At 64.8% G+C, this 57,671-nt stretch carries 46 protein-coding genes and 2 pseudogenes; 28 read left to right on the top strand and 20 right to left on the bottom strand.

From position 1 onward, the window contains the following. The coding region (locus tag ACWRN3_RS14215; protein WP_476741036.1) for a hypothetical protein at window positions 1-1,411 on the bottom strand (1,411 nt) is incomplete at its 3' end. A 772-nt stretch (window positions 1,412-2,183) separates the two neighbouring features. Between ACWRN3_RS14215 and ACWRN3_RS14220 the strand changes: the two genes are divergently transcribed. From ACWRN3_RS14220 to ACWRN3_RS14235, 4 genes and pseudogenes are all read left to right on the top strand, one after another. Then, the gene (locus ACWRN3_RS14220) at window positions 2,184-4,214 is read left to right on the top strand and encodes a S8 family serine peptidase (protein ID WP_476741037.1); all 2,031 of its coding nucleotides are present in this window, start codon (window positions 2,184-2,186) and stop codon (window positions 4,212-4,214) included. A gap of 680 nt (window positions 4,215-4,894) precedes the next feature. Then, window positions 4,895-7,639, top strand: a pseudogene (locus ACWRN3_RS14225) (carboxypeptidase regulatory-like domain-containing protein); the annotation flags it as partial. Window positions 7,640-8,362: 723 nt separating this feature from the next. Beyond that, window positions 8,363-8,941: pseudogene (locus ACWRN3_RS14230) on the top strand (S-layer homology domain-containing protein); the annotation flags it as partial. A 107-nt stretch (window positions 8,942-9,048) separates the two neighbouring features. Continuing rightward, complete coding sequence (locus tag ACWRN3_RS14235) at window positions 9,049-10,926, top strand: O-antigen ligase family protein (RefSeq protein WP_476741038.1); 1,878 nt, start codon at window positions 9,049-9,051, stop codon at window positions 10,924-10,926. A gap of 18 nt (window positions 10,927-10,944) precedes the next feature. On the opposite strand, the gene ACWRN3_RS14240 is transcribed toward ACWRN3_RS14235, so the two are convergent. Then, window positions 10,945-13,482: a polysaccharide pyruvyl transferase family protein gene (locus ACWRN3_RS14240; protein ID WP_476741039.1), complete on the bottom strand. Its 2,538-nt coding sequence runs from the start codon at window positions 13,480-13,482 to the stop codon at window positions 10,945-10,947. A gap of 92 nt (window positions 13,483-13,574) precedes the next feature. Continuing rightward, the gene (locus ACWRN3_RS14245) at window positions 13,575-15,071 is read right to left on the bottom strand and encodes an S-layer homology domain-containing protein (protein ID WP_476741040.1); all 1,497 of its coding nucleotides are present in this window, start codon (window positions 15,069-15,071) and stop codon (window positions 13,575-13,577) included. A 374-nt stretch (window positions 15,072-15,445) separates the two neighbouring features. Here ACWRN3_RS14245 and ACWRN3_RS14250 point away from each other — a divergent pair, with 374 nt between their 5' ends. The 6 genes from ACWRN3_RS14250 (at window position 15,446) to ACWRN3_RS14275 (ending at window position 21,897) form a co-directional block, all read left to right on the top strand. Next, window positions 15,446-16,933, top strand: coding sequence for a glycoside hydrolase family 30 beta sandwich domain-containing protein (locus tag ACWRN3_RS14250; protein WP_476741041.1), 1,488 nt, complete (start codon window positions 15,446-15,448; stop codon window positions 16,931-16,933). Continuing rightward, the gene (locus tag ACWRN3_RS14255) at window positions 16,893-17,954 is read left to right on the top strand and encodes a golvesin C-terminal-like domain-containing protein (protein ID WP_476741042.1); all 1,062 of its coding nucleotides are present in this window, start codon (window positions 16,893-16,895) and stop codon (window positions 17,952-17,954) included. The genes ACWRN3_RS14250 and ACWRN3_RS14255 overlap by 41 nt, the downstream gene beginning before the upstream one ends. A 339-nt stretch (window positions 17,955-18,293) precedes the next feature. Then, window positions 18,294-18,689, top strand: a complete 396-nt coding sequence (locus ACWRN3_RS14260; protein WP_476741043.1) for an Hpt domain-containing protein — start codon at window positions 18,294-18,296, stop codon at window positions 18,687-18,689. A gap of 356 nt (window positions 18,690-19,045) precedes the next feature. Continuing rightward, the gene (locus tag ACWRN3_RS14265) at window positions 19,046-19,411 is read left to right on the top strand and encodes a hypothetical protein (RefSeq protein ID WP_476741044.1); all 366 of its coding nucleotides are present in this window, start codon (window positions 19,046-19,048) and stop codon (window positions 19,409-19,411) included. Window positions 19,412-19,607: 196 nt separating this feature from the next. Continuing rightward, window positions 19,608-21,008 (top strand): glutamate decarboxylase, encoded by a 1,401-nt coding sequence (gad, locus tag ACWRN3_RS14270; RefSeq protein ID WP_476741045.1) that lies wholly within the window; start codon window positions 19,608-19,610, stop codon window positions 21,006-21,008. Between the two features lie 19 nt (window positions 21,009-21,027). Continuing rightward, window positions 21,028-21,897, top strand: coding sequence for a class II glutamine amidotransferase (locus ACWRN3_RS14275; RefSeq protein WP_476741046.1), 870 nt, complete (start codon window positions 21,028-21,030; stop codon window positions 21,895-21,897). A gap of 21 nt (window positions 21,898-21,918) precedes the next feature. On the opposite strand, the gene ACWRN3_RS14280 is transcribed toward ACWRN3_RS14275, so the two are convergent. Continuing rightward, window positions 21,919-22,983, bottom strand: coding sequence for a sodium:calcium antiporter (locus tag ACWRN3_RS14280; RefSeq protein ID WP_476741047.1), 1,065 nt, complete (start codon window positions 22,981-22,983; stop codon window positions 21,919-21,921). Window positions 22,984-23,168: 185 nt separating this feature from the next. Here ACWRN3_RS14280 and ACWRN3_RS14285 point away from each other — a divergent pair, with 185 nt between their 5' ends. After that, window positions 23,169-23,681, top strand: a complete 513-nt coding sequence (locus ACWRN3_RS14285) for a hemerythrin domain-containing protein (protein WP_476741048.1) — start codon at window positions 23,169-23,171, stop codon at window positions 23,679-23,681. A 38-nt stretch (window positions 23,682-23,719) separates the two neighbouring features. Here the strand turns inward: ACWRN3_RS14285 and ACWRN3_RS14290 are convergent, their stop codons facing one another. Both ACWRN3_RS14290 and ACWRN3_RS14295 read right to left on the bottom strand, forming a co-directional pair. Next, window positions 23,720-24,643 (bottom strand): DMT family transporter, encoded by a 924-nt coding sequence (locus ACWRN3_RS14290; protein WP_476741049.1) that lies wholly within the window; start codon window positions 24,641-24,643, stop codon window positions 23,720-23,722. Between the two features lie 54 nt (window positions 24,644-24,697). Continuing rightward, window positions 24,698-25,381 carry a VTT domain-containing protein gene (locus ACWRN3_RS14295; protein ID WP_476741050.1) on the bottom strand — a complete coding sequence of 228 codons (684 nt, stop codon included), beginning with the start codon at window positions 25,379-25,381 and terminating at the stop codon, window positions 24,698-24,700. A gap of 156 nt (window positions 25,382-25,537) precedes the next feature. Here ACWRN3_RS14295 and ACWRN3_RS14300 point away from each other — a divergent pair, with 156 nt between their 5' ends. Further along, window positions 25,538-26,194 (top strand): peptidoglycan-binding protein, encoded by a 657-nt coding sequence (locus ACWRN3_RS14300; RefSeq protein WP_476741051.1) that lies wholly within the window; start codon window positions 25,538-25,540, stop codon window positions 26,192-26,194. A 6-nt stretch (window positions 26,195-26,200) separates the two neighbouring features. Then, window positions 26,201-28,642 carry a zinc metalloprotease gene (locus ACWRN3_RS14305; RefSeq protein ID WP_476741052.1) on the top strand — a complete coding sequence of 814 codons (2,442 nt, stop codon included), beginning with the start codon at window positions 26,201-26,203 and terminating at the stop codon, window positions 28,640-28,642. Between the two features lie 17 nt (window positions 28,643-28,659). Here the strand turns inward: ACWRN3_RS14305 and ACWRN3_RS14310 are convergent, their stop codons facing one another. Beyond that, entirely contained in the window at window positions 28,660-29,841 is a 1,182-nt protein-coding gene (locus tag ACWRN3_RS14310) for an FAD-dependent monooxygenase (protein WP_476741053.1), read from the bottom strand. 205 nt (window positions 29,842-30,046) lie between these two features. On the opposite strand from ACWRN3_RS14310, the gene ACWRN3_RS14315 reads away from it, so the two are divergent. Together ACWRN3_RS14315 and ACWRN3_RS14320 are read left to right on the top strand one after the other, a co-directional pair. Then, complete coding sequence (locus ACWRN3_RS14315; RefSeq protein WP_476741054.1) at window positions 30,047-32,155, top strand: transglycosylase domain-containing protein; 2,109 nt, start codon at window positions 30,047-30,049, stop codon at window positions 32,153-32,155. 69 nt (window positions 32,156-32,224) lie between these two features. Next, window positions 32,225-32,527, top strand: a complete 303-nt coding sequence (locus ACWRN3_RS14320; protein WP_255173045.1) for a DUF4193 domain-containing protein — start codon at window positions 32,225-32,227, stop codon at window positions 32,525-32,527. Window positions 32,528-32,549: 22 nt separating this feature from the next. On the opposite strand, the gene ACWRN3_RS14325 is transcribed toward ACWRN3_RS14320, so the two are convergent. After that, window positions 32,550-32,951 (bottom strand): PDZ domain-containing protein, encoded by a 402-nt coding sequence (locus tag ACWRN3_RS14325; RefSeq protein ID WP_476741055.1) that lies wholly within the window; start codon window positions 32,949-32,951, stop codon window positions 32,550-32,552. 189 nt (window positions 32,952-33,140) lie between these two features. Further along, on the bottom strand, window positions 33,141-33,593 hold the full coding sequence (locus ACWRN3_RS14330; RefSeq protein ID WP_476741056.1) for a hypothetical protein: 453 nt from the start codon (window positions 33,591-33,593) through the stop codon (window positions 33,141-33,143). Here ACWRN3_RS14330 and ACWRN3_RS14335 point away from each other — a divergent pair. Together ACWRN3_RS14335 and ACWRN3_RS14340 are read left to right on the top strand one after the other, a co-directional pair. Then, the gene (locus tag ACWRN3_RS14335; RefSeq protein ID WP_476741057.1) at window positions 33,592-33,780 is read left to right on the top strand and encodes a hypothetical protein; all 189 of its coding nucleotides are present in this window, start codon (window positions 33,592-33,594) and stop codon (window positions 33,778-33,780) included. The two genes, ACWRN3_RS14330 and ACWRN3_RS14335, sit on opposite strands and share 2 nt — an antisense overlap. 310 nt (window positions 33,781-34,090) lie before the next feature. Next, a complete protein-coding gene (locus ACWRN3_RS14340) occupies window positions 34,091-35,425 on the top strand; it encodes a DUF2254 domain-containing protein (protein ID WP_476741124.1) in 1,335 nt (444 codons plus the stop codon). 71 nt (window positions 35,426-35,496) lie between these two features. On the opposite strand, the gene ACWRN3_RS14345 is transcribed toward ACWRN3_RS14340, so the two are convergent. The 6 genes from ACWRN3_RS14345 to ACWRN3_RS14370 all read right to left on the bottom strand — a co-directional run bounded on the left by ACWRN3_RS14345 (window position 35,497) and on the right by ACWRN3_RS14370 (window position 39,957). Further along, on the bottom strand, window positions 35,497-36,900 hold the full coding sequence (locus tag ACWRN3_RS14345) for a phosphatase PAP2 family protein (RefSeq protein ID WP_476741058.1): 1,404 nt from the start codon (window positions 36,898-36,900) through the stop codon (window positions 35,497-35,499). Between the two features lie 44 nt (window positions 36,901-36,944). Then, window positions 36,945-37,421: a MarR family winged helix-turn-helix transcriptional regulator gene (locus tag ACWRN3_RS14350; protein ID WP_255173039.1), complete on the bottom strand. Its 477-nt coding sequence runs from the start codon at window positions 37,419-37,421 to the stop codon at window positions 36,945-36,947. A gap of 126 nt (window positions 37,422-37,547) precedes the next feature. Next, window positions 37,548-38,111: a copper resistance CopC family protein gene (locus ACWRN3_RS14355; RefSeq protein WP_476741059.1), complete on the bottom strand. Its 564-nt coding sequence runs from the start codon at window positions 38,109-38,111 to the stop codon at window positions 37,548-37,550. A gap of 13 nt (window positions 38,112-38,124) precedes the next feature. Continuing rightward, on the bottom strand, window positions 38,125-38,859 hold the full coding sequence (locus ACWRN3_RS14360; protein ID WP_476741060.1) for a YcnI family copper-binding membrane protein: 735 nt from the start codon (window positions 38,857-38,859) through the stop codon (window positions 38,125-38,127). A 128-nt stretch (window positions 38,860-38,987) separates the two neighbouring features. Then, window positions 38,988-39,578 (bottom strand): hypothetical protein, encoded by a 591-nt coding sequence (locus tag ACWRN3_RS14365; protein WP_324642835.1) that lies wholly within the window; start codon window positions 39,576-39,578, stop codon window positions 38,988-38,990. Between the two features lie 172 nt (window positions 39,579-39,750). Next, on the bottom strand, window positions 39,751-39,957 hold the full coding sequence (locus ACWRN3_RS14370; protein ID WP_159631017.1) for a hypothetical protein: 207 nt from the start codon (window positions 39,955-39,957) through the stop codon (window positions 39,751-39,753). A 600-nt stretch (window positions 39,958-40,557) separates the two neighbouring features. Between ACWRN3_RS14370 and ACWRN3_RS14375 the strand changes: the two genes are divergently transcribed. From ACWRN3_RS14375 to ACWRN3_RS14410, 8 genes are all read left to right on the top strand, one after another. Next, on the top strand, window positions 40,558-41,361 hold the full coding sequence (locus ACWRN3_RS14375) for a response regulator transcription factor (RefSeq protein ID WP_476741061.1): 804 nt from the start codon (window positions 40,558-40,560) through the stop codon (window positions 41,359-41,361). A 244-nt stretch (window positions 41,362-41,605) separates the two neighbouring features. Then, window positions 41,606-42,088, top strand: coding sequence for a response regulator (locus ACWRN3_RS14380; RefSeq protein ID WP_476741062.1), 483 nt, complete (start codon window positions 41,606-41,608; stop codon window positions 42,086-42,088). Continuing rightward, complete coding sequence (locus ACWRN3_RS14385; RefSeq protein ID WP_324642831.1) at window positions 42,085-42,513, top strand: LuxR C-terminal-related transcriptional regulator; 429 nt, start codon at window positions 42,085-42,087, stop codon at window positions 42,511-42,513. The genes ACWRN3_RS14380 and ACWRN3_RS14385 overlap by 4 nt, the downstream gene beginning before the upstream one ends. Window positions 42,514-42,587: 74 nt before the next feature. Continuing rightward, window positions 42,588-43,484 carry a diacylglycerol/lipid kinase family protein gene (locus tag ACWRN3_RS14390; protein WP_255173033.1) on the top strand — a complete coding sequence of 299 codons (897 nt, stop codon included), beginning with the start codon at window positions 42,588-42,590 and terminating at the stop codon, window positions 43,482-43,484. Between the two features lie 420 nt (window positions 43,485-43,904). Next, window positions 43,905-44,345 (top strand): hypothetical protein, encoded by a 441-nt coding sequence (locus tag ACWRN3_RS14395; RefSeq protein WP_255173032.1) that lies wholly within the window; start codon window positions 43,905-43,907, stop codon window positions 44,343-44,345. A 40-nt stretch (window positions 44,346-44,385) separates the two neighbouring features. Beyond that, window positions 44,386-44,652, top strand: coding sequence for a hypothetical protein (locus ACWRN3_RS14400; RefSeq protein ID WP_255173031.1), 267 nt, complete (start codon window positions 44,386-44,388; stop codon window positions 44,650-44,652). A 173-nt stretch (window positions 44,653-44,825) separates the two neighbouring features. Further along, complete coding sequence (locus ACWRN3_RS14405; RefSeq protein ID WP_324642829.1) at window positions 44,826-45,317, top strand: hypothetical protein; 492 nt, start codon at window positions 44,826-44,828, stop codon at window positions 45,315-45,317. 212 nt (window positions 45,318-45,529) lie between these two features. Continuing rightward, window positions 45,530-47,011, top strand: a complete 1,482-nt coding sequence (locus ACWRN3_RS14410) for a DUF4832 domain-containing protein (protein WP_476741063.1) — start codon at window positions 45,530-45,532, stop codon at window positions 47,009-47,011. A 34-nt stretch (window positions 47,012-47,045) separates the two neighbouring features. Here ACWRN3_RS14410 and galE read toward each other — a convergent pair whose 3' ends face one another. The 5 genes from galE to ACWRN3_RS14435 all read right to left on the bottom strand — a co-directional run bounded on the left by galE (window position 47,046) and on the right by ACWRN3_RS14435 (window position 53,572). Further along, window positions 47,046-48,074, bottom strand: a complete 1,029-nt coding sequence (gene galE, locus ACWRN3_RS14415) for a UDP-glucose 4-epimerase GalE (protein ID WP_255175638.1) — start codon at window positions 48,072-48,074, stop codon at window positions 47,046-47,048. Then, window positions 48,070-49,152 (bottom strand): putative glycoside hydrolase, encoded by a 1,083-nt coding sequence (locus ACWRN3_RS14420; RefSeq protein ID WP_324642827.1) that lies wholly within the window; start codon window positions 49,150-49,152, stop codon window positions 48,070-48,072. The genes galE and ACWRN3_RS14420 overlap by 5 nt, the downstream gene beginning before the upstream one ends. Next, entirely contained in the window at window positions 49,149-50,906 is a 1,758-nt protein-coding gene (pelF, locus tag ACWRN3_RS14425) for a GT4 family glycosyltransferase PelF (RefSeq protein WP_255173027.1), read from the bottom strand. Before pelF ends, ACWRN3_RS14420 begins: the two co-directional genes overlap by 4 nt. 80 nt (window positions 50,907-50,986) lie before the next feature. Then, the gene (locus tag ACWRN3_RS14430) at window positions 50,987-52,447 is read right to left on the bottom strand and encodes a hypothetical protein (RefSeq protein WP_255173026.1); all 1,461 of its coding nucleotides are present in this window, start codon (window positions 52,445-52,447) and stop codon (window positions 50,987-50,989) included. A 663-nt stretch (window positions 52,448-53,110) separates the two neighbouring features. Then, window positions 53,111-53,572, bottom strand: a complete 462-nt coding sequence (locus tag ACWRN3_RS14435) for an Lrp/AsnC family transcriptional regulator (protein ID WP_255175637.1) — start codon at window positions 53,570-53,572, stop codon at window positions 53,111-53,113. 160 nt (window positions 53,573-53,732) lie between these two features. Between ACWRN3_RS14435 and pdhA the strand changes: the two genes are divergently transcribed. From pdhA to ACWRN3_RS14450, 3 genes are read left to right on the top strand one after another with little or no spacing between them, the layout of a single operon-like run. Beyond that, window positions 53,733-54,959, top strand: coding sequence for a pyruvate dehydrogenase (acetyl-transferring) E1 component subunit alpha (gene pdhA / locus ACWRN3_RS14440; RefSeq protein ID WP_476741064.1), 1,227 nt, complete (start codon window positions 53,733-53,735; stop codon window positions 54,957-54,959). Next, entirely contained in the window at window positions 54,956-56,077 is a 1,122-nt protein-coding gene (locus ACWRN3_RS14445; protein ID WP_476741065.1) for an alpha-ketoacid dehydrogenase subunit beta, read from the top strand. The genes pdhA and ACWRN3_RS14445 overlap by 4 nt, the downstream gene beginning before the upstream one ends. 2 nt (window positions 56,078-56,079) lie before the next feature. Next, window positions 56,080-57,573: a dihydrolipoamide acetyltransferase family protein gene (locus ACWRN3_RS14450; RefSeq protein ID WP_476741066.1), complete on the top strand. Its 1,494-nt coding sequence runs from the start codon at window positions 56,080-56,082 to the stop codon at window positions 57,571-57,573. Window positions 57,574-57,671: the final 98 nt, after the last annotated feature.

The raw sequence follows: 57,671 nt of genomic DNA on the forward strand, positions 1-57,671 counted from the left end.
AGGCGCCGCTCTGGTCGTTTCGGAACGCAGCGACGGCACTGTTTACACCCGAAAAGTCGTCGGTGATGCGGGCACGGAGACTTACTTGCGCTGACCCGGTCGTGACGTCGACAGTGTGCGGGGTGAAGCTGAACTCAGGTACAACTGGCCGGGTTGAATCCTGAAGTCCAACAACTTCCAGTTTGGGTGGGTTGAGTGGTTCGAGCGCGCTTGACCAGGTGTGTTGGTTTTTTGCTGCGTCTTCGAGATATGCGAGAGCAGGTGTCCACGGTCCGGGTGTTGCACCTTGGGGGATGGTTATGGTGCCGGTGTAGATGCCGTCGAGGGGGGTTCCGCTTTCGCGGTTCAACACCGCTAGGTAATAGGCGCCGCTCTGGTCGTTTCGGAACGCAGCGACGGCACTGTTTACACCCGAAAAGTCGTCGGTGATGCGGGCACGGAGACTTACTTGCGCTGACCCGGTCGTGACGTCGACAGTGTGCGGGGTGAAACTAAATTCAGGTACAACTGGCCGCACTTCATCGAAGGTTTGGCCTTCACCTTCGAGGGTGATGTCGGCGGCGGCGAAGTTGACGGTTGCGGGGATGGGGGTGTTGAGGCCTGTTGGGCTGGAGATGGAACCGTCCCGGTTGTAGCTCACTTCCCTGCCGTATCCGGTTCTGAACCTGACGCTCTGGAGGGTCCATTGGCCAGGGGCCATCCTGTTGCCGTCTGCAAGGTTCACGGCTTGCCCGCTCAGTTTCCCGGCAGTCCCTTCTACGGCGCCCCACCCGACACTTTGGGAGGAGCCGAGGGGGTCGGTGTAGGTGAACCAGATATTGGTGATGGGTACGTCCCGCACCTCCCAGTTGAAGGCGATTTCGCCTTGGTGCTGAACGACGGCGGGGGAGGTGCGTTCGAAGCTGACCAAAGACGGAACAGAAAGGTCCAGCTCACCTTCGAGGGTGATGTCGGCGGCGGCGAAGTTGACGGTTGCGGGGATGGGGGTGTTGAGGCCTGTTGGGCTGGAGATGGAACCGTCCCGGTTGTAGCTCACTTCCCTGCCGTAACCGGTTCTGAACCTGACGCTCTGGAGGGTCCATTGGCCAGGGGCCATCCTGTTGCCGTCTGCAAGGTTCACGGCTTGCCCGCTCAGTTTCCCGGCAGTCCCTTCTACGGCGCCCCACCCGACACTTTGGGAGGAGCCGAGGGGGTCGGTGTAGGTGAACCAGATATTGGTGATGGGTACGTCCCGCACCTCCCAGTTGAAGGCAATTTCGCCTTGGTGCTGAACGACGGCGGGGGAGGTGCGTTCGAAGCTGACCAAAGACGGAACAGAAAGGTCAAAACCCTCTTGCGAAGCATCGACAGCCGCAAAAGAAATTGAAGATCCAAGTGGACCAGCGATAATCAGGCAGAAGGCCGTCATCAATACAAGAACTTGGCGCCAAAAGATTCGAAAAGCCAACGCAACCCCCCAAAGGACAAAAATCTTTCCTACTATACAGGGTTACATTTAGCGAGGAATATGCCTTGGCTCTGGGCTGACCCTCGCCTGCAGCAACCCGATTCGTCCGTGCGCTTTCCCAACGGCAACATAACCCGGATCTACCTCGGGGGGGCTTCGCTCAAAAGTTGTTTGCGTGTTCTGGCGACAAGAGCATTTCTCCGAAGCGTCTATGTCAAAACACATTCTTCCGCTTAGCGCTCATAGTGCTGCTCAGGGGTCCGCTCGTCCGCCTGACCGACGTATCTGTGAATTTGTATTGGTACCTGAGGGGGCGGCCGCGGCGCCGCGGTCCCTGGGCTGGATGGGTCGGTATGTTTTGGTGTCGTTCGCTTCGCTCCTGCCGGTGGAGATTCCTTTCGTGGCGAGACAAGTGCTTTTTGTAAGAACTGGCTGCCGGTGGCACATCTCAAGGGGAACTGGGTCGTGTTGTGACGGCGTGTCAGTTGGCGAGGCGGTACATCAAGGCCGCCATCACGTCAGGGTGGCCTGGGACAAGGGCCTGAAGGGCTTGGTGCCATCTGCCTCTGGCCACGAAGTATCTATCGGGCCGAAGCCACCTACGAGCCCCCGGCACCAGTTCAAAGCGTGCCGGGACCTCTGTCGTAGAATCGTGGCGGGGGTCAGCCGGTGATTCCCGTCTGCCCGCGCTCAGCCGTAGTTGGAGGCTGGTGCCCATCCCGAGGATGCCCCGCCCATGTTCAGACCACGGCCCTTCGCTGCAGCTGCCCTCGCCCTGGCCATCGTCCTGCCCGGTGCGGCACTGACGGCACTTCCCGCCCAGGCCACCGGGGCTGCCCCATTCCCAGAACTGCCCGCCCGCGTATCCCGGTCGCCGGTCACTCCGCCCGCGGCAGCCACAGACCAGTTCATCGTGGGACTCAGGAGCCGGAACGGCATCGCCTCCGAGGCCGCATCCACCTCCCAGGCCGCCCGGCAGGCGGCCAGCGCACTCGGAATCGGGGCCCAATACCTACGGCCCACTGCAACCGGCGCCCAGGTAGTGAAAACCAGCAAGCCCCTCCCCGCCGCCGACGCCACCACCTTCCTTGCGGCACTGCGCTCCAGCCCCGACGTCGCCTACGCCGAGCCCGACGTCGTCCTGCACCCCGCAGCCGCGCCGAACGATCCCGGCTACCCGTACCAGTGGCCCCTTTGGGACGACCCCGCAGGCATCCGCGCCCCCGCCGCGTGGGACCTCAACCGCGGTGAAGGATCCGTGGTGGCCGTGGTGGATACGGGCATCACCCCGCACACGGACCTGAACGGCAACGTCCTGCCGGGCTACGACATGATGTCCAACCCGGCCTGGGCCCGGGACGGCGACGGACGCGACGCCAACCCGAGGGACGAAGGCGACTGGACCGGAGCCGGTGAATGCGACGCCGAAACCCCCGCCACGAACTCCTCCTGGCACGGCACCCATGTGGCAGGCATCATCGCCGCCATCGGCAACAACAACGCCGGCATCACGGGCGTTGCGCCCGCCGCCAAAATCCTGCCCATCCGCGCCATCGGCTCCTGCGGCGGCTACACCTCCGACGTGGCCGATTCAATCATCTGGGCAGCCGGCGGCACCGTTGCCGGTGTACCGGCCAACCCCAACCGCGCCAACGTGGTCAACCTCAGCCTCGGCGCAACCGCCCCCTGCTCCGTGACCCAACAGAACGCCATCGACTTCGCCCACAACGCCGGCGCGGCTGTGGTGGTGGCAGGCGGGAACGCCAACGGACCGGCGGCAGAAACCAGCCCCGCAAACTGCCAGAACGTCATCAGCGTCGCGGCCGCCGGACGGAGCGGTGCCCGCGCCAGCTACTCCAACTACGGGGCCGGCATCGACATCACGGCCCCCGGCGGAGACGTGGACGCCGACAACAGCTCCGGCATCCTCTCCACCGCAAACTTCGGCACAAGCGTGCCGGGAGACGAAGGCTACGGATACCTCCAGGGCACGTCCGTGGCAGCCCCCCACGTCGCGGGCATAGCCGCCCTCCTCATGTCCGAAATGGGTCCCGCGTTCACCCCGGACATGGTGGAGGCCCGGCTCAAGGAAACCGCCCGGCCCCTCCCCGTCGCCTGCCTGGAAGGCTGTGGAGCCGGCCTTGCCGACGCCGACGCGGCGCTGGGCGGTTATGTTCCGCCTGCTGTTTCACCGTTTGCCGACGTGTCCACGGGCCAGCAATTCTATAAGGAGATGGCGTGGCTGGCAGAACAGGGCATTTCCACCGGGTGGGTTGACAGCAATGGCGTGCGGACTTACCGCCCTGTGCAACCTATTAATAGGGACGCCATGGCCGCATTCCTGTACCGAATGGCGAAATCGCCCGAATATAAAGCCCCGGAGGTCTCGCCTTTCGCAGATGTCTCTCCGGACCAGCAGTTTTACAAGGAGATGGCGTGGCTGGCCGAGCGGAAGATTTCCACGGGGTGGGTGGACGGCAACGGCGTCCGGACCTATCAACCGCTGCAGCCGATCAACCGGGACGCCATGGCGGCCTTCCTCTACCGGTTGGCCGGTTCACCTGCGTATACGTCCCCGGCGGCATCTCCTTTCGCTGATGTCTCTGCCGGCCAGCAGTTCTACAAGGAGATGTCCTGGCTGGCGGACAAGGGAATCTCGACAGGCTGGACTGACGGATATGGCGTGCGGACTTACCGTCCGCTGCAGCCAATTAATCGGGATGCCATGGCAGCCTTCCTGTATCGCCTGAGTTTCGTGCTGAACTAACCTGTAAAGGGCGTTCGACGGCGGTGCGGGGCCGCCGTCGGGCGCCTTTCTGTCGCCTTTCCTGACATATATAAAGCGATTGCATAAAACTTGATCTTCTTACTATAGGATCCGGATCACCTGCCGTCTCGCAGGCTTCGTTCGCGGGTACACATCCACTCGCATCGTTTTATGGGGGCTCTATCAGAATGCGCTTACGCACGCATGTCTTCAGGCGATCTCTCGCCACTTTCGCCGCGGTCTTATCCGCAATCCTGTTCATAGGAAACGTCCCGGCCGTCGCCGACACCAACACCGCGGTCATCAGCGGCACCGTCACGGTGCCGGCCGGTGTGGACGTCTCGTCAATTTACGTCAACGCTCAGCCGCAGAACTATCCGGGGACCTGGGGAAGCACCTCCGTGGGCTCCGATGGCACCTACCGCATTGAGAACCTTGCCGCCGGTTCTTACAAGATCTCGTTTTCCGGAAGCAGCGCCGGCGTTGAAGAGCAGTGGTACAAAAATGCAACCTCGTTTGCGTCTGCCACCCAGGTCACCGTGACCGATGGCCAGAAGCTCACTGGCATCGACGCGAACATGGTCAAAGGCGCAACCATCGCCGGAAAGGTCACGGTACCTGCGGGTATCGACGTAAGCGGCGTCAGCGTCACGGCCTCTTTCGCCGATCGGGAATACAGCATGCCCGCCAATACATCTGTTTCACCAGATGGCACCTACCGCCTTAGCGGTTTGGCAGCAGGTTCCTACAAACTGAAATTCCAGGGTTATAACAACGGGGCAATTACCCAGTGGTACAACAACGCAGCAACCTTTGCTGATGCCGCCACGCTGGAGCTGACGCGGGGACAGGACCTGGCCGGCATTGACGTCACGCTCGTCAAGGGAGCCAGTGTCAGCGGCAAGGTGTCAGCTCCCGCCGGCGTTGACCTTTCGAATATGCGCGTGTCCGCTTCTTCTGCCGACTCCCAGTCCTCAGAGTCCGGGAATGTCCAGGTCGACGCTGACGGCAGCTACCGGTTGACCGGGCTCCGCGCCGGTTCCTACAAACTGCAGTTCTCGGGCTACCAAAGTGGCGCCCTGACGCAGTGGTACAAGGATGCTGCTACTTTCGGCACAGCAACGCCGGTGGCACTCACCGCCGGGCAGGACGTGACGGGCATCAACGCGACCTTGGTCAAAGGCGCCAGCATCAGCGGCAAAGTCACCGCCCCGGCCGGTGTGAACCTCAGCTCCGTGAGCGTGAATGTGCAGCCCACCCAGCCCATCGAAGGATTTATGCCACCTTTCGTCCAGATCGCGGCCGACGGCACCTTCCGGGCCTCGGGCCTTCCCGCCGGCTCCTACAGCCTGGGGTTCAACGGCTCTAACAGCGGTGCGCTGCCCCAGTGGTACAAAAACGCCGACTCCCTGGCTTCCGCTACACCCGTAGTCGTCACCGCCGGCCAGGACTTCACCGGCGCGGATGCGACGCTGGTCAAAGGAGCTTCCATCAGCGGCAAAGTCACCATGCCCGCTGGCCTGGACACCAGCCGGGCCTTTGTGAATGTGTACAACGCAGACTCCAACCAGGGGACAACGCTGGGTTCGTCCGTGGCACCGGACGGCACTTACGCAGTAGGCGGTCTTGCGGCCGGCTCCTACAAGGTCCAGTTCTCCACGTACGGCACCAATGCCCTGCCCCAGTGGTACAAGAACGCAGCGTCCTTCGGGACTGCGACCGCTCTCGCAGTTACCTCAGGACAGGATGTAACCGGTATTGATGCGACCCTGGCAAAGGGCGCTTCCATCAGCGGCACGGTCAGTGCCCCCGCGGGAGTGACGGTGAGTAACGTGACCGTGGATGCTTCCTTTGACAATGGACGAAGTGCAGGAAACACGATGGTGAACGCCGATGGCACCTTCCGGTTGGAGGGTATGGCAACCGGCTCGTACAAACTGAGGTTCTCCGGCAACAGCAGCGGCGCACTCTCGCAGTGGTATAACAACGCTTCTTCCCCGGAAAGCGCCCAAGCTATCCAGGCAGTAGCCGGCCAGGAGATCACCGGCATCAATGCCAAGCTGGATAAGGGCGCCTCCATCAGCGGGAAGGTGACGGTGCCCGCCGGCATTGATGCAAGCCAGGTTTACGTCGATGCCTACACGGACGGACCGACACCTGTCCTTGCCGCATCTGTCGGCGCAGGATACGACGGCACGTATCGACTGGTCGGGCTCGAAGCTGGCGCCTACAAAGTCGGTTTCAGGGGATACAACACAGGCACGCTCCCGCGCTGGTTCAAAGACGCGGAAACACCCGCATCAGCAACCATAGTTACCGTTACCGCCGGGCAGGACGTGACCGGAATCGACAGCCTCTTGCCAAAGGGCGGCACCATCAGCGGCAAAGTAACACTTCCGGCCGGAGTCACAATGTCGGGAATCAGCGTGACTGCTTTCACCGGTGATAGTGAAACGCGCCCCGTCAGCTCGGCCTGGCCCAGCTCGGACGGAACCTACAGGCTCGTGGGCTTGCCGACGGGGTCCTACAGAATTCAGTTCACAAGCTACAACAGCGGCGCTGTCAACCAGTGGTACAGCCATGCGGCTACCGCGGAAACAGCAGCCCCGGTAGCCGTTACTGCAGGCCAGGACGTGACCGGCATTGATGTCGCGCTCGAAAAGGGCGGCACCATCAGCGGAAAGGTCACCGTCCCGGCAGGGGTGGACGCCTCGAGGATCAATGTCTACGCCGAAAGCAGCGATGCCTCAGGTGCATACATTACCGGCACTGGATTGAACCGGGACGGCAGCTACAAGCTTGTCGGGTTCCCGGCAGGTTCGTTCAAGCTTCGGTTTGTAGGAAACGACAGCGGTGCGGTTGATCAGTGGTACAGCAACGCCACGTCCGCGAGCACCGCCACTGCCCTCACCCTCACGCTTGGACAGGAGCGTTTCGATGTCAACGCCGCGATGGTGAAGGGCGCCACGATCAGCGGTCAGCTTAGCGGCCTGACGGAAGAAGACCAGTACCCTGTCACCGTGCTGGACAACACCGGTAAGGCAGTCAAGGAAGGATATTCCACCCCGGGCGGCACCTACAGCGTCACTGGCCTCCCCGCCGGTTCCTACAAGGTAGCCTTCAACCGCTCCAGCGGCTATTCCGTGGCCGAAGCGCAGTTCTACCAGAACATGCCGGAATCCAGCGGAGTTGGGTCTGCAACCTCAGTGACCGTGACAGCCGGGCAGGCTGCTTCCGGCAAGGATGCCAAGCTAACCAAGGGCGGAACCCTGAGTGGTACGGTCACCGACAAGGCGAAGGCCGCTCTTCCCTACGCAACCGTTCAGGCCTACACAACTGACGGCTCCAAGGTGACGCGTGCGGCAATGACGGATGCGCAGGGCAAGTTCAGCGTGACGGGCCTGACGAGCGGCCAGTACCTGTTGGCCGTGACGCCGCCGGTGGCAAGGGCGGACCTTGGCAAGCTGTATTCCGGGAACGTGACCGTTGAGAGTGCTGCCGTAGCTGTAACGGCCTCGGTGGGAGCCGACAAGCCGGCCGGTGACCTTACCTACGCGACCACTGCACCGGCGCCGGTGAGCGATCCCAAGGCGTCCATCACCTTGGACCCCGCTAAACCACAGGAAGCGGCGGTGCAACTGGACAACTCTGCTTCAACGGTTTCCTCGGACTATCACGTGATCGTGAACGGGGATCTGTCGCGTGCGAAGGTGACGGTACCTGCGGGCCAGAAGACCAGCGTTGTCCTTACGGCACTCGCCGCCAAGAGCACCATCGAGGTGCGGGTCTACGGGGACGGCACGGGCACCGGAACACGGCTGGCATCGGCCGTCACGCCGGATGCCACACCGACGCCGGTCAACAATCCCAAGGCGTCCATCACCCTGGACGCTGCCAAACCGCAGGAAGCGGCGGTGCAGCTGGATAACTCTGCTTCAACAGTTGGCTCGGACTATCACGTGATCGTGAACGGGGATCTGACGCGGCCCAAGGTGACTGTACCTGCGGGCCAGAAGACCAGCGTCGCCCTTACGGCACTCGCTGCCAAGAGCACCATCGAGGTGCGGATCTACGGAGACGGCACCGGTACCGGAACACGGCTGGCATCGGCAGTGACACCGGATACCACACCGGCCCCCGCTCCGTCCTTTACCGACGTTGCCGTGGATAACCAGTTCTACAAGGAAATCAGTTGGCTGTCGTCGGCCGGCATCAGCACCGGCTGGGTTGCAGGGGACGGATCAAGGACCTATGCGCCCCTCCTGCCTGTGAACCGGGACGCCATGGCTGCCTTCATGTACCGGCTCAGCGGTAAGCCGGCATTCACGCCGCCGGCCGTATCCCCGTTCAGGGATGTGGCCACGGACAACCAGTTCTACAAGGAAATCACGTGGTTGGCCTCCACCGGGGTAACCACCGGGTGGGTGGAACCGGACGGAACAAAGACCTACAGGCCTTTGCAGTCGGTAAACCGGGATGCCATGGCCGCTTTCATGTACCGGTTGGCCGGTAAGCCGGCGTTCACCCCGCCGGCTGGGTCCCCGTTCAAGGATGTGGCCACGGACAACCAGTTCTACAAGGAAATCACCTGGTTGGCGTCCACCGGCATCACCACCGGCTGGACTGCACCGGATGGCAGCAAAACCTATGCTCCCCTCCAGTCCGTCAACCGGGATGCCATGGCCGCCTTCATGTACCGGTACAACACCAAGTTCCCAGCCAAATAAATCTGGTTAGGTCTTGAAGCAGGAGCCCCGGCGTATGCCGGGGCTCCTGCTGCCGTAAACCCAACTGATCGCGGCATCGCGGCGAACTCTTCCAGCAAGGAAGCAACATGAGAGGCAAGATGACATTGAGGCCAACCGACGCAGGGCAGAACCCTGAACATGGGGTCCTGGCGATCGCATCGCTGTTCCTGTTGGCTGCCTGTATTTTCGCCATGGTTCCGGACGGTTTGTTTCGTTTTGCCTTGCCCAAAGCCGCTCTGCTCGCCCTGGGCCTTGCGCTTGGACTCATCGCACGTCCCCACGCCCGCCTGTCGCCGCAGGTGGCCTGGGCGGCCGCAGCTGTGCTGGCGGTGTTTGCCGTCGTGGCAGGGGTGGCGGACGGGTTCGGTCCCTCGTTCTGGGGCCGCTGGCCCCGTTATGAGGGGGTCCCCACGGTGGCGGCGTACCTGCTGCTGCTGGTGGTGGGTGCCCGGCTGCTGGGCCAGGGTGCCGGTTCCCGCCTGCGCGTAACCTGGACACGGCTCGTGGCAGGGAGCATGGTGCTGCTTGCCGTCCTGGTGATCCTGGACACGGCAGGCCTTAGCCTTCCGGACAGCACAGGCTTCCGTTTCGGCGCCACTCTGGGCAATGCGACGGACATGGGCATCATCGGAGTAACGGGCACCGCGGTCCTTCTCCCGCTGGCAGTCTTCAGGAAGACGCCTTGGGCGGTATTGGGGTCAGCCAGCGGGGTGGTTGTGGCGGTGGCGTCAGGCTCACGCGCCGTGCTCCTGGTCCTGGCGGCACTCGTGGTGGGAACCCTGGTGTGGCGAGTCATGGACGTCCGGGGCTCCCAAGGCCGCCGCGTTGCCGGATGGTGGCCGCTGGCCGGGCTGGCCCTGGTGTCCCTGGCTGTTCTTTCCTGGCCCGCAGCAAGGGACAGGCTGTTTACCAGCGGAACGGTGACGGGCCGCATGGACCTTTGGGCAGCGACCTTGGGGCTGGTCAAGGACAACTGGCTTCTGGGGGTTGGCCCCGGACGTTTCGTTGACGCATTGCCCCGTTACCAGAGCGAGGAGTTCGCCGCCCGGGTGGGAACTGATTTCCCGGCAGACAGCCCCCACCTGATACCGCTCCAGTGGCTGGCCGACGGGGGAGTGCCGTTGCTGCTGGCAAACCTGGCGCTCTGCTGTGCCGTTCTGTGGGCTGGAACCCGGAACATCATGCAGAGCAGCGATAAGGATGAGGCGCTATTCCTCATCGGTGGCTTGGCTGCCGTTTGCTCATTCGGCCTCGTCCTTCTTACGCACTTTCCCAGCCCGGGGACCACCGTCATCGCCGGCCTCAGCGCAGGGGCGATTGCCGCCGTCGTCCGCTGTCCAAGTGAGGCAAAGGCCAGCGGCCGACTGCCGGCTGCTGCCCTCCGACCCGGCCCGCGCATGGTTCCGGAGCTGGCAAAGGCCACTTCCTACGCGGCCGCAACCGGGCTCCTTTTTCTTTTTGCCTTCGGTGCCGCCGCTTCGATCGCGGAGAGCCACATGAAAGCCGGGGATAGTGCCGTGCGTACCGGGCAGCTTGCAGCGGCAGCCAGCCAGTTTGACGCTGCCCAGTCCCTCCGGCCATGGGACGCCGATGTGGCACTCCTTGCGGGGCAGGACTTCGCTGGCAGGGCGGCGGCGGGGGATCCGGAAGCGGGGACGTTTGCGGTGGAATGGTCAGCGCGCTCGCTGCGGCTGAATCCCAAATCGGTCGAGTCCATGACCTCGCTGGCAGTCGGGCAACTGGCAACAGGGGACGTCCAGGCTGCCCAGGACACCTTGGCCAAGGCCCGGGCAGTTGCCCCCGTCAACTCACAGGTGTGGCTCCAGTCCGGACTCGCCGCTTACGCAGGCGGTGAGCTGGGGGAAGCAGAAACATTCCTCGAGCGGGCGGTGGCGCTGACACCGGACCCCGTGCCGCTGCAGCCCATTCTCACTGCGATCCGCCAACAGGCCGCACAACCCTGATTCCTGCGGGGTTTCAGGTCAGCGCAGGACCCGCCTGGCCACGCTCCGTACCACCGCCGCCGGACGGAGCGTGGTCACCCGCTGTCCGGCATCCAGCAGCGCGCCGATCACATCGGGCCGGCCGGCCGCGGGAGCAGGTGCGGCGTCGAGCTGGCCCTGGAGCCAGTCACCGTGCTGGGCGAGGTTCCCGATGGCAATCTCGTTGCTGGCGTTCAGGCGGGCTGCTTCCGCGGTCTCAGCCTGTTCCAGCGTCGGCGACAATGTGCTGTTCACGCCGGGCAAGGCAGCGAAATCGTGGGGCATTTCACCGCCGGCAATGACCTCCGCCAGGGCATCCCACCATTTGCCGTGGAAGTCCTCAAGCTTCTTCGCCTGCTGCAGCAGATGTTCCCTTATCTCTGACCGCTGCCCAACAACGGAGTTGACCCACTTCGTGTCACCACCGTCGCCCAAGTGGCGGAGCGAACGAAGGAGCGGCCTCAGACCCCAACTTTCCAGGGCCCCGCCGATCCGCACCTCACCGTAATAATCCACTGCAACGGGCAGGACCGGAACTCCTGCGGAAAGTCCGAAAACCACCGGGTGGTAACGGCTCGAAACGATGAGTTCGGCCTTGGTTGTCAGTGCTGCCGTTTCCGCCGCCGTCCTCTGGTCCAGCAGACGGACGTCCGGTGCTTTAGTGAGGCGGGCGACAGCCGCATGGCATTCTTGGTCACCGTCCCGTTCCCCGAATGTCGATACATGGGGAACAAGCAGGACCGGAAGCTGCAGTTGCTCATGGGCGAGATCGAGCAGGCGTGCCATATGCCTGTGGTAGTCGTGCCGTGGCATGGCGCCGGACGCGGGGGCAAATGTGGCCACGATGTACCCGGACGGCGGCGCGTCCAAGGACTCGAGCTCGGCGGCCCCGGCAAAAAACGCTGCGTCATCCAAGACCTGGGTTGACGCCTGGTCAAGGGATGACAGCAGCTCATGGGTGTGCCGCTCGCGGGAACCCACCACATCGCACAGCCGCAGCGCTTCCGCCACCTCTGCCCGGTCCGGTTCCGTGAGAACGGGTCCCACTGTTTGCCCGGAGACCACCACGGTGAGGCCCATCCCGTGGGCCACGTGGATAGCAGCGAGACGTTCAAAGAGAAGCCCGCCGTACTGGGATGTCAGGTTGCCGCCACCGGCCAAGAGCAGGGTGCTGCAATCCTTGAAAGCGCGTTGGAACGTGCGGACCACCTCTGCGGCGCGTTCTGTGGCGGGCGCACCGGCGAGAAGATGCTTGATCTCCTGCAGCAGCTGGTGTCTTTCGAAGGCGTTCCAAGGCACTGCCGGCCGCACGGCCGCGGGCACGCCATACAGTTCCGAGGTCTGTTCCACATCATGTGTCAGCACTACGAAATTCCGGTATCCGCGCTTCCGGAGCTCAGCGAGTGCTGCGTGTGTCATCGCTTCGTCGCCCACGTGGTATTCGTGCTGGCCTACGTCACCGAAGACGGCAATGTGCTGTTCCTTGCCGGCAGGCGCCAGGGGATGTACTGCGTCGTGCTGCCGCGGCATCTGCAGCTCCGAGGAGCGTTGGCGCGCTTCGCGACGGTCCCTCAGGCGCCTCCGGGCCGAGCGGAGTGCCCGAAGCGGCAGCGGCTGGGATGCGGCCCATACACTTCGCTGCAGCTGCTGGATGTCACCCATCATCTGGGCAAGTTGGTCCCGCGCGCCGGCCTGCTGGTGGGTGATTTCATCCATCCGGCCATGAAGGCGGCCAGCCTCGACAGCAAACAGTTCACGCTGATAGAGCAGTGGACCGAGCCCAAACTCCCGCGCGTGCTCACGCACCAGCCGGTCCCGGACCTTGAGGGAATAGAAATGGTGGTCATCCAGTCCGGATATGACGCTGTTCGCCTCACTGTTGCGGGCGGAACGGCGCTGGTTCCAAAAGGCCAGGGGCCGGCCTCTGATCAATCCAATGTGATGGTGCACCAGGAAGCGGAGATGGAATTCCCAGTCCCCAACCACTGCAAGGTTCTCATCAAAACCGCCCAGTTCGTCATACACGGAACGGCGGAAGAGGAAGGAGATGGGGACGAACCTGTTGTAGTGCAGGAGGTCCACCAGGGTGATTTCCCGCATTTCCGGTTCCAACGGCACCCGTTCCTCGACCTCGCGGCCGGAAGGTGTAAGCCGTTCAAAAACGATTTCCGTCTCAACGCTTACGCCGCCGTGGCCCGGATGCGCCTGCAGGTACGCCACCGTTGTCGCCAGGAACTCCGGGTCCCATTCGTCGTCGTCATCGTGAACGGCTATAAATTCAGAATCCACCGCACGGATACCCAAGTTGGACGCGGCTTCCATCCCGAGGCTGGCCTCGTTGTCCAGCCGCAGGAGCCTCTCCCCGATGTTGTTGAGCCGGGGTTCCAGTGCTTCATCTACCTGTTGGCGGCTTCCGCCGTCATTGACGAGCACGATGTGCCAATCGCTGTACGTTTGCGCGAGGACGCTATCCAAGGCCCTGCCCAGCAGCCTTCCGCGGTCTTTAGTGCGGATGATGATAGCGACGCGGGAGGACAAGGTTGAGCTCCTTGGTTGGCTGCAAAGCGGCATACGGCTGGACATGATAATGGCAGGCCCGCACGAGCGTGAGGGGCCTGCCGCTACCTAGGTTATGGGTGGCCTGGCAAGGACTCGCAGGCTATTCGGTCGCCGTCGGAGTCAAGCCGGGCTACATCTCCATAGTAGGGGTAGTAGGTATCGAACCAGGACTGTGCCTGCTGCCAGGTGCCAAAATCTCCACAGTTTTTAGTATCGCCAGGGTTGGCCGGCTGGGTGGGTGCCGGAGGCTGCGTCGGCGGCGGGGGAGTGGTCCCCCCAGTTGTGCAGCCTCCGCCGATGGTTCCGGTGCCGCCGTTGACGAACCTGTACATGAATGCCGCCATGGCGTCGCGGGCGACGGCCTGCACCGGCTGGAAGGCGCGGCATCCGCCCCCGACGTCCCATCCCGTGGAAATGCCCTTGGACGCCAGCCAAGTGATCTGAGGGTAAAACTGGTTACCCGTTGGCACATCAATAAACGGGGACGTCACCGGGGGCTGGAACCAGGGGCTGCCAGCGGAGCGGTAAAGGAATGCTGCCATCGCGTCGCGGTTTACCGGTTCGAGCGGACGGAAGGTCTTCTGACCATCAGCCTCCGTCCATCCCGTGGAGATTCCGCTGGCTGCCAGCCATGTGATCTCTGTATAGAACTGGTTCGAAGGAGCGACATCAGCAAAAGGCGATGTGGCTGGTGGTGTGAAGGCCGGTTTTCCAGCCATCCGGTATAGGAAGGCTGCCATGGCATCACGCGCCACCGAGTTCAGGGGCCGGTACGTACGAGTGCCGTCTGCCTCAAGCCAGCCCGTCGATATGCCTTGGCCAGCAAGCCAGGAGATCTCACTGTAGAACTGGGTGGAGGATGTAACGTCCCGGAACGTGATGGGTCCTACCTGCGTGCCCGGCCCAGACGAGATGGCGACAGCCGGAACTGTAACTTGCCGAGCACCGCATGCACCCGCCACGTCGGAAGACAAGGCGGTTTGTTCCGCCGGGTCGATGCTCAGTTGCCAGCGATACTTGACGAGTATCCAGTCTGTTGCGTACTGGCATGCAGTACCCGCGAGGGGAGGCATCCATTCTGCCGGATCCCGGTCGCTCTTGGATAGATTCACTTCGTCAGTCACGGCTTCGAGAGCAACAGAAAGGACCATGTCATTGGCGTACTCCCGGCGTTGGTCGGAGCTCCAATTCCGTGCCCCCGACCCCCACGCTTCAGCCAAAGGGACCAAGTGATCAATGTCGACGTCAGAAGCGTTAATCCACGTTTGGCCGTCATATCTGGATAGCCATTGGCCAGTGGCAACGGTGCATCCGGAACCATAGGTAACAGGGCCTAACGATTCGAGTTTCAGTACTTCGGCTCGAGTGTTGCAGCCGTCGCCGTCCGCATCTATCCAGTGTTCAAAGTAGGAGCGGTCGTAACCGGCATTCGTTTCGGCCGCCACGTGAAGTGATGCGAGCATTGAAGCCACGTCGGTGGTGTCAGCGGCAGAGGCCACTTGCGGCAGCCCAACAGTCGCAGAGGCAGCCAGCACCAGCGATGCTGACCACGAAAGTATTTTGGACATGCATGTCCCCCATAAATAGGCACGCCAAAGGAGTGCAACAAAGCGGAGTTTTGATCAATCGGCATTCCGGCGCTGGGGTGTAAATGGCGACGCCGGCTACTTGAAACCGCCTGTGCTGAAATGATCGGTTTCCCGATCGAAGGCCGTAGTGCTACTGCTGGACAAAATCCGCAGAACTTCCCGGCGCCCGGCCTTCAGCCACAACTCTGGGTTTGTATCCTCAAGAGTGAGGGCTGTTTCACTCAAGAAACCCTCAAGGTTTCATCAAGTGTTCTTGGGCGGACCTTTTGACCTGCAGGGCTTGCGCTGTTTCCAAGGAGGCGCCCGGCAACCCTGCTCTTAGCATTGGGAGTCCTCTACTATATTGTCGCTTCATGCCCCTCAAAGACCCTGAACAGCGGCGAACCGGAAGCCCCAGCCGACGTACTTTCCTGGCTGGTTCCTTCGGAGCCGCGGTTCTAGCGCTGGGAACGCGCGAATTGCCAGCCATAGCTGACGGGGAGAGCTACGTAATCCGGTGGGAGCGCTACCGGCAAACCATTTTAGGACTGGGCTTCGAGATCCAAAGCGACTCAATCGGCTCCGGCAACATAGGTCTGCCGGAAGGGAATGCCTCGGTGCCCCACGACCTGGTTCCTTCTGAGCTCAGCAGGTTCTATTCGGAAATGATCCGCGGCGGCGGTGACAGGGGCTTCCGATACTGCCGCCTGGCTTTGGGACTCTATTTGCGGGGCATCTCGGAGGACGGCCGGAATATCGTCGGAAGATGGCCGGAGCAGATGAACGAGCTGCGGGATATGGTTGCGGGCTCAGGCCTGGAGGGGCTGTCGGTGGAGTATTGGTCCCCGGCTCCCTACTGGAAGTCCAATGGCGCCTGGGTTGGAGGAACCCTGAAGCACGAGGACCAAGGTTTCCTGTCGCAATTTGCCGACGCTGCTCTTCGTGATGTTGCCTATTTGGAGGAAAATGGCCTTCCGGTCATTTGGTGGGGACTTCAAAATGAGCCGGATCTCGAAACCACTTACTCGTCATGTACTTATACGGACAGTCTTTACTTCAACGCTTTCCGCACTGCAGCATCGCGTTTACGTGCTAAATACCCATCTATCCGTATTCATGCAAACAGTTTTGGCGGACAGCACGGCATAGGGAGTGCCGCCATCACATCCGATGACCGCGCACTCGCCCTTGTAGATGCCTGGACGTGGCACCGGATTGGGACGGACAGCCGGGAGCTTCACCCCGGCATGGGAAACTTCAGCGAGGGATCAATGGGGCGGGCCGTCTACAACAATGAATTCGAGTACTTGACGTGGGACGCTAAGGCGGCGCCTTGGTATACCGTCAATACGGCACAATCGATTATGAATTGGATGGTCTTCCACGACTCCCCGACGTGGATCTGGCTGCACGCGCTCAAGCCCACCTATAACGATGAGTCTCTGGGTTACTCGCTGGGCATTTGGCGGCCCTGGGATGACGACGATTTCTCTCAGTTTCCAGATCTGCCCAAGGGGCATTGGACGTGGAATGCGCCGAACTGGAATGCCATTTCCGGATTCCTCCGCCACCTGCCATGGAACGCGGTGCGGGTTGAAGTTGATGAACCACGGCTGGACAGCAACCGGCGCATCATGGCGTGGATAGGACCAGACGGGCGGCGGACGTTTGTGCTGACGAACAGGTCGGATACACCGCACCGGTTCGACGTGGAGGTTGGTACCGACGCTGCGTTCGGTGGAGCCCGGTACAGGCACGACATCAACAACCAGAGCCTAGGTGTCAAGGCGGGTATGAAACTGAGCGTCGAGGTGCCTGCATATGGGATTGAATTCTGGACGGAGCAATTTGAGTCACGCTGACAGGGCGATTGCAGCGCTTGGACCGCAAACATCTCCTACCTCTGACGGAGTCGAAGTAATTGTCGACAGCTCCCAGGCGAAGTTCCGGGGTTCATGGCGGACATCAAACTTCCAAAAGGGTTCTTACGGCTCAACGTACAGAGTCACAGACCGCAATCAGGGATCGGCGGATCCACGGACTGTGCAGTGGGTGCCGCCCTTGCCACGGGGCGGCAATTACACGGTGGCCATTTGGCTTCCGCCCCGCGGCCAGGACCGGGCCCGGGAAGTTAGATATCGGCTATTCCATGCGGGCTCGGTTTCAGAGTTTGTGGTGGACCAGAGCCAGGCAGGAGGTGGGTGGAAGCAACTGGGTCGGCAGCCCTTCTTCTTCGCTAATTCCGGCCAAGAGTTCCTCGAACTTCGCGTGGCCGACGTGGAAGCCAGCCATGACGGTGCGCCTCTCTACATCCAAGCCGATGCGGCCCGTTTCGCGTCCCCACCCCCTGCCGTCGGTTCCGCGCCGGTTGTGGCCTCGGTCGACACAGCGGTCAACTACGTTGAAATCAACTGGAGGGAAGTGGCTGGCGCAAGTACATACCTGCTGAGCCGAGCAGTCAGGGAGGGCCCCATGCCGGAAATCGCGGAGCTGACCGGAACCACATACCTGGACCTCGACGTCGATGGCGGCACTAGTTACACATACTCTGTGGCAGGAGCTAACGGCGCAGGGCCTGGACCAGCCACATTGATAAATATCGAGACACCGGATGGTCCGCCGCTACAGCCTGTACAGGGCGTAACGATCAAATCTGTGCGAGGTGTTCCCGAACTTTCCTGGCAACCCACCCGGGGCGCGAGCGCATACGTTGTGGAGCGTGGGCGTCGAAGCGGCGGCCCGTATGCCGCCGTCGCGGAAGTGCCCGGTCCAACGTTCCTGGACTTTTCCGCACCAAGGGAGGCGTTCTACGTTATCCGCCCCGTCAACGCCCACGGTCCGTGCGCAATACCGTCCTGGCAGGTGAACTGGCGGCGCCGGTAATTGGGACAAATGCTGCTTCGAAAAATCGTGGCCGCAATGGCTGCCTCCGGTTGGTGCCTCGCTGCGGCTGCTCCTCAACAACTTTGGGTGGCAGTACTGAACAGCCGGAGCGAAGCCCCCGGCGCCGGAATCGAGTACGGACTACTCGTGTGCCTGCGTGCGTCCGCCGCATATCGTCGGAGTGGGTTCGGAAATGGACTGACGTGCAAGGGGGAGCATGGATTTGGGCGTAAAGCCACGGGTGCCAGGGGTGCTGCGAACAGGAGATCACGACGGCGGAGCGTGCAGCCCGCCGTCGGGCTGCGGAGAGCATGCCGGCCTGTTGGCCGGGAGGCATCTGTGATCGACGAGGGCGGCCACGACCTGCCCCTGCTGGATGCCTCCATGCTGGCACGGCTGCACGCCGAAACCGAGGATGACGACGGGATCTGGCGGCTCTTTGTCAGGAACTTCATCGAACAACTGCCGTCCAAGATTGACGGGCTGCGCAGCACGCTGACCAGCGGTGACGTCCAGAGCGCACTGACCGCCATCCTGAGCCTGCGGACATCGGCGCAGATGGTGGGTGCCCTGCTGCTGGCCGGAATTGTCCTGGAACTGGAAGAGGCCGTGCGCCGTGCCGCGGCCGGGCCGGACCCGGCCTCCGTGCTGCCCGGTCTTGCCGCGCAACACCTTCGCAGGATCATGCACTCCGGCCAACGGACCAGGGACCGCCTGGAGGCCGCAATCAAGTAGCCGTTCCCGCACCAGTGGTGCTCCCTTCTGCGGTCTCCGCGGCGGCGTAGGCACGTATCCGGGCGGCGGAATTCGGGTACCACTCACTGATCAAATGCGCCCGCCGCGGACATAACCTGCATCCATGCTGAAGACATTTAGGATTTTCCGATCCGAGCCAAAATGCAGGTTTTGCGGCGGAACGCTGCCCCAAACTCCTTCTGCGGAATTTTGCTCCCGTGACTGCTACGACAGTTATCAGTTCATAAACCGCGATCCCCGCCACGGGCAATAGCCGAAGTGTCCCGGCGGATCCGCCTGGTTTCCTAAACGCTGCCGGACATTATCCGGGCGCCTGCTGCGATTATGCTCGAACCATGGCGATGCATGATTCTCCGGCGAAGCCCATGACCGCCGGGAACCGAGGGCTGTGGCGGCGGCGGATGTGGATGTGGATTGTTGCCGCGGGACTGGACGTATACATCCTGGGCTTCGTCATCGGACTCCAGCCTTCGGGTCCCCTCTGCGGCAGCCCGCTGCTGCGGGAGAGCCATGCGGCTGAACTGATAGGCCTGCAGAAGGCCGGCATCGGGGCGGCCGCCGTGTGCTACAAGAACATCGACGCCGATTCCGTCCCTGTCTGGACCCTCATGGCCCCGGGAGTTCTTATGGTTATCGCCGGAGTTGCTGTCCGGATCATCATCATCAGGCGTGCCGCCCGCCCTGAGCAAGCGGCGCAGTAAAAATTTCGTCAAGGTTTAGCCCGTGACGGCCGGATCCCGGCTGATCGGGCCTTCCCGCCTCCTACGTCCTGACGCGCCGGGGCCACAGTGACTGCTGCCGTTCTCCCCGGGTGCATGAATAATACGGAGTGCTGGGAACAGCGGATCTGCAACGGCAGGCGCAAGCCTGCCACGACGGCGGGCGAAGGAAGCAGACATGGCCAGGTCACACCGGAGCGCACGGCATGAGCCCGGGGCGAGCGTTGAGCTAAACCCCCTTTTCAGCCGGCCGGGGGAGTCCACCATCTTCCCCCGCTTCACCATTCCGGACGGGGAGTCCCTGCCGGGCACCGCGTACCAGGTGGTCCACGACGAGGTGATGCTGGACGGCAACTCCCGCCTGAACCTGGCCACGTTCGTCGGCACCTGGATGGAGCGGGAAGCCTCCCAGCTCTACGCGGAAACGTTCGATAAGAACATGATCGACAAGGACGAATACCCGCAGACGGCGCTGATCGAGACCCGGTGCTGGCGGATGCTCGCGGACCTGTTGAACGCCCCGGACCCGGCCGCCGCCGTCGGCACCTCAACGATTGGCTCCTCCGAGGCGTGCATGCTCGGTGGCCTGGCGCTCAAACGCCGGTGGCAACACCGCCGTCGTGCCGCCAAGCAGCCCACCGACTCACCCAACATCGTCCTCAGCTCCGCCGTGCAGGTGTGCTGGGAGAAGTTCTGCAACTACTTCGAGGTGGAAGCCCGCTACGTGCCCGTGTCCGCCGACCACCCCACGCTGGACGGCCACGACCTGGAACGGTACGTCGACGAAAACACCATCGGCGTGGTGGCCATCATGGGCGTCACCTACACCGGCGCCTACGAACCCGTGGAACGGATCTCCGCCGCGCTGGACGCCATCCAGGCGAGCACCGGCCTGGACATCCCCATCCATGTGGATGGCGCGTCCGGGGCCATGGTGGCGCCGTTCCTGCAGCCGGAACTGGTGTGGGACTTCCGGCTCCCCAGGGTTGCCTCCATCAACACCTCCGGCCACAAGTACGGGCTGGTGTACCCGGGCCTGGGCTGGATCGTGTGGCGGGACGAGAAGGCGCTCCCGGAGGACCTGGTGTTCCACGTCAGCTACCTGGGCGGCGACATGCCCACCTTCGCCCTGAACTTCTCCCGGCCCGGCGCCCAGGTGCTGCTGCAGTACTACCTGTTCCTCCGGCTGGGCTTTGCCGGCTACCGGTCCGTGCAGGCCAGCTGCCGCGACGTGGCCCGGTACCTGTCCCACGAGATCGGCGCCATGGACGCCTTCACCCTCTGGAGCGACGGGTCCGACATCCCGGTCTTCGCCTGGCAGCTCACCGACGGCCACACCCGCAACTGGAACCTGCACCACCTCTCCGAGCGCCTGCGCATGAACGGCTGGCTGGTCCCGGCCTATCCGCTGCCCGACGGGCTCAGCGGCATCACGGTGCAGCGGATCGTGGTCCGCAACGGCTTCACCCGCGACCTGGCCGCCAGCTTCCTGGCCGACCTCCAGAAGGAAGTGGCCTACCTGGATGCGTTGACGGCGCCCATGCCCACGGAGCAGCAGAAGGAAGCATTCCACCACTAGCTTGGTCCAAGGAGTGTCCATGTGCCGGTTGTTCGGGCTCCACGCAGGGTCCCGGCCCGTCCGCGCCACCTTCTGGCTGCTGGACGCCCCGGACAGCCTGTCCGAGCAGAGCAGGAGGGAGCCCGATGGCGCGGGGATCGGCACGTTTGAGGCCGACGGCGGCGCGCGGGTCAGCAAACGGCCACTCGCCGCATGGGAGGATCACGCCTTTGCCCGGGAGGCACGGCAGCTGGTGAGCACCACCTTCCTGGCCCACGTCCGGTACGCCAGCACGGGCGCGCACACCCTGGTGAACACGCACCCGTTCGAGCAGGACGGGCGGCTGTTCGCCCACAATGGCGCCTTCCACGGGCTGGACCGGCTCGATGCGCGGTTGTCTGCTCTGGGGGTGGCGGGCCTGGTGCAGGGCCAAACCGACAGCGAACGCCTCTTCGCCCTGATCACGGGGGAGAGCCGCCGGGCGGGCGGGGACGTGGCGGAAGGAATCGCACGCGCCGTGGGCTGGATCGCCGCGGAGCTTCCCGTCCTGGCCCTGAACCTGATCGTCACCACGGCCACCGATCTCTGGGCGCTCCGCTACCCGGCAACCCACCCGCTGTTCATCCTGGAGCGCGACCCGTCGGCGGAGCCGGCCCCGGCGGCACCGCTGGATGCGCGGAGCCACCGGATCCACTCGCGAAGCACCGAACTGTCGGGATCCCGTTCAGTGCTCTTTGCCACCGAACCCATGGACCACAATCCCGGCTGGCGTCCGCTGGCGCCGGGGGAGCTGGTGCACGTTGGTCCGGACCTGGCGGTGACCTGCACCTTTCCGTTCCCGGACCAACCTGCCCGCCCGCTCACGCTCGCCGACCTGGATCCGTCCGCGGCGGCGTCGCAAACGTCCTGACGGGGCGCGTGCCTGCGGCGGTCAGGACATCGTGGCGACGGCGAACAGTCCGGCGACTCCCACGAGGTACAGGACCAGGACCACCAGTGAGTCCATGCCCATGCCCAGGTGCTTCTTTTTCGGACGGAACAGCAGGCCCAGCAGGTACGTCAGGGTCAGCAGGATCGCCAGGGCGGTGAGGTAGATGTCCGTCGCCTGGGCCTGGGGCAGGACCGGTTTGCCGGTGATGAGGACCGCCACCAGGAACAGGACCGGGAGGAACGCGTTGCCGCCGAAGATGTCGCTGAAGGCCAGCTTGTAGTCGCCCTGCTTCACGGACGCCAGGCCGGTGGAGATCTCGGGAAGGGAGGTGGCCAGGGCCAGGAAAGTGGCGCCGAACAGGACGCCGGACAGGCCGATATGCCCGGCGATCGCGTCACCGCTGCGTTCAAGGACGACGCCGGCCCCCAAGGTTGCCAGGGCCGCCACGGCGAAGATCAGGGCTGACTTAGCCGTGCTGATGTGCCGGTTCTTATCTGCGGCCTTCTTCTTGGAGTGGCCCTTGGGCTCGTCCTGCCCGCCCGGGGCGTCGCCCTGCTGGTGCCAGGGCAGCCCCTTTTGGGAGCGCTGGACCAGGACAAGCCCAAGGATCCAGATCACGGCGATCAGCACCGCGGCAGGGGTCAGGTGCAACGCCACCAGCGAGCCCGGCATCTGGCTGCCGGCGATCACCACGCCCAGCACCGCGATGACCGTGACGGCTTCGATGACCAGGGTCAGGGACGCCGCCTTGTAGCTGAGCGGATCGGTGCCTTTGGTTCCAAAAACGTCCAGGATCACCAGCACCACAGTCTGGATGGCGATGCCGCCCAGGATGTTTCCCACCGCCACGCCGATGTTGTTGGACAGGGCAGCGCTGACGGTGATGGCGATCTCCGGCAGGTTGGTGGCGATGGCCAGCAGGATCAGCCCGCCCAGGGCCGAACCAAGGTGGAGCCGGTCATCAAGGACGTCCGTCTGTTTCGACAGCTGGATGCCGGCCACCCAGATCACCGCCGCGGCACCGGCGAAAATCAGGAGCAGTACCGCCAGCGGCAGTGCGTCCATGTCTCGTCCTCCCTGCGTGGTTCTTGTCAGCGTCTTAGCGAAGACGTACCCACCGGGCGGCCCGCATCCGTGGTTGCTGGCTGGGAATGCGCTGGGAATCCATCACTTGCAGGGTGCGCTGGTGGAAGAAGGACTGGTGAGGGTAAGGATTAGTGCATAGCTACCAGCCCGCCGAGAGGACCCCCATGGACATCGTTGAAGTGATTTTGAATGACCACCACGAGCAGCGGCGCCTGTTCGCCCTGCTCGATGAAATGCATGCCAGCGAAACATCCAGCCTGGAAGCGGTGTGGAAGCGCATGCGCATCCTGCTGGAAGTCCATGCCAAGGCAGAGGAGGAGCTCTTCTACCCGGAACTCCTGGAACTGGGGAAGGGCGCCGGCGGAAAGGACTCGGCCGAGGACGAAACCACCGACGCGATCCACGACCACAACGAAATCCGGGATGCCATCGCTGACGTTTCCAAGCACCCGACGGGTACACCGGAGTGGTGGGCGGCGGTGGCGAAGGCCAATGAAGCCAACGGCGACCACATGGCAGAGGAGGAGCGTGAAGGCCTGACCGATTTCCGGCAGCACGCGTCCCTGGAGCTGCGGCACCGCCTTGGCCTCGCCTTCAGCATTTTCGAGTCACAACATGCCGCGGGGATTGAACCCCAGGACGTCAGCCCTGAAGAGTACGTCCGCGAGCACGAATAGGTCTTTGGCTCCGGCCTCTGCTTGCCAGCGCCGCCGGATCAGCCCGGAGTGTGCCCGGACTCCACCGCGGCCGGTTTCTTGACAGTGGCCAGCAGCAGGACTCCGGCGACGGCGATGGCTCCCGACAGGAGGAACAGGACAATGGCCAGCGGCGGTGCTGCGTCCGCTTCACCCAGGATGGTAATGCCGATGGCCACGGCGACGAGCGGGTCGATGACGGTCAGCCCGGCGACCACGAGCTCGGGCGATCCCCGGGTGTGGGCGTTCTGGACCAGGAAGCTGCCGGCCAGCCCGGCAATGACCAGCCCCGCCAGGCAGGTCAGGGACAGCCATTCGAAGTCGCCCTGGAACAGCCGGGCGATCACGGTCTTGGCTAGCGCCGCGACGAACCCGAACAGGATCCCGGCGCCGGCGGTGAAGACCACGGCGTGCGAGCTGTGCCGCCACAGGAGATAGGCCACGGCGACGCACACCAGGACCACGGCGAGGACGATCAGGATGGTCACCAGGTGCCTGTCGCTGATCTCCACGTCCTCCGCGGACAGTGCCGCCACGGCAACGAAGATCCCCACCCCGCCAACGCAGAGGGCGACGGCGGTGAGCGCCCGGCGCCCGGGGGACCTGCGGGTCATCCGGGCGGTGGCCAGCGTGGTCACCACCAGGGCCACGGCACCGATGGGCTGCACCACGATCAGGGGCGAGAACCGGAGGCTGGTGAGCTGGAGCAGGATCGCGGCGCCCAGCATCGCCGTCCCGGCCAGCCATGCCGGTTTCCGGACCAGTGCCTGAAGGCGTCCGCCGCCCATGCTGCCGGCTTTGCGCCCGGTGGCGGCCGGCTGGTCTCCCACAGCCCGGTGCTGGAACAGCGTTCCCAGGGCGAGCAGGACGGCGCCCGCTGCGGCGATGGGAATCCCCAGCCAATGGTAGGACGTCAGTGCGGACACGGCCGCGACCTGGATCATGATCAGACCTTACCCACCCCGCGCCCCGGATGATCACCCTGCCGCGGTTCCGAATTACTGGCTGCGTTTCCGCCGCCGGTTTTTGAGCAGCTCGATGCCCACCGGGATGAAGGACGCCAGGACGATCCCGACGAATATCAGGTCGATGTTGGCCCCGATCCAGTCGTACCGGCCAAGCCAGAAACCCAGGAAGGTGACGCCGACGCCCCAGAGCAGGGCGCCCACCGCGTTGTACGCAAGGAACGCCCGGTAGCTCATCTTTCCCACGCCTGCGGTCACGGGAAGGAAGGTCCGCACAATCGGCACGAAGCGGGCCAGGACCACGGACCGGCGCCCGTATTTGAGGAAGAAGTTATGGGCCTTGTCAGCGTATTCGCCGCGCAGGAGCCTGGACCCGGGCCGGTTGAAGACAGCCGGCCCCGCCTTCCTGCCGATGAGGTACCCGGTTTGGTCCCCGCCGAGCGCGGCAAGAAACGCGGAGCCCGCCAAAACCGCGACGGGGACCTGGATGGTTCCCGTTGCCGCCAGCAGACCGGACGTGAACAACAGGGAGTCCCCGGGCAGGAAGAACCCCACCAGCAGGCCCGTCTCCACGAAAAGGAACGCGCAAACGATTAGGACCAGCCACGGGGCCAGGGCCGGATCACGGAGGAACTGGTTCGGATCCATCCATCCGGGCAGCAGGCCGGTTACCGGATGGACCGTGGCGGCGGAGGCGGCCAGGATGAAGAGGTGCATGGGCTCAACTTATGCCACAAACCTTAACGCCCGCCTGCGCTGCCCCGAATGATCTTCGCAAAACTACTAATCATGCTTACCATTGTGGGGCGCGGGCTGCCCGCTGGGGGCAGAGCACCCGCGCGGCACCGGAGGTCTCACATAATGGACAACGAAATGCGTCCCCTGACTGATGAAGAACTGATGTCCGAGCAGGCCACAGCCTTGCCGGACAAGGAAGTCGCTTCCGTCCTGGACTTGAACGCTGACCTGGACCTGGGCATCAACGCTGCGGCCCCGATCGACCTGGCCGTGGCCGCCAACGCCAACGTGGCCGCGCCCATCGATGCCGCCGCTTCAGCCAACATCCTGTCCTACGGTTCCGACGCGCAGGCTTTGTCCAGCCAGGACGCAGCGATTGACCAGGGCATCACGGCCGACGCGAACGCTGATTCCACCCAGGACAGCGTGATCGGCCAAGGCGACGGCAGCGCTGACACCGGCACTACCGACGGCGGCACCACGGATTCCACGGGAACCGTCTCCGAACCCACCAGCACCGGCGGGCTGACCGATGCAGCGGGCGCGCTGAACGGCAACCTGCTCAACGTTGACGTCAACCTCGACGCCGACGCCGCCATCGCCGCTCCCATCAATGGTGCCGTTGCGGCCAACGCCAACGTTGCGGCCCCCATCGATGCGGCCGTGGCCGCCAACATCGGCTCCATCGACAGCCAGGCGTACGCCATCTCGGACCAGAGCGCCACCATCTCGCAGCACATCGACGGCGAGGCCAACGCTGCTGCCGGCCAGCAGTCCGACCTGCAGCAGTAAGCGCAGATGACCCACACCCACGGCGGTACGCCTCCCCAGGCGGGCCCGCCGTCGTCACCCGCTGCCCTTGCCCAGGAGCCGCCGGGCCAGGCCGTCACGACGGCGGGCGCCCACCGTCCTGCCTTGGCCGACGGTGTGCAGCTTCTTGGCACGGCGGAGGGTTCCGGCTACCGTGAGCCGCCGGCCCTGGTGCGCCGTGCCGACGGCCAGACCCTGCAGCTGACCCGGCTTCTGTACCTGGTGCTGGAGGGCGCCGACGGCACGCGGGACCTGGAGGCCATCGCCCGGCATGTCAGCGAGGGCTCCGGGCGGCTGGTCAGCGCGGACAACGTCCGTACGTTGATGGACTCCCAGCTGCTGCCGATGGGGTTGCTCCGGCGTGCCGACGGCAGCCAGCCGGAGGTCAGGAAGGCGAACCCTCTGCTGGGCCTGCGGTTCCGCTACGTCGTTTCCGATCCCGACCGCACGCGCAGGATCACGGCACCGTTCGCCGTGCTGTTCCACCCGCTGATCGTGGCGGCCGTGACGGCCGCGTTCCTTGCCGCATGCTGGTGGGTGCTCATGGTCAAGGGCCTGGGCTCGGCCACGCATGAGGCCTTCGAGCAGCCTGCCCTCCTGCTGCTGATTCTCGCGGTCACCATCCTCTCCGCAGGGTTCCACGAATTTGGCCATGCCGCCGCCACCCGCAAGGGCGGGGCCACCCCCGGGGCCATGGGCGCCGGGCTGTACCTGCTGTGGCCCGCGTTCTTCACGGACGTCACGGACTCCTACCGGCTGGGCCGCGGCGGCAGGATCCGCACCGACCTGGGCGGGCTGTACTTCAACGCCATCGTGGCGGTGGCCATCATGGGCCTGTGGTGGGCCACCGGCTTCGACGCGCTCCTGCTGGTGGTGGTCACGCAGATCCTGCAGATGGTCCGGCAACTGATCCCGCTGGTGAAATACGACGGCTACCACATCCTGGCGGATGCCACCGGGGTGCCTGACCTGTTCCAGCGGATCAAGCCGACCCTTCTGGGGATCCTTCCGTGGCGGTGGGGAAACCCGGAAAGCAAGGTGTTGAAACCGTGGGCCCGGGCAGTGGTCACCGTCTGGGTCCTGGTCACGGTGCCGGTGCTGCTGTTCAGCATGGTGATGATGGTCCTGTCCCTGCCGCGGCTACTGGCCACCGGGTGGGCCAGCGTGGGCAAACAGCAGGAGGCGCTGGCTGCGAGCCTGTCTGCGGGCGACGTCCTGGGAGTGACGGTGCGGGCGCTGGCCATCGTTGTGGTGGCCGTCCCGGTGCTGGGCGTGCTGTACATCGTGGTGCGGCTGCTGCGGCAGCTGGTCACCGGCTTGTGGCAGAAGACCCGCGGCAAGGTTCCCCAGCGGATCGTGGCCATGGGTGCCGTCGGGGTCCTGCTGGCGGGACTCGCCTGGGCGTGGTGGCCCGACGGCGGGACGTACCGCCCGGTGCAGGCCTACGAACGCGGGACGCTCAGTGATGCCACCCGGGCGGTCCTTCCCGCACGCGACGGCGGGGCATTGCGGCAGGGCGCTGCCGGGCGGACCGTTGCGTTGTGGCCTGCCGGGGCTGCGAAACCGACCCGGGACAACCCGCAGCTGAGCATGGTGCTGGTACCGGCTGGTTCGGCTCCGCCGGGGACGCCGTCAGCCGGCGGTTCCGCCGCTCCGGCGCCCTCCTGGGTGTTCCCGTTCGACCGGCCGGCTGCTCCGGAGGGCGACGGAAACCAGGCCCTCGCCGTGAACACCACCGACGGTTCCGTCCAGTACAGCGTGGCCTTCGCCCTGGTGTGGGCCGAGGATGGACAGCCCGTCACCACCACCAATGAGGCCTATGCCTTCGCCAACTGTTCGGGCTGCGCGGCGGTGGCCGTGGGGTTCCAGGTAGTGCTTGTAGTGGGCCAGACGGACGTGATTGTCCCCGAGAACCTCTCCCAGGCGGCCAACTACAACTGCCTGGACTGCCTCGCGTACGCCCTGGCCAGCCAGCTGGTGCTGACGCTCGACGGGCCGCTGGACGGGGACAGTAAACAGCAGCTCGAGGCGCTGTGGGCGCAAATCGCCGAGTACGGCCGCCACCTCCAGGACGTGCCGCTCTCCGACATCCAGACCACACTCAACGGATACAAGGAACAGATCACGGCCATCGTCAAGGGGTCATCGGTTGCCGGGGGTTCTTCCGGGGCAACGTCTCCTGCGACGGCCGGCCCCAGTGGCGGACCCACCCCCAGCTCCTCGGCTGCCTCGGGCGGCCAGTCCGCTCCGGCAGGGGCGCCGGCAGAAACCTTCGCTCCGGACCCTGCCGCGACTGGGGTGGCCACGGCGCCGGCCGGGCAGTATGGGGAAGGCGGGCAGCCGACGTCGTCCGTTGACTACCCCACAACGGAACCCACCGTGGACCCCGGCGCCGGCGCGACGCCCCAGACCACGTCCGGCACGGGCTGACCGCCCTTGGGCGCGCCCTACTTGGCGATGCTGCGCAGGATTTGGTGTGCAACCAACTGATCGACGCCGGGCAGGCGGGTTGCGCGGATGACCCACCTGCGCAGCAGGCGCTGGGTGTTGTTCCTGGGCAGGAACGTCGCTGCGGTCCGTCGTCCCGACTTTTGCGCCACCTCCACCACGGGGCGCCACTGCTGCTCGAACCGCGCCAGCGCCGCGCCGATGCCCCTGGTCCCGGTCACCGGTCCCAGAATGTCACCGAGCAGCGCGGCCCCGGCGATGGCCAGCGAGCCGCCCTGGCCGGCCAGCAGCGACACGGCGCCGCAGGCGTCACCCACCAGGACTGTGCGGTCCGTGTGCCAGCGGGGCATGACCACCTGCGCCACGGTGTCGTCATAGGGGTGCCCGGGGCACAGGTCAAGGAGCCTGTCCACCGCATCGCCCAGGCCGGCGAACTCGCTGCGGAGCCGCTGGCGGGCCGTTGCTGCCTCTTTCCCCGGTGACACGGCGTCCCGGTAGACCAGGAAGGCGGCCACCTCGTCCTGCCGGATGCCGTACAGCCCGGCCATGCGGTTGAGCGTGTCGGTGAGGATGAACCGGCCCCGGAAGCGCGCATTCAGGGCCGGATCGGTGACGATGAACGCCGCGGCCCGCATGCCCAGGGGCCGGAGGTAGTCCCTTTCGGGGCCGAAGACGCCGGCGCGCACCCCTGAGTGGATGCCGTCTGCACCGATCAGCACATCGGCGCCCGTCTCCTGCCGGAGGCCATCTTCGACGAGGACGTGTGCGCCTTCCCCGTTTGTGTGTGCCTTGACGACCCGTGCCCCGTAACGCACCCGCACCCTGTCGGCCGGGACGTCAGCCAGCGCCGCCAGGGCCGCTGCCTCGATGTCCGGGCGCAGCAGGCTCAGGACTTTCCCGCCGGCCAGCTTGGAGAACCGGAGGTAGTCGATGCTGCAGGTGGTGCGGCCTTCGGTGTCCACGTAGTCGGCGGACCGGATGTGGTAGGCCGTCTCTGCCAACCGGGGGTACAGGCCGATCCGCTCCGACGCCTCCACCCCGGGGCCGAAGAAGTCCATCATGTAGCCGTCGGGCCGCGGCGCCTGGGACTTTTCCAGCACCTCAACGTCCCAGCCGGCCAGGCCCAACTGGCGGGCCGCGACGAGTCCGGCGATGCCGGCACCGACCACGATGGCCTTCATGCCGGTGCCTGCGCGGAGCTGCTGCCATTTGCATCGGGGTGGGGGATTGAACGTATGCTGGCAAATAACATATGCACTACTACATGTAAGCAGGGGGACGCTGCGCTGGCAAGAAGCCGGGGCAGGCTCACTGGAGCACGCGGAGAAAGCACGAACCACCTGTGCTTCTCCGTTTGCGCGGCCAACGAGCAAAGGAAACATGTGCATGCACGTGAAAAAAGCGCTGGTACCGAAACTGCTGGCCTTCATCACGGTCTGCGTAGCCTGCGGCATCCTGGCGGCGGGCCTTTTCGTTCCCGCCACCGCGGTGGGGGCAACGGTTGCGGGCCGCTCCATCAGCTTCTTCGACCAGCTCCCGGCCGAGCTGGAACTGAATCCGCCGGCACGGAATTCGAAGGTGCTGGCGAAGGACGGGTCCGTCATCGCCACGTTCTATTCACAGAACCGCGTCCCCGTCAGCCTGGACAAGATGTCACCGTTCGTGCGGGATGCCATCATTTCCATCGAGGACGCCCGGTTCTACGAGCACGGGGGCATTGATCCCACCGGCATCCTCCGGGCCCTTGCCGTAACGGTCCAGGGCGGCCGCCAGGGTGCGTCCACCATCACCCAGCAGTACGTCAACAACATCATCATCGAATCACTGGTCGCCAACGGCAACGCGGACGAGGTGACCACGGGGGCGTCGAAAACCATCGGCGACAAGCTCCGCGAGATGAAGCTCGCCATTGCCCTGGAGAAGAAGTACTCCAAGGACCAGATCCTTGCCGGCTACCTCAACATCGTCTATTTCGGCAACGGCGCCTACGGCATCCAGACCGCGGCCCAGGAGTACTTCGGTATCCCGGCCGCCAAGCTGACCCTGCCGCAGTCGGCGGCCTTGGCCGCGGTGGTCAACAGCCCGGTCTACTACGACCCCCTCACCCATCCCGACCACGTGGTGGCGCGCAGGAACGTGGTCCTGGACAAGATGCTCGAACAGGGGCGCATCACCGCCGGCCAGCATGACCAGGCGGTGGCCGCACCCCTGGACCTGGACGTCCACCTCAGTGTCCAGGGCTGCGCCGCCGCGGCCTCCGCCCCCTACTTCTGCGACTACATCAAGCGGCTGATCCTCAACAGCCCCGCCTTCGGGCCGGACGAGGATGCCCGCCAAAAGCTCCTGGACCAGGGCGGCCTCACCATCCGCACCACCCTGGACCCCGGCCTCCAGCAGGTCGCCCAGAAGGAGGTCAACGCCGCCCTGCCGGCAACCGACCCGCTGCAGCGCGGCTCGGCCCTGGTCAGCGTCCAGCCCGGAACCGGAAAGGTGCTGGCCATGGCGCAAAACACCAACTACAACCCGGCGGCAGCGCCGGGGAACTACACCGGCAACCTGTCCCTGCCCGAGAAGGACGCCAACGGCAACCTCCTGGACGGTGCGGGCGGCTTCCAGATCGGTTCCACCATGAAGCCGTTCGTCTTCGCCGAATGGCTCCGGTCAGGCCGGTCCATGGCCACGGTCCTGGACGGGTCGGTCCGCGTCTACAAGGCAGGCTTCCCGTGGAAGAACAGCTGCGGTACCACCTCCGGCTCCTATGACCCAGCGCTTGGGCAAACCCCGCTGCCCAACGACGATCCGTACCACTACTACCGGATGAGCGTCCTGCAGGGCCTCTACCAGTCGATCAACACCATCACCTTCCAGACCGCCACGCGGCTGGACTTCTGCAACATCCAGAAGATGGCGACGGCGGCGGGCGTCAAGAATGGCCACACGAACCAGCCCTACGACCTGTCCAGCATTGCGAGCCTCATCGGCACCCAGGACGTGGCGCCGCTGGACATGGCCAACGCCTATGCAACCTTCGCGGCAGGCGGAGTCCACTGCGATCCGGTCGCGCTGGAATCCGTCAAGGACGCCCAGGGCCACGACTACCCTGTTCCTTCGGGCAACTGCACCCAGTCCATTGATCCGAAGGTGGCCGCCGGGGTGGCCTACGCCCTCAAACGCGTCCTGGTCAAGGGCTCCGGCTACAAAATCCCCGTCAACCGGGACCATGACATTTTCGCCAAGACCGGAACCACGGACGGCAACACCCAGACCTGGACCGTGGGGGCCACCACGGGAATCGCCACCGCCTCGTGGTTCGGGAGCTACAAAGGCTTCGGGCCCCAGTGGGCCAACCAGGACATCAGGATCAACGGGAAGTACTATGCCGGCGTGAACGGGTCAGACATCGCAGGCACCCAGTGGGGCCACCTCATGGACGCTGCCGCCGCCGGGTACCAGGGAACGTCCATTCCCGCGCCGCCGGCATCCATGCTGCGGTAGCTGGCCGGCGGGAACAACAACGGCGGTGGGTTCGTTGCACACGGGACTGCAAAGGAAACGAGGATAACCATGGCTGCTGATTACGACGAACTGCGGACCGACGTCAAGGAAACACAGGACCGTTCGCTCGAGGACCTCAAATCCGCCAACGCCCCGGATGCACGCAGCGTGGTCCGGGAGTTGGATGCCCCCGATGATGCCGACGCGCTTGGCGTCCCCGGCGGCGAAATCGTTGCCGAGGAACTCACGGTAGTGGTGGTGCCCGCCGCCGAGGATGAGTTCACGTGCCACTCCTGCTTCCTGGTCCGGCACCGTTCCCAGATCGCCAAGGAAAAGGACGGCCACCTGTACTGCACCGAGTGCGAGGGCTGACCGCTACCGCACGTGATTCGCGTCAGGGCTTGCCGGCGAGGCTGACAAGGGGAACATGAAGGGTCTGTTGCCCCGTGCCCCGCTGCACGTCGACAGCCACCGGCCGGCCCGGATCCTGCGTTCTGAGGCCCGCGAGCAGATCCGTGACGTTTCCGACTTTTATAGCGGCGAACGGCGTGCTGATGTCGCCCGCCTTCATGCCTGCCTGTTCAGCCGGGCTGCCCTGTGACACGCTGACTTCCAGGGCTCCTGCCGTGGTGGGCAGTGAGAACCGTTGGGCAAGTTGGGGTGTGATGTCAGTCGGGACGATACCGAGGGCTGCGTGTTTGACCGAGCCAGGGCTTCGAGGGGTGATTCCTTGGACGGCGGCATGTTGCGGTGGAGGCCGGAAACAATGCCGGCGGTGACCGTTTCCCCCAGCCAAAGGGGCTTACGATGACCACCGTCATAGAACCGACCTCCGGGTCCGATGAGGCGAAGCGTGCGGCCGGCAGGCCTTTTGGGTCGACCTTCAAGGCCCGCTACGCGGGGCTGGGGTGCTGCCCGAGCTGATTCGGATTTCGACGCCTGGGCGGAATCGGGTGCCGGGCTAAGGCGCTACGTCGGCGCGCGGCTACTTGGGCACATAGGGCGCGTACTGGGACAAGGTGCCATCAAGCACCGGAACATCCATGACTTCGCTCTTGCCCTTGGCTTGGAGGGTTAGGGCTGTGCGTGCGCCCGGCGGGTTTTCGGTGCTCTGGAGGATGTGTTCGGACGTGTCGAAGCCGATCTGTCCGTTGGCCGGGACTATCAAGTCCACACGGTTGTCCCGGTCCCTGATGACCAGGCGGATGTCTTCACTCGTAGGGTTGAAGATCATGCCCAGGAGGCGGCCCGGCTGCTCCTTGGCGGCGGCGACCACGGAAATGCTCCGGAGTTCGAGTCCCGCCAGATCGAGGTTGGCGCCAGGGGCAACGGACTTATAGTTCTGCACTCCGGAGTTGTAGCACCCGCTGACGCCTAAAGCCGTGCCAAACGCCAAAAGGAGGCAGAGCAGGAAACGGATGATTCGGCTGGATGACATGGAGGATTCCTTCCTGGACAATATTCGCGGAGATTGGCAGGCCCTGCCGCTTGGTGCGCGGGAAGGCGCAGGTGCGTCGGATGACCAGAGCTTCGAGAGCTGGGATCCGGGCATGGAAAAGAGGGATCCGGGGCCGGCCGTTGGCTGGCCCTATACGTTCTGGTGCGTGCGCCGCAGTGCCTGGTAATGTCCGGGCAATCTGCTTTGTGGCGCGTACCCGGGTAAACGACGCTTCTTTCAACTTCTTTTAAACCGTAGGTCCGTTTTGATGCTCCGGCCGTAACAAGGCTGTCAAGATTGCCGGAGCGTCATCACGACTGGGCAACAGCTGTCGCGAGGCCCGGGCCCGGATGAGTTATTGCCACTAGGCTGACTAACTCTGAGGGGCATCGAGCGGCGCCGGCAAGTACCTGCCCGGCACTGAAACCCCAGTCCGGCAACAGGCGGAGGAGAAGTAAGTCCATGGTCCAGGCGGCGCTGTTGAATTCAGGCCCTTGTTGAAAGGACGCGCGGCCCATTGGCTGGATGCTCTGCGGACACAGTTGTGGCCCTTGCCGGTGTTGGCGGTGGCCGCCGCAGTGGCACCCGGGGTTGCATTGCCGGCCCTGGATGCGGGCATCGACGGACAGCTGCCGGACAGCGCCAGGGTTGTGCTGTTCAGCGGGGGAGCGGAAGCGGCGCGGGCGGTCCTGCAGGCTATCGCGGGGTCCCTGATCACAGTGACGTCCCTGACCTTCTCCCTGACGGTGGTTACGCTGCAACTGGCCAGCAGCCAGTTTTCGCCCCGCCTCTTAAGGACTTTTACCGCTGACCGCTTTGTCCACGCCACCTTGGCGCTGTTCCTGGCGGCCTTCGCGTTCGCCCTGGCGGTCCTTCGCAGCGTCCGTGACGAGGTCAGCGGAAGCACGGCCTTTGTCCCCGAAATTTCGGTGACGGTGGCATTTGTGCTTGCCATTGCCAGCGTGGTGGGCCTGGTGCTGTTCCTGGCGCACCTTGCCCGGGAGATACGGGTGGAGACGATAATGCGCCGGGTGGACCGGGAAACCCGGGACACCATCGACCGCGTGTTCCCGAAGAACCGGCGGGTTGCAGGCGCCGTGCCCGCCCCGCAGCCGGGCAGTTTCCTCATACCGGCAGTATCCTCCGGGTTCCTCACCTCACTGGACAAGGACCGGCTCCTGGCGGCCGCAGTGAACTTCGGAGCCGTGGTCCGGATTGACCGGGATCCAGGGAGCTCCCTGGTGGAAGGGGTTCCTTTCGCCACGGCCTGGCCGCTGGAAATGGGAGCCGGCCATGGCCCGGACGCCCGGGAAGAGCTGTGCCGCGAGATCAATGCGGCAGTCGCCACAGGTTTTGAACGCACAAGTGTCCAGGACGCCGGGTACGGGTTCCGCCAGCTTGTGGATGTGGCCGTGCGTGCCTTGTCACCAGGAATCAACGATCCCACCACGGCGGTCCACGTCCTTGGCCACCTCTCGGCCCTGCTGTGCCGGCTCGTGGACCGGAACCCCGGGCCGGAGCAGGTCCGCGACGACGACGGCCGGGTACGGGTTGTGCTGTCGCTCCCCGGGCTGCCGGCACTGATGGACCTGGCCGTAAACCAGGCCAGGTACTACGGCGCCGGGGATCCGGACGTGGCAGGGCGTTTGCTGGACCTCCTGCGGGAGGTCGCGTTCTGTGACCGGACGGGCCGCTACCGGGACCTGGTAATGGACCACCTGGACCGCATGCGCAGCGCAATAGCCACGGCCAACTACGCGGCTTCGGATCGGCGGCGTCTGCTAGACAACGCGGAAGCCTGCGCCGCCGAGGTCCAGGCACGCAAGGGTTGACCAGGTTCTGTCCCGGATCGAAGTCTGTCACCAAGCGGTGACCGGATCAGTCCAGGCGGCACCCTGTGGCTTCAGCTTCGATGAAAAAGCCGAATAGGCTCGTGCCTTCTCCTGCCAGGGGAAGACTCCGGATCGGTGCCGGCAGCGGAACCGGGGGATGAACGTGCTTCCCCGGCAACCCGGACAGTGCGCCAGGTGTCCAACGCGATGACCGCGCCAATAATCGCCAGGGACAGGAACATGGAGGCAAACGCATCGGTCAGCCAGTGATACCCCAGGTACAGTCGGCTCAAGGTCACCAGCCCGATGCCGAGCACCGCGGCCACGGACCACAGGGCCCCCGCAAGGCGCTTGCCCTGGCGCCGTGATGTGACGAGGTATGCCAGGACCAGCAGGAAGTCGCATGCGCCCAACACATGGCCCGAGGGAAACGAGAAGCTGGGGTCGGGTTCCAGGAGCATGGCATCCACCGGCGGCCGGGACCGTTGGACCATGGGCAGGATGATCTGCGAAATGATGACGCCGGCCACCATTGCTCCGACGAAAAGCAGGGGCCGCCACGCATGCCTTTCCGCGAAGGTCCAGGCGACGGCGACCACCAGGACAATGATGGGCATGGCCACCGGCCCAAACACCCGCGCCACTGGCGTCATGGCCGCGGTCAGCACATCCGACCGGTGCGAAAGAAGCCACTGCCGGACGGGTTGGTCCAAGGCACTCAGCCCATCACTGTGGACGACACCCCACAGGGTGAGGGCGAAGAGCGCCGCGCCCGCCAGGACCAGCGCCCCGGCTGCGATGTAGTAGCCGCGCCGTACGCGGGCGGATACGTGCCGGTGGTGAACGGAGAACAAGTGGTGGACGCCCCCGTGGCCGGCCCTGGCCACCATCGTCGCAGAAGGCCCTGCGTGCTCCGTCCCGCGGGCTCGTTTCTGAGGCCCTTCCGGAATTGGTTGGCTGTCCGTCCAGGGAACGTCAGCCAGGATGCGCGGGTCAAGGTCCACGCCCAGCCTGAGTACGCTGATTTCCCCGGTGGTTTCGAGGACAACGCAGGCCACCTCGTCCAGGTTCCTTACTCCCGCCAGGCGGAGAGTGGGCCAGAGGTCAGCTTCGGTCAGGTGCACCTTGTGCAGGTTTTGGTGGATGATGGTGCCGCCCGACATGAGCAGTACCGGGCGGTTTTGCAGAAAGCGCTCAGCCACCCGCCATCGTTTCAGCTGTCCCGTGACGGCCTGCATCCCGAAGAGGCTCAGCAGGGCCAGGAGGCCGGCCCCAAGCGTAGGTGTGTAGCCAAGGGCCGCCCGGCCAATGACGGCGCCCAACGCCACGATGGTGGCGAGGTCTGAACTTGCCACGCGTGCCAGCACCCGCTGCCCCAGCATGCGGACCAGGACCACCAGCGCAAGGTACATCCCGACAGTGGACAGCACCACTTCGAGGGCCTGCTGCGGCGTGAGTGTCAGTTCCTCCCACATGGCGTGCCTCTTCCTATGCGGGCCGCCGGGAACCTGTACCGGGCCTAGATTCCCAGCAAAAGGCTCTCGGCGGCGGACGGCTCCCCGGCGGCCAGGGCGAACAGTTCAAAACCGGCGGCAACCTTTGCCTGTTCCTCCGGCGACAGGCCGGTAAGCACCTGGGCGATCTCCCGGCGCCGGGCCTGTGTCACGTCCTCCACGATCCGCAGCCCCTGTGCGGTCGCGGAGACCATGACTTCACGCCGGCTGCCGGGGCTCTGTTCCCGCACCAGCAGCCCCGCCGTTTCCAGCCTGTCCGCGGTCCTGCTGAAGCTTGACTGGTGGACACCGAGGAGCTGTGCCAGATCGCCCATACGGGCGGGCCCCCTGGAAGCCAGCAGCACCAGGACACGGAACTGTGGAAGCGTGACGGCGTCCGCTACTCCTGCCAGGGAGCGGGCGACCAGTCCAAGCAGGGCCCTGGACGCGGTGAGGGTCCGTTCCAACGCTTCATCGTGTCCAGGCGCACCTTGCGTACCCATACGTGAATCCAACTCCTTGTGAATGGCCGAACCCCGGCAGTTTTCCATGCAGGGGAACATAGGTTGACCCACAGCATATGTTGGTTCGGAGCGTGGTTCAAGGCGCCCAGGCGGCGCCGGGCAAGCTCAGCCCTCGTCTGCCGGATTCCGCAGCTTGCGCCGGATCAGGATCCCGGCCACAACCAGGCCGAAGACCAGGACGGCGGCGACTACCCCCACTACAACCAGTTGCGCGGGAAGCCCCGTGTCGGCGACCGTGGCGTTGGCCGTCGGTGCCGCCGCCGGCGCCGCATTCGGGCCGCCGGCGGTGAAGGTGAAAGTCCCCTCCATGGGGTGGCCATCCGAGGACACCACCCGCCACACCACCTTGTACTTTCCCTGTGGAGCGCCTGGCTTGACCGCCTGGCTGACCTGGTTGTCCACGATCTGCACCGGCCCGTCCGCCTGGTCGGTACCGCTGGCATCCTCCACGCGCACGATTGAGTTGATGGCGATGGGGGTGTGGTCGAAGGTCAGTTCGATCTTCGCCGGCATCGCGCTGACTGTGGACCCGTTGGCCGGGTTGCTGGATTCGAGGGCGTCGTGCGCCTGGGCCGGTGCTGAAGAAACCAGCAGGAACGCGGCGGTGGCCAACGGCAGCAGCATCCTGGCCAGCCAGGCCGCCGGAGTGTGGGTAGGCGTCGTCTTCACAATGTTCCCCAATCTACTTGCCGGCGGCGCGGGTACGGCGGCCGGCCAGGACCAGCCCCAGTGCTGTTGCGCCGAGCACCAGGCCTGCCGCACCCAGGACCACGCCCCACACGGACGTGGCATCACTGGAATCCTGGGCCGTCCGGGTCACTGCCTCGGAGCTGGGCGCCGCCGACGCAGTGCCGGCGGCAGCGTCGTCGTCGGCCGTTGTTATAAAGGACGGGGCCGGATGCTTGGGTTCCGGCTGCCCTTCAGCGCTCTCTTCGTCCCACTTCACGACGCTGCCGTCGGTGTAGCTTTGGGCCGCCTTCAGGGTGACCTTGGTACCCGCGGCGGGCAGCCGGCCCACGGACAGCGAGAACGCCTGGTACTGGTTTTGGCCCAGCTGGTGGGCTTCGTCGGCGGTCCAGACCACGGAGGTGGGCGCCTTGGTGACCGTGGTACCGGACACCGTGACGGGCTTGGGCAGGTCGCCGGTGATCACCTGCGACGTCCAACCCTCCACGGGCTTCACCGAGACGGAGGTAAAGGGCGTGTCGGTTGGCAGCGTGACCTCGAGTCTGGTGGTCTTCGCTGTGGGGGATTCATTGGGGACGTTGAACGTCAGGTGGGAGTAGCCATTGGCGCCGGTGTCATCCGGGTCCACGCTGACGTGGGCGGACGCGGCGCTGGCGCCTGCGGCGATGATTCCCGCGGCGGCAGCGGCGGCGGTGAGGGTCTTGAGGGTACGGCGGAATGAGGTGTTCAAAGCAAGCCTTCCAAGGGGTGCGCCAAAAAGGACCGCGTACGGCGGCGGCGCAGAAATACAGGGACAACGCGGCCCGCCCACGCCTGCCAGGGGGCAGGTGGGGACGGCGCGGAAAGTCGGGAGCCGCTTTAGATCGCGGCGTGGAAGGCCGGCGGCCCGCGCAGCGCAGGCAGGCGCAGGTTCCGCCACCGGAAAGGAATAACGACGGCGGCCGGCGCGGGAAGGTGCGGCCATTCAGGAATGGCGGCGGCGGACAGGATCCGGACAAGTGGCCGCAGCCAGGCGGCCAAGGCCCAGGCGGCTGCTTCGCCCTTGGCCAGGACCAACGCCGTGGCCAGGGTTGCCGCGACGTGCAGGGCCAGCATCAGGGCACCTGGTACGGCGGCATGTTCCGGCATCAGGGCCGCGGCCGCAGGGGACACCGCTGAGGCGTCATGGATGTGGCCGCCGGCGGTGGGAGTGAACGATGCGGACACCGAGAACGCGTCGAAAGCCCAGTGCAGGACCAGTTGGCTGGAGCCCAGGAGGCCGATCATCGCGGGCATGCTGATCTTGGTCTTTGACAGGATCGTAACCGGCGCCAGGACCAGCGCCACGATTCCTGCGACGATGGCCGGCTGCGGCAACAGGCCCCCTGCAATAACGTGAGCCCCTGCGGCAAGGATCAGCATGGAGGCGGTGAAGGCTATGGCCCGGGGGACGCGGAACGGAGCGCTCATGCCAGTCGCCACCCTTCCCTTTACAGTTGCCACCCTCCACTGTAAGGAACCACCCCCATGGGCAGGTAATCAACTTCGGGATGTGGAGGAGGTCGGAACGCCGGCTGGGGGGTGAAACAGCAAAGCCCCTGGTGGAGGCCAGGGGCTTTGCTTCGAACTGCGAGGGGGTGCGCTACTCCGCGAGCTTGGCGACCGAGTGCGCCCAGATGAAGAACTTGTTGGTGCCCAGATCCTTGACGGTCTTGATATTCAGGGCCTCCTTGAGCTTCTGTGCGTCGCTCTCGGACAGACCCTTCAGGGCCTCGACCGGCGCCTTGGCCAGATCATCAATGCCCTTGTCGAGATATTCCTTGTCGAACTTCGCGTTGATTCCAGCCATACTGTCTGTCCTCCTGGTGCTCGTTGGGCCTCATTGTGTCGTGGGACACTGTGGCCATTGAACCACGGCAATTCTCAAAATGCACAAGTATTCAAATTGGCCATTCCTTACCCCCTCCTGCAACGGCTCCCAGCAATTACCCAGCAACCGGAACGTGGGCGCGGAGGGCCCTGTCGGGATGGGGCCAGGGCAGGTAGGCGCCATCTTCCCCGTCCTCCCCGTCATCTACTTTCCTTGAGTAGTAACCCTGCTTACCATTGGTAAACTGCCGGTGACCTGCGGCTTCGTGGTGCGAGTGCGCGCGGGGGCAAGTAGTCCCCTCCCGGAAGACAGGTAGCCACTACGGGGGCCGTCCCCGGCAAATGCCCCTAGTCTGCAATTCGATGGAGGTCCGGCGCGCGCCAGTGCAGGAGAGGGGATGGGCGGAAATGGCGAATTGCGTGAGTTGCATAACTTTGGACCCATCCGCCACATGAACGGCTTCGAATGCCTACTACCGTATAAAAGGGCCAAAAAGACCTTGGACGCGGGCACATTAAGTTTTGGAATTTGTTGTCTGCGGAAATCAGCCGGGTTTGGCCAAGGATTTGATCGGGGGAATTGTTGGAGCGCGGGACGGTAGTGGTTGTCGAGGACGATCCGGACATCAGTGTTGTGGTGTCCGGGATCCTGCGTGAGGCAGGATTCGGCATCCATGCATTCGACCATGGGCAGGCCGGGGTTGACGCCGTGAATAAACACAGCCCCGAAGTGGTGGTGGTTGATCTCGGACTGCCGGACATCGACGGATTCGAAGTGACCCGGCGCATCCGGACCTTCAGCAATGCCTACGTGCTGATCCTGACCGCGAGCAGCCAGGAACTGGACACCATTCTGGCCCTGGAGGCAGGCGCCGATGACTACCTCACCAAACCCTTCCGCGCCCGCGAGCTGAGGTACCGGGTGGAGGCACTGCTGCGCCGGCCCCGGCTCCGCACCGACACTCCACACCTGACGGCCTCGTCCCTGCAGCCGGCACCCCCAATGGCCCCGGACGCGCCAACTGATGTTCTGGACGGCCCTGAGTCCCTGGCCCACAACGGCCTGCACCTGCATGTCTCCACCAGGACGGTCAGTGTGGACGGGGTGGAAGTCCGCGGACTTACCGCCTCCGAGTTTGAGCTGCTGTACACCGTCCTCATCAACGGACGGGTGGTTCTGAGCAAGGAAGACCTTGCCCAGTCGATGCGTGGGGGGCAAAGCGCGGACGACGCCCTGGACCGTGCGCCGGATGAACAGGTGATCCAGGTGCACATCGCCAATTTGCGGAGGAAACTGGGCGATAGTGCAGCAAAGCCTCGCTGGATCGAGACGGTTCACGGATTTGGCTACCGACTGGCGGCACCCATGGACCAGGAGAACTAAATAACGTTCCGGACGGGGTGCTGGGACTCTGCTTATAGGGCTAGCCTGTAAATGAGTCGGCAAGTTCGTTCGCTTTTCCAACAGATACCTGTGCGGCAGGTGACTGTTCTCCTTTTCGTGGTGGGCCAGAGTGGCAGCAGGAGACTAACAAGCGCCTTTGGGGTTTCGAAGGGCGAATGAACGGACGAATATGGCCACTGGCCAAAAGCCCGGTTCAGCGGCTTCCTGTGGGCGCGTGTATGTCGTGACTGGCGAAGAGCTCGTCCGACGGGGTTTGCGGAGGTTGCTGGAGGTTAACGGGTTCAGCGTTGCCGGTGAGTCGGGGTCTGTCCGCCAGGCGGCGCGCCGGATCCCTGCGGTACGCCCGGATCTGGCCATCATCGACGATGATCTTCCCGATGGTTCCGGTGCCGGGCTTTGCCAATCTCTCGTGGCGGCTGATGGAACCATTCGGTGTGTGCTGATGACGGGTGAAACTGACGAGGCGGTGCTTATTGGGGCTATCCTGGCCGGCGGGTGGGGGTGTCTGTCACAACAGGATGACAATGAGGAGCAGCTCAGGCTGATCCGGCGGGCCATCCAGGGGTACACAGCCTACAGCCGTCGTTTCCAGACCGGCATCCTGGCTCCGATCCAGGCTGACGGAACGAACGGGCCCGACGGCCGGTTGGGAATGCTTTCAGAACAGGAGATGAAGGTGGCGGGGGGGGGGTTGCCCGGGGGTTGACCAACGGCCAGATCGGCCAGGAAATGTTTTTGGCCGAAAAGACCGTGAAAAACATGGTCTCATCGGTGCTGATGAAACTCGACATGTCGCGCAGAACCGAGGTCGCGGTGTTCGTCTCCGGGGAACTTGAGCACACAGGGAACCTCGCACAGGAGTACCGGCGCAGCCGTGACACAGACCTGATCGCGGAAGTCACCGCGGCGCTCGTTATCTGCACCAGTGAGGCGGGCAGTGTTCCGCCGTCCAACAGAATGCTCTTATTGAACGCCATGCGACTTGCTGATTCCCTGGCGGCTACCCGCGCCCGGCCTCACGCCGTTAGACTCTTGCAGGAACGACGGACGAGAGTGCATGGCCCTGAGACCACCACCCCAAGGCCAACCCCGCGCGGCACTGACAACGCTCCCGAGCGGGGCCAGTACTAAGGGGCCGGACAGTTTCCCACTGGCACTCCACTGCCGGAGCAGAATCTGGGTGCCAGCGGTTTGGAAGGGCGGCTATGTCGAGTGCGCAGGCGCCTGTGGACCGTTTTGATCGGGTAGTCCTGGTCTTCAATCCGGGTAAGCCCGGCATGGTTGCCAGGATCGACGAATTACAACAGGGTCTGACTGCCGGATTGCCGGAGCTGCCGATTGAGTTGCTGCCAACGGAGTTTGCCGGGCACGCCCGTGATCTTGCACGCTCCGTGGCGGCGAAGGGAACCCCTCTCATTGTTTCCGTCAGTGGTGATGGCGGATACCACGAGGTGGTCAACGGGGTAATGGACGTTCCCGGCAGCAGGGCGGTGTGCACTGTTGTTGCGGCAGGCAACGCCAATGACCATCACCGCAGCATGCCCGCGCCGCCGTTGCCGGAGGCCGTCCGCGAAGGCCGGGTCCGCCACATCGACCTGTTGCGCATCACGTACGGCGGGAAACACCGCGAGCGGATTCAGTACGCCCACTCGTATGTAGGTTTCGGGCTCACACCGTTGATGGCGATCGGCATCGAGAGGGGCGGCAAGGGGAAAATCCTCGAACTCCTGTCCGTCGCCCGCACACTCTCTGCGTTGAGGCCCTTTGAACTCGTCCGTGCAGACGGGGCCACCGCGCGCTTCGACAGCCTGATCCTCGCCAACATTTCGCGTATGGCCAAGTACGGGACGGTCAGCGAGATGGGCAGCCCCGACGATGGCCTGTTCGAGGTCGTGACGCTCCCGCATGCCGGGCGTTGGAAGATGGCGCTGATGACCCTGCGGGCTGTGACGCTGGGACTAGGGCACCAGCCCAGCGTCAGCAGCTATTCCTTCACAACGCGGGATGCTGTTCCTTGCCAGATCGACGGCGAAGTCGTTCATCTTCCAGCCGCCACGCATGTGCTGGTGGAGAGCGCGAAGGGCGCCCTGGCTGTTATCTGACCCTGGGCACCCTTGCTGTGTCTGTGGATTGTGGGAATGGGACGTAGCCAGGGGCAGGCCGGGGTTTGGAAGCGTACAGAACTAATTGGTGGGTTTTCACCGGTCGTGGCCCACGAGGGCGTACAGTCAGGGTATCGGGACGCTGTGACTGGACATCCGGTTTCCTGAGCAATGAAACCAACTCCGCGTCCGCCGCCGGCACATCGGCGACTGTGGCATCCCGTCACGGCAATGAACACGTGGTGATCAGTTGGGACAACGAGGGCGGCCCTGGCCGTTCTGCTCCGCAGGCCGGCCCCTCCGGCCGATGCCCTCCCCTTATAAGGGGCCCGGTTTCGGGTCCCTTGACCCCAGTCACAGTCGATCCGCCCGTCTCTGCGGTTCTGACAGTGCATCTTCAAGAAACGTTGGCGCAGTGCCATGACCACCACCCAAGAACAGCCTGTCCACGTCGAGGGGCGCCTTGCGCTCAGCGGCGTCCTGGCCTCCGCCCTGCCTCACGACCTCGGTACGGCCACGGGCGCCTCTCGTTACACCGTCCCGGCCGTGTTCTCCCGCAGGCCCCAGCCCCGGGAACTCGATTTGCTGCATGCCAAGAGCGTCACCCGGCGCTTGGCGGAGGAAGGATACAGCGACGTCGAACTGCGGGTCTCTGACCGCCGCCTCCTGATCACCAACACCAATCTGCAGGACCTCAAGTCAGGGCTTGCCCACCTTATCGGCATGATTCTGAGGGACATTTCCGTGCAGGCCGAAGCTGAGCGCGCCCACAGGTCTGAAGAACTGGATGCCTTGGGGATGCTTGAGGAACAACGACTCGAAGCTATCCGTCAATCCGCGGCCGAAATCCACTTCGACTAACACCCGTAACCAGCCGTACCCAAACCCGCAAAGGAAACAAATGACTTCCATGCACCTTGAGAAGTACTGGCACCGGCTGTCCCCGGCCAGCAAGCAGTGGCTCATCGACAATCCTGGCTGTGTAATTCTGCCCCGCACCATTTCGGCGGAAATAAATGCCGAATCCGGAGAGGACGCTGATTCTGATAATCACGGCGAGACTGTCCTGTCACAGGAAAACATCGAGTTCATCCGGTCCAAAACACACCAGGAAGAACCGTCCCCGGCACCGCCGACCTACCGGTTCTTCGACTCTGTACAGCCCTAAATCCCGGGCCCCTGGAGAACGGGCGGCAGATACTACGAGTCATCCAAGAATGCCCCTACCTTAACAGGGGACACACGAAAACCTGAAGCGTGATCCCTTGCCCGCTGGTTCAGTGCGCGTCCCAGATGCGCCCCCTTTGCCGGAAAGGGGGCGAGGCGGGGCATAGTTGGAGTATGGCAACCTACGATTCCCGGAGTTTTTACACACGCGGTGATTCCTTCAGTGTTGGAGCTTCCCGGGAACACATCGAACGCTCGCTTCTGGACTTTGGGGCAACCGACGTGCTTTTCAGCCAACGTGGCCATCTCAATGCCATCTCGTTCAGAGCCTGCGGAAGGCAATTTCGGATCGTCCTCTCTTTGCCGCAGAACGAGGGAAGCCCTACGGTTCCGGGTGGACTGTCCGACGTACCCGGCAGGGAAGTTACCGCAAAAGTGCTCGAACTCGATGCCCGTCGATTCTGGCACGCCTTCGCCCTGTCGACAGATGCCAAACTCGCAGCGGCGGCAGCCGGTGTTGCAACACTCGAATCCGAATTTCTGGCCCATGTGGTGCTCCCCGGGAACCATACGGTGATGGACGAACTCGAACCGGTCATAGCCTCTGCCTACAGGTCCGGGCAGCGTCCCTGCATCAGTACTGCTGCTGGACCACGGACCGATTGAATACACGGGCCATGGCCCAGCCAGGAAGGATCCATCGGTGGGCCGGAAGGCACATCTTATTGGGACCGGGGCGTGTTGCGAAATGATGGAAACCCAATGGCCACTTGTGGAGCCCTGCGTTTTCAGTTTGAATTAGCGCCGTCGCACTGGGCGACTTTCGTGTAATTCTTGGTCTCGCAGGTGCCTGGCACCGCCTTTAGGAAGAAGCTTCAGTGAAAGCGTTGCACAGGCTGGGTGCTGTTCTGTTTCCGAATATTGTCCGCCCGCGCGGAAAGACAAAAGGGATAGCCAACGCTGCCGCGGCATTGTCCTTGTTGGCGGGGCTGCTATCCCTCACCATCCCTTCCGCCGGCACGGTACCCAGGGCGACGGCTGCAGACATCAAGCCGGGGGAGTGGGTTTCCCTGGCGGCCGGTCCGGCGCCGGCCAGCAACCCGCTGCAGGGCTTTGTCCCATACGCCGGGAAGTACGGTTCCCTGCCCTATTCCATGGAATGGTTTTACATACCGGTGAACGCCGTGGTCACGGGGCCCGGCACCTACGACTGGTCCGCCCTGGAATCCCAGCTGAACGCCATTGCCGCCCGCGGACACCAGGCCGTCTTCAGGTTCTACCTCGACTACCCCGGCAAGCCAACCGGCGTTCCCAAATACCTGTTGGACGCCGGCCTGGCCACCCACTCCTACACCGACTACGGCAACCAGGGCATCAGCGTTTCCCCCGACTACAACGACCCGCGCATGGCCCAGGCGCTGGACAGCTTCATCGCGGCCTTTGGCTCACGGTACGACGGCGACCGGCGCATCGGCTTCATCCAGGCGGGCCTGCTGGGCTTCTGGGGCGAATGGCATACCTACCCCCACGACGGGTGGGCCTCGCCGGAAAACTGGTCGGCCTCGGCCACGGAGCAACAACTTGTCCTGCAGGCCTACACAGCCGCCTTCACCAGGACCAAGCTCCAGGTGCGGTACCCCACCACCGCCAACAGCAGCCTTAATGTGGGCTACCACGACGACTCGTTCGCCGCCGAAACCCTGCCCGGGAGCGGCTGGAGTTTCGTGGACAAACTGCAGCAGGCCGGCGCAACCAGCAAGTGGCTCACCCAGCCGGTGGGCGGCGAACTCCGCCCCGAGCTGCAGCCCTGCCTTTTCGACGCCGTCCCCTGCCCCTGGGTGGCCGATCCGGCCCAGAAGGACTTCCCGGGGAGCGTGGCAGCCACCCACGCTTCGTGGCTGCTCAACCAGTACGCCTTCAGCCCAACGTACGCAGGGACTGCCCAAAGCACTGCTGCCGCAGCGTCCCAATCGCTGGGCTACCGGTTCCAAGCCACCGGCTTTTCCCTGGCGCCCGGAACCGTGAAGGGACAGAGCGACCTCAGCGTCACCATCCGCAACACCGGGGCGGCGCCGTTCTACTACGACTGGCCGGTGCAGGTGGCTGCCGTGGGCGGCGACGGGAAGATCGCCAGGACCTGGACCACCTCCTGGAAGCTGACCACGATCAAACCCGGCATGGCACCCACCCTGGCCACGCCCCTCAGCACCAGCGGCCTCGCCGCCGGCTACTACACGCTGGTGCTGCGGCCGGTGAACCCGCTGGCCAATGGTGTCCCGCTGCGCTTTGCCAACGCCGCCCAGGACCAGACGCTGCCCGGGTGGCTGACCCTGGGACGCAACTACTTCCCCGCATCCTGACCGCCGGCCACAGCCACGCCGCGACAGCCGGCTTTCAACTGGCTGCGGCCTCCATGCGGTAACCGTTCGGGTTGTTCTGCTGCCAACGCCAGGCATCGGCGCACATGTTCTCCAGCGTTTCCGCCGCCTTCCACCCCAGGTCGCGGAAGGCCGCCGTCGGATCCGCCAGGCTGACCGGGGCGTCTCCCGGGCGCCGCTCCGCCAGGCTGTAGGGGACTGCAGTCTGCGCCGCCTTTTCGAAGGCGCGGATGATTTCCAGGACGGAGTGGCCGCTGCCGCTGCCCAGGTTCCAGGTGTGGACCCCCTCGTGGGCGGCAAGGTAGTCCAGTGCCGCCAGGTGGCCGGCGGCGAGGTCCATCACGTGGATGTAGTCGCGGACCCCGGTGCCGTCGGATGTTGGGTAGTCGCCGCCGAAGACGTTCAGCATGTCCCTGCGGCCCACCGCCACCTGGGTGACGTACGGGAAGAGGTTGTTCGGGGGCCCCTGCGGATCCTCGCCGATCTGGCCGGACGGGTGGGCGCCCACCGGGTTGAAGTAGCGCAGGAGGGCCAGCCGCCACCGGCCGTCGGAGGCCTGCACGTCCGTGAGGATCTCTTCGATCTGCTGCTTGGTCCGGCCGTAGGGGTTGGTGGCCCCCAGGCTGCTGTCCTCCTTGAGCGGCATCTGCGGGTTGCTCCCGTACACGGTGGCGGAGGAGCTGAAAACGAGGGTCCGCACATCGTGGGCGTCCATGGCCTCCAGCAGGTTCAGCGTCCCCGTGACGTTGTTGCGGTAGTAGCGCAGGGGCTGGGACACCGATTCGCCCACGGCTTTCAAGCCCGCGAAGTGGATCACCGCCTCCACCCCGGCGGCCGCGAACACCTGGTCCAGCGCCGCGGGGTCCGTGATGTCGGCCTCGTGGAACGCCAGGCTGCGTCCGGAGAGTTTCTGGACGCGCAGCAGCGACTCCACCTGGGAATTGCTGAGGTTGTCCACCGCCGTGACGTCGTGCCCGGCCTCGAGCAGTTGGAGGATGGTGTGGGACCCGATGTACCCGGCGCCGCCGGTAACTAGAACCTTAATGTCTCTGCCCTCGCTGATAGACAACCCCGCTCTGCGGAGCCAAAACCACATGGTGGGGTGCCGGTTGCCCGGCGGCATCAACCAGCCCGGACGGGACTTTGAGGCGTCGCCGGCTGCGGCCGTCATTGTTGAAGTTCACGGCCGCCCAGCCGCCGCTGAACGTCCGCTGCCACACATGCCGCCGGCCCTGGGGCTGCCCCTCGGGATGTCCCAGGGGCCAGTCCAGTTCCTCGATGTGCTGGGTGCGGCTGTAGTCGTCGTGGCCGGTTGCCGTGTAGGAGCCCGCTCCGCCGCCGAAGATCCAGAACGCCGCCAGGCCGTACCGGAAGTTGGGGTGCGCGTCGTCGCCATCGGTGGGGACGCGCAGGATGGAAAGGCCGGGCCCGTCTGCCTGGGAAAGCTGCGCCTCGGCCGTCCGGGGATCGAACAGGTTTGCCGGGCCGTAGCCCAGCCACACCTCCTCGAAGCCGCCGCCGTACGCCGCGTGGGAATCCCAGCGGCCCGGCAGGCGCCGGGATTCGGCAATGTTGGGCACCAGGACCTTGCCCACACCGTTCAATGCCGCACCCGCGGCATGGACGAGCTTGTCCAGGCCCTCCCGGAAGTCGGCCATGGATGCCGCGTCCTGCACCGGGGGCCGGATGCCGTAGTAGTCGTCAAAGACGTCGTTGTCCGCCATCACGCCGTCAAAGGGGGAGCCTGCCAGCTCCCTGGTGACGTTCTCCACCCAGCGGGCACGGTACTCCGGGTCCCACACCTTCATCTGCCAGTGGCCGCCGTAGCCGTTCCACTCGATGCGCGCACCGTCCAGCCGCGTGGCGAACCATGTGCCGCCGTCGTCCTCTGCCTCCCGGTACGTCACCCCGGAACTGAAGACGGGCCCCGGTTCATACGCCCGGGTGGAGGACAGGCACTTGTAGCAGAGCACCGTCATGTCCGGGCGGCGGCGCTTGAGCTCGGCCGCCGCGTCCAGCTCCCACGGCTGGAGGATGGCCGCGCGGTAGTGCTCGGCGGCGAAGTCGATCTGCGCCGGAGAGATGGGATCGCCGTAGCGGATCCACGCACCCACTCCGGTCACAGCGGCACCACGGTGAGGGCTTCGGTGGGCAGTTCGTCCACGGTTGCCATGTCCAGCGCTGTTACGTCCGCAGCAGCCGATTCCACGACCGGCAGGTCGCCCAGGGCGCGGTAGATCTGATTATAGGACCGCATGACCTCATGCATCTGGAAGAACTCCTGCACGCGGGTGCGGGCGTTGGCCGCATACTCGCCGTAGGCGTCCAGGTTGCCGATGACTGCCTGGACCGCGTCCGCCATCTGCACCACGTTGCCCGGTGTCACGGTTTCGCCGCAGGCGCCGATGGTCTTCCCGTCCGTAGTCAGCAGGTCATCGGCGATGAGCTGGGCCACGCCGCCAACATCGGAGCCCACCGTGGGAATGCCGGCGGCCATGGCTTCCAGGATGACGATGGGCTGGCCCTCGTTGTAGCTGGGGAGCACCAGCAGGTCGAACTGGTCAAGCATTTCCCGGACATTGACGGTGCCGTGGATGGTGACCTTGTCCTGCAGGCCCAGGGCCTCGATCTTGGCCAGGCAGGCCTCGTAGTATTCGGGCACGTGCTCGGTGGGGCCCAGGACGTCCAGGTGCAGGTTCGGATAGCCGCGCTGCGTGAGGACCTCCATGCTCGAAAGCAGGTCCAGCAGCCCCTTGATGGGCACCACGCGGGCGATGTAGACCAGGCGCCAGACGTGGTCTGCGGAGTCCTGCCGGAGGTTTTCCAGGACCTGCCGGCGGGCCCGGTACTTCCCGTCGAACTCCTCGATGACCATGCCGTTGGGCACCACCACGGACTTGTCGATGTCCGTTCCCAGGCGGGCTGCCTCGGTGATGGCGCTGGGGTAGAGGTAGGTGATCAGGCGGGCGCTGGGGTAGCAGAAGCGTCCCATTTCCGTCCACCAGGCCATCCAGGCGCGTTGTTCCGCGGTGACGTCGAAGAGCCGGTAATCGTCGGCCGTGATGGACAGGGCCATGTTGCGGTCCAGCAGGGTGTTCACGGTGTCCCGGACATACAGGTTGTGTTCGGTCAGCAGGAAGGCGGTGTCGTGGTCCCGCGCCGCGGCGGCCCCCAGCAGCGAGGCGTACCCGGTGGTGTGTGCGTGGTAGACCTTGGCGCGGGGCATGGTCTCGCCGGTGATGGCGTACGCCAGGGAGAAGAAGTTGCGCAGGACCCAGAAGGATTCGGCCAGCGGAAGGTTCAGCTGCGGCATGCGATCCTGCAGCGCCTGCATGAATTCCCGGGAACCGAGCAGGGCCCACAGGGGGTACTGCCGGGTCCGCTTGTTCAGGCCCTCGTCAATCAGGTCCCACAGCGGCTCCACTTCGCCGTATTCGGACAGGGCGTAGATGGCGTCAAAAAGCCGGTGCGAGAGCTCTTCGCGCTGCTTGGAGTCCATGCCCAGGTCCTTGACGGTCACCGCCATGTAGTCGTGCCGGTGTTCCTCCATGCTGAGGAAGACCGTCCGGACCCAGCGGACGTTCTCGGGCATGCCGTAGAGGTCCGTCAGGGGCGCGCTGGAGTCCCAGGTGATGTGGATGATGCCGTAGCTGAGGTCCGGGTTGTGGGTGACGATGTCGTGCACCACTGCCGAAACGCCGCCCTTGAGGTAGGGGTAGGTGGACTCCATCACGATGGCCACGTCAACGTCCTGGTACTCGACATCCCGGTTCCCGGCATCCATGGGTGCCGGGGCGGCTGCCGGTCCGGCCAGGAGCACTGACGGGGCCGGGTTGCTGTTCCAGCGGGTCTTTAGGTTCTTAAGGGTCGAGTACATGGTTGTTTCCTCATCTGGTGTTCTGGAGGCTCAAGAGTTTCGGACTGACTGAGGGACGTGCGGTGCTGGCGGGAGCCGCGTCACCACGTGGTGGCGTGCCGCCAAAAGAGGGTGTATTCGGGCTGGCTCCAGTGCCGCTTGTAGAGCGTCCAGCCGACGGCGATGAGGACAAAGTCAGCGGCCCCCAGGATCAGGTAGCTGGCCGAGTGCATCGATGTGCCGATCAGGTGGGCTCCGCCTGCGAAGGCGAGAATGCAGACGGCCAGATGCACGGCCCCGAGGATCTGGGGCGTGACTTTCTCGCCGATGAAGTCCAGCTCGTAGTTCAGGAGCGTGAGCATCATGAAGGACCACGAGGCCAGGGCCGAGGCAACCGTGAGCACGGTGTTGGCCGGGTCCAGGCCGGACACTGCAAGCGACACCGACAGGGTCAGCAGCCCGGCGATGGCTCCGGTGAGGACCACCGAGCGGTCCAGGACGCGGACCAGCCGGCTGGAGCTGCCCTTCAGGACGCTGACCGGGGCGGTGGCGATGTCGTGGTGCAGCCTGCCGAGGGCGCGGTCCACGCCGGGCGCCAGGTGGACGAAGTAGAAGTTGTAGGCGATGACTGCCGGGAGCATGGCCGCGAAAACAGCCACCACCTGGAACGCGCCGCCGGTCACCAGGAACAGCGCATACTTGTCAGCCCAGAGGACCGCGCCCATGAGCAGGCCACGGACCAGGTCAGTACCGAACACCCGTGCGCCCAGGTGCTTGGAGATGCTCAGGTGGCGCAGGCCCGAGCGCATGGCAACGAGCTGCGTGGCGGTTCCGACCAGCGGCGGCAGCCACCAGGCGGCAGGAGCGAGGAACAGTGCAGCGGCGTAGCCGGACCAGGCGGCAGCCCACAGGCCGCGGCGGTTGGCCACGTTGGCAAGAACCAGCGACTGCACGAACAGCAGGTGCAGGACGCACAGGACCACGTAGTGCATCATGGCGTCCCAGGACCAGCCGGTAGCAAGCCACAGCGGCACCGCGAACACCGCCACCAGGGGCAGGGACTGGACGAACATCAGCGGCCAGAACTGGCAGAACCGGCGGGTGATGTCCCCGAGGTTGCGCTCCTCCATGAGGTCACCGAGCACGCGGTAGATGGGGAGGCATGCAGCCTGGGCCAGCCACGGCACCGTGACCGACGAAGCCAGGACCACGTAGGTCAGCGGTACCCCTGCAACGTCGATGCCTGCCATGGCAGGACTCACCAGCGGGTAGACGGCGTTCAGCAGGAGCACCGGTGACAGGTACAGGAGCAAGGCTGCGCCCAGGCGTTCCTGGGAACCGCCTGCGGCCTGCTGGTCTGCCTTGGAGACGCGGGGAGTGACGATGAGCGCTACGGCCAGCAGCAGGGGAAGCACTGCTGCCGCCAGGACAAGGACAGGCGAGTCGCCGGTAAGGAACCTGCTGCCGAACGGCACCATGGCGGAGAGGGCCAGGCCCACAACAACGAACACGAACATTTGGCGGGCATAGGTGTCTTGCAGCAGATGTTTCAGTGACGTCATGTCTTCCTTCGGGCGGCAGGCGGGAGCTGCGAAACCTGTTGCCTTGGGAACACGCGGCTGGTCAGCCGCGCCCAGGGCAGCGGTGACGGCAGCGTCGTGAAGCGTAAGGGGTGTGATTGTGGCCAAGTGGGGGGCCGACGGCGACTGGGGGGATGTGCCCCGGTCTCAGGAGGGCACACACCGCCGCCGGCCCCGGTCAAACCCGGGTGGTCCCCTGCGGGGAAACCCGGAAGCTTTTGGGTGCGCGGAACGCGTTCCGCTCCGGGAAGGAGCGGCCCGGACACGACAATAAAGGCCCTAAATCAAGAACGGACCATTGAATCGATTAATAAATATCCAATGATTTGAGCAAAGGTCCTTAAGGCTTCCTGAAGAGGTCTCGCGGCGCGTTAAGGAGTGGCCGCAGGACCGGACGCAACCCGCCCCGGCGGCTAACTTGGGCCCTGGCAGGCCTGGTCCGTCGCAGAAGTCCGGAACGTCCTATGCTGAAAACCCGGCAGCGACGTACAACCGCAAAGGAGTCTGGCGTGCTCAACGGTCAAAGCGCAGGTGTAAGCATAGGCGCACTGGTGGCAGTTGCCGCCGCCCTGTACATCGTGATCGTGGTGCGCCGCAGGAAGTGAAGAGCGGGCGCGTCCGCGGTCGGGCTGCCCAAAGTTGGAATTACCGCGTATCCACGTCCTCGAACACCAGGAACGTCTGGGTATCGAGCACGCCGGGCATGGTCTGAAGTTGGTCGAAGATGACCCGGCGGAGGTCGATGTTGTCCACGGCCCGGACCAGCAGGATCACGTCGAAGTCGCCTCCCACCAGGGCAATGTGGTGCACCTCCGGGATGGCGCCCAGCTGGTCGCGGAGTTCGCGCCAGGAATCCTGCTTCAACTTCAGGGTCACGTAAGCCGAGGACTTCAGCCCCGCCTTAATGGGATCCACCAGCGCCGTGAATCGCGTCAGCACCCCGTCGCCGGTCAGCCGGGCAATCCGCGAGTACGCATGCGCCCGCGAGATGTGTACGTTGTCCGCCACCTGCGTGACGGACATCCGGCCGTCCCGGGTGAGCTCGGCAATGATGCGGCGGTCGATCTCGTCCAGCGGAACCTCAGCTGCAGCATCCTTGCCCGGCATATTGTCCACGACTCCCGTCGGTAATCCACGTCACAGTTACAATTCGTCTCCCATAGTAGGCAGTTTTGAGCAGCTTCTCCACGATTCGCGCAGGTGCTGGATACGAAACCTCCCTCAGGGCAATACTGGGAGGGAATAGTGGCTACCGAAGGACGGACCAATGACGATCTCCGCAGACCACACCGCGCCGGACACCACCAGCACCGCAACGCCAGACAATGCGCTGGCGGAAGCTGTGAAGAAGTTCGGCATCACGGTGGAGGACTACATGCTCCCCGCCCGGCACCAGATCCAGATGGTGGACCCGGACGGCCGGCTCAAGGCCGGCAGTGAGCAGGGCACCCAGCCCGGCCACGAATACCCCGTGCCCGGCGACAAGGAACTGCTCGCCGCGTACGAACAACTCGTCGTCGGCCGCCGCGTCAATGACCAGAACTCCGCCCTGGTCCGGCAGGGCCGCATGGCCGTCTACCCCTCCAGCCACGGCCAGGAAGCCTGCCAGGTGGCCGCCGCCCTGTGCCTGTCCGACGGCGACTGGATGTTCCCCACCTACCGCGACGCCGTGGCCGTGATGACCCGCGGCGTGGACCCCGTCCAGGTGATGACCATCTTCCGCGGCGACTGGCACGGCGGGTACGACCCCCTCAAGTACAAGGTGGGCATCCAGTGCACCCCGCTGACCACCCAACTGCTGCACGCCGTCGGCGTTGCCCACGCCGCCAAGCTCCGCGGTGAGGACACCGTGGTGCTGGCCATGTGCGGCGACGGCGCCACCAGCGAAGGCGACTTCCACGAAGCCCTGAACTTCGCCGCCGTCTTCCACCTGCCGGTCATCTTCTTCGTCCAGAACAACAAGTACGCCATTTCGGTGCCGCTGGCACACCAGTCCGTGGCGCCGTCGCTCGCGCACAAGGCCGTGGGCTACGGCATGGCGGGCGAACGCGTGGACGGCAACGACGTGGTGGCACTCCTCGCCGTCCTGGACCGCGCGGTGAAGCTGGCCCGCGAAGGCTCCGGGCCGTTGCTGGTGGAGGCCAACACGTACCGCATGCAGGCCCACACGAACGCCGACGACGACACCCGCTACCGAGAAAGCGCGGAAGTTGCGGAGTGGCGGGCCAAGGACCCCGTCAACAGGATGCGCACTTACCTGACGGACCGCGGGCTGCTGGACGACGACGGCGAGGCGCGGATCGCCGCGCACGCTGAAGCGGTTGCCGCGCAGCTGCGCGAGGGCCTCGGCGAGGACGTGCCCGTGGACCCTCAGGAGCTCTTCCGCCACGTGTTCGCGGTGCAGACCCCGCAGCTGAAGGAACAGTCCGCCATGCTCGCCGACGAGCTGGCCCGCGACGCAGCAGGCACTGACTCGAAGGAGGCCGGCAAGTGAGCCCCACTATCACCACCTCGTCCGAGGCCAACGGCAACGTTTCCGCCGCCACCGCCCGTGCGGCCGCCTCCGCAGCGGCGTCCGCGGAGGCCGCCGGCCCGCAGCCCGTCACCATGGCCAAGGCCCTCAACACGGCGCTCGCCGACGCCATGTCCGCCGACTCCTCCGTCCTTGTGTTCGGCGAGGACGTGGGCATGCTGGGCGGCGTCTTCCGCATCACCGACGGCCTCACCGCCACGTTCGGCGAGCAGCGTTGCTTCGACACCCCGCTGGCCGAATCCGGGATCGTGGGCATGGCTGTTGGCATGGCCATCAACGGGATGCGCCCTGTGATTGAGATGCAGTTCGACGCGTTCGCCTACCCGGCCTTCGAACAGATCGTTAGCCACGTGGCCAAGATGCACAACCGTACCCGCGGCATGGTCAAGCTGCCCATGGTCATCCGTATCCCGTACGGCGGCGGCATCGGGGGAGTGGAGCACCACTGCGACTCCTCCGAGTCCTACTACGCCCACACCGCCGGCCTGAAGGTCTACACCCCGGCCACCGTGGCGGACGGGTACCGGATGCTCCGCGAGGCCATCGACTCCGATGATCCCGTGGTGTTCATGGAGCCCAAGAAGATGTACTGGACCAAGGACTCGGTGGACTTGGGCGAGCTGCGCCGCCTTCACGAGCGTCCTGCGGAAGGCACGACGGCGGGACGCACCTCGGAGGGGAGGGCCGCCGTCGCGCGTCCCGGCACCGACGCAACGCTGATTGCCTACGGTCCATCTGTTCCCACCGCTTTGGCTGCCGCCGAGGCCGCAGCGTTGGAGGGGCGCTCGCTGGAAGTGATCGATGTGCGGACCATCGTCCCCTTCGACGACAAGACCGTGTGTGAGTCCGTCCGGAAGACCGGGCGGGCCGTGGTGATCGCCGAGGCGCACGGCTTTGCTTCCGTGTCCTCCGAGATCGTGGCCCGGGTGCAGGAACGCTGCTTCCACTACCTGGCCGCACCGATCCGCCGCGTGACCGGGTTCGACGTCCCGTACCCGGCGCCCAAACTCGAGAAGTACTACCTGCCCGGCGTGGACCGCATCCTCGACGCCGTTGACGACCTTCAGTGGGAGAACTGACCATGAGCGAACCACGCGTATTTTTGCTGCCGGATCTGGGTGAGGGCCTCACCGAGGCTGAACTCGTGGCCTGGCATGTCTCCGTTGGGGATGAGATCGCCGTCGACCAGCCCATCGCCGAGGTGGAAACCGCCAAGTCCGCGGTGGAGGTTCCTTCTCCCTATGCCGGGATCGTGGCCGAGTTGCACGGGAAGCCGGGGGAGACCCTGGACGTGGGGAAGCCGCTGATCTCGGTGACGCCGCTCTCTACTGGCGTCGCCGGGGATGATGCCGCCCCCGCCCCTTCGCCGGCCCAGCCCGAGGTGGAGCCGGCGGAGACCGAGCTTGCCGAGCCGAAGCCGGAGTCGACGGAAGCTGAGGCTTACCGTGAGGAGGAGAAGGCCGGGTCCGGGAATGTGTTGATCGGTTATGGCACTCCCGGCGGGCATGGTGTTGCCCGGCGCACCCGTGCCCGGAAGTCTTCCGTAGCCGTGGCTGAGCCTGCCGAAACCACGCAGGTCGGCCTGTCCAAGGAGGACGAGCTCGCGCTCCTGCGCACCCGGGTGCCCGGAAAGCTTGGCGCCGTGATCTCTCCGCTGGTCCGGCGGATGGCGCGGGAGCACGGCGTGGACCTCGGGGACATTTCGGGTTCCGGTGACAGCGGGCTGATCATGCGCCGTGACGTCGAGGCCGCCCTGCGGACCACCGCGCCGGCGGCAGCGCCGGAAGCCACGCCGGTTGCCGAGCCGGTGGAAGCGCCGGAGCGTCCCGTTGAGTCCGTCGAAGCCCCGGGACGCGACGCGCGGACGGGCCTTGCCGTCTCCGCCCGCACCCCGGTCCGCGGCGTGCGCAAAGCTGTGGCCGCGAACATGGCCCGCAGCCGGTCCGAGATTCCGGAAGCAACGGTATGGGTGGACGTGGACGCCACGGCCCTGATGGAGCTGCGCGAGGGACTGAAAGCCAGCGGGGTGGAGGTCCCCGGATTGTTGGCCTTCATCGCCCGGTTCGTCACTGCGGGGCTGAAGAAGTATCCGGAACTGAACACCCGGATTGAGACAGCCGACGACGGGTCGCAGGAGATCGTGGCCTTTGACGGGATCAACTTGGGTTTTGCGGCGCAGACCGACCGCGGCCTGGTGGTGCCTTCCGTGCGCGGGGCCGAGAAGCTCAGCGCCAGGGAGCTGGACGCGGAGATCCGCCGGCTCACCCAGGTGGCCCGGGATGGCAAGGCGACCCCGGCTGAGCTGGGCAGCGGAACGTTCACGCTGAACAACTATGGCGTGTTCGGCGTCGACGGCTCAGCGGCGATCATCAACCACCCGGAGGTGGGGATCCTTGGCGTGGGCCGGATCATCGACAAGCCGTGGGTGGTCAACGGGGAGCTGGCTGTCCGCAAGGTCACTGAGCTGACCCTGACCTTCGACCACCGGGTCTGCGACGGCGGCACGGCCGGCGGCTTCCTCCGCTTCGTGGCCGACGCCATCGAAAACCCCGCGTCCCTCCTGGCGGACATCTAGGCCAGCCGTCCTACGTTCAAGCAGCTTGAAAAAGAGTCTTTACGCCCTGGCCGCAAGTTGTTAAAGTGGTTTCCGTCATAGTCCGGATGGGCGCCGGG

The organism is Pseudarthrobacter sp. rb, from assembly GCF_056389225.1.

Coding starts and splice junctions, on each gene's coding strand:
- ACWRN3_RS14265 (WP_476741044.1), top strand. CDS start 19,046: ATGGCGATGCATGATTCTCCGGCGAAGCCCATGACCGCCGGGAACCGA.
- ACWRN3_RS14430 (WP_255173026.1), bottom strand. CDS start 52,447: ATGACGTCACTGAAACATCTGCTGCAAGACACCTATGCCCGCCAAATG.
- ACWRN3_RS14250 (WP_476741041.1), top strand. CDS start 15,446: ATGCCCCTCAAAGACCCTGAACAGCGGCGAACCGGAAGCCCCAGCCGA.
- ACWRN3_RS14435 (WP_255175637.1), bottom strand. CDS start 53,572: ATGCCGGGCAAGGATGCTGCAGCTGAGGTTCCGCTGGACGAGATCGAC.
- ACWRN3_RS14295 (WP_476741050.1), bottom strand. CDS start 25,381: ATGCACCTCTTCATCCTGGCCGCCTCCGCCGCCACGGTCCATCCGGTA.
- ACWRN3_RS14320 (WP_255173045.1), top strand. CDS start 32,225: ATGGCTGCTGATTACGACGAACTGCGGACCGACGTCAAGGAAACACAG.
- ACWRN3_RS14290 (WP_476741049.1), bottom strand. CDS start 24,643: ATGATCCAGGTCGCGGCCGTGTCCGCACTGACGTCCTACCATTGGCTG.
- ACWRN3_RS14220 (WP_476741037.1), top strand. CDS start 2,184: ATGTTCAGACCACGGCCCTTCGCTGCAGCTGCCCTCGCCCTGGCCATC.
- ACWRN3_RS14395 (WP_255173032.1), top strand. CDS start 43,905: ATGACCACCACCCAAGAACAGCCTGTCCACGTCGAGGGGCGCCTTGCG.
- ACWRN3_RS14300 (WP_476741051.1), top strand. CDS start 25,538: ATGCGTCCCCTGACTGATGAAGAACTGATGTCCGAGCAGGCCACAGCC.
- ACWRN3_RS14335 (WP_476741057.1), top strand. CDS start 33,592: ATGGAGGATTCCTTCCTGGACAATATTCGCGGAGATTGGCAGGCCCTG.
- ACWRN3_RS14390 (WP_255173033.1), top strand. CDS start 42,588: ATGTCGAGTGCGCAGGCGCCTGTGGACCGTTTTGATCGGGTAGTCCTG.
- ACWRN3_RS14405 (WP_324642829.1), top strand. CDS start 44,826: ATGGCAACCTACGATTCCCGGAGTTTTTACACACGCGGTGATTCCTTC.
- ACWRN3_RS14400 (WP_255173031.1), top strand. CDS start 44,386: ATGACTTCCATGCACCTTGAGAAGTACTGGCACCGGCTGTCCCCGGCC.
- ACWRN3_RS14245 (WP_476741040.1), bottom strand. CDS start 15,071: ATGTCCAAAATACTTTCGTGGTCAGCATCGCTGGTGCTGGCTGCCTCT.
- gad (WP_476741045.1), top strand. CDS start 19,608: ATGGCCAGGTCACACCGGAGCGCACGGCATGAGCCCGGGGCGAGCGTT.
- pdhA (WP_476741064.1), top strand. CDS start 53,733: ATGACGATCTCCGCAGACCACACCGCGCCGGACACCACCAGCACCGCA.
- ACWRN3_RS14275 (WP_476741046.1), top strand. CDS start 21,028: ATGTGCCGGTTGTTCGGGCTCCACGCAGGGTCCCGGCCCGTCCGCGCC.
- ACWRN3_RS14330 (WP_476741056.1), bottom strand. CDS start 33,593: ATGTCATCCAGCCGAATCATCCGTTTCCTGCTCTGCCTCCTTTTGGCG.
- ACWRN3_RS14370 (WP_159631017.1), bottom strand. CDS start 39,957: ATGGCTGGAATCAACGCGAAGTTCGACAAGGAATATCTCGACAAGGGC.
- ACWRN3_RS14350 (WP_255173039.1), bottom strand. CDS start 37,421: ATGGGTACGCAAGGTGCGCCTGGACACGATGAAGCGTTGGAACGGACC.
- ACWRN3_RS14450 (WP_476741066.1), top strand. CDS start 56,080: ATGAGCGAACCACGCGTATTTTTGCTGCCGGATCTGGGTGAGGGCCTC.
- pelF (WP_255173027.1), bottom strand. CDS start 50,906: ATGTACTCGACCCTTAAGAACCTAAAGACCCGCTGGAACAGCAACCCG.
- ACWRN3_RS14305 (WP_476741052.1), top strand. CDS start 26,201: ATGACCCACACCCACGGCGGTACGCCTCCCCAGGCGGGCCCGCCGTCG.
- ACWRN3_RS14285 (WP_476741048.1), top strand. CDS start 23,169: ATGGACATCGTTGAAGTGATTTTGAATGACCACCACGAGCAGCGGCGC.
- ACWRN3_RS14310 (WP_476741053.1), bottom strand. CDS start 29,841: ATGAAGGCCATCGTGGTCGGTGCCGGCATCGCCGGACTCGTCGCGGCC.
- ACWRN3_RS14255 (WP_476741042.1), top strand. CDS start 16,893: ATGGGATTGAATTCTGGACGGAGCAATTTGAGTCACGCTGACAGGGCG.
- ACWRN3_RS14365 (WP_324642835.1), bottom strand. CDS start 39,578: ATGAGCGCTCCGTTCCGCGTCCCCCGGGCCATAGCCTTCACCGCCTCC.
- ACWRN3_RS14235 (WP_476741038.1), top strand. CDS start 9,049: ATGAGAGGCAAGATGACATTGAGGCCAACCGACGCAGGGCAGAACCCT.
- ACWRN3_RS14315 (WP_476741054.1), top strand. CDS start 30,047: ATGCACGTGAAAAAAGCGCTGGTACCGAAACTGCTGGCCTTCATCACG.
- ACWRN3_RS14345 (WP_476741058.1), bottom strand. CDS start 36,900: ATGTGGGAGGAACTGACACTCACGCCGCAGCAGGCCCTCGAAGTGGTG.
- ACWRN3_RS14280 (WP_476741047.1), bottom strand. CDS start 22,983: ATGGACGCACTGCCGCTGGCGGTACTGCTCCTGATTTTCGCCGGTGCC.